Source organism: Pluralibacter gergoviae ATCC 33028 = NBRC 105706 (assembly GCF_001598855.1).
Taxonomy (GTDB): Bacteria; Pseudomonadota; Gammaproteobacteria; order Enterobacterales; family Enterobacteriaceae; genus Pluralibacter; species Pluralibacter gergoviae.
In genome coordinates, this window is record NZ_BCZS01000002.1 from 227,545 (window position 1) to 284,264 (window position 56,720).

Sequence of the window (56,720 nt, forward strand, 5' to 3'; positions counted from 1 at the left end):
GTTTTTAGAGCAACTTTCGGTCATCACCACCATCGGTGTGTACGACTGGGAGCAGACCATTGAACAGCGGCTGGTGTTCGATATCGAAATGGCGTGGGACAATCGTAAAGCGGCTGCCAGCGATGCGGTAGAGGACTGCCTGAGCTATGCCGATATCAGCGAAGCGGTGATTGCCCACGTTGAGGGCGGTAAATTTGCGCTGGTGGAGCGGGTGGCGGAAGAGGTCGCTCAGCTGCTGTTAAGCCGCTTTAACTCGCCGTGGGTCAGAATCAAGGTCAGTAAACCCGGCGCTGTGGTGCGGGCGGCCAACGTCGGCGTCGTGATTGAGCGTGAGCAAATTCTGGAAAACTCATAATAATTTCATCTTTTTTAAACAAAATAGCGCTATTCGTGTCTTAACAGCCGGACAATGTTGAACGGCTTTTTTCTTGTTATTTTTTAAGGGTTAATGTAATGAACGATATGCACTCGCTGCTGATAGCGGCAATTTTGGGTGTGGTCGAAGGAGTGACTGAGTTTTTACCCGTTTCCAGCACCGGCCACATGATCATCGTCGGCCACCTGCTGGGCTTTGAGGGCGACACCGCCAAAACGTTTGAGGTGGTGATCCAGCTGGGATCGATCCTCGCGGTGGTGGTGATGTTCTGGCGCCGCCTGTTCGGCCTTATCGGCATCCACTTTGGCCGCCCGCCGGTGCACGAAGGCCTGGGCGCCGGGCGCCTGTCGCTGATTCACGTTCTGCTGGCTATGGTCCCGGCGGTGGTGCTGGGGCTGGTGTTCCACGATTTTATTAAATCGCTGTTTAACCCGGTAACCGTGATGTACGCCCTGGTGGTCGGCGGCCTGCTGCTGATCGCCGCCGAGCTGTTCAAGCCGAAGGAGCCGAAGACCCAGGGTCTGGACGATATGACCTACCGCCAGGCATTTTTGATCGGCTGCTTCCAGTGCCTGGCGCTGTGGCCGGGCTTCTCCCGCTCGGGCTCTACTATCGCCGGCGGCATGCTGCTCGGCATCAGCCGCTACGTGGCGGCGGAGTTCTCCTTCCTGCTGGCGGTGCCGATGATGATGGGCGCCACCGCGCTGGACATCTACAAGAGCCTCGGCTTCCTGACGGCGGCCGACATTCCGATGTTTGCGGTCGGGTTCGTCACCGCCTTTATCGTGGCGCTGATTGCGATTAAAACCTTCCTGCACATCATCAAGCGCATCACCTTTATTCCGTTCGCCATCTACCGCTTTATCGTGGCGGCGGCGGTCTACGCGGTGTTTATGTAGTCTGCGGACAGCGCTGTTCTTTCCACTGCGCGACGGCGGCCACCCGGCGTCGCGTCAGCTCCTCCCGCACCTCCGGCCCCTTAAAGCCCGCGTCAATCACCGGTTTCGTCGGTACCGCCCGCGCCACCTCCCACGCTTCGCGCAGCAGTCTGCCTTGCGGATAGTCGCGCGCCTCAAAGCCGGTGCGCCCGCGCACGTCGGCTTCGCTGGTGAGCGCCAGCTGCTCCACCCGCTGCGGCCTGCGCCAGGCATCAATGGCGTCAAACAGCTTCACCACCGTGGCGGGCTTGAGAACCGGGAAGGTGTGTATCAAGTCGTGGTACTCCGCCACCAGCTTCGCCAGATCGCGCATCTCGTTGGGTATGCGCAGCCGGGCGCAGAGGTTTTCCACCAGCTTGACGCCCGCCGGGCCGTGGCCGTGGTGGCGGGGCCACAGCGCCTTCGGCGTCAGCCCTTTACCGAGGTCGTGGCACAGCGTGGCGAAGCGCACGTCGACGGCCGGGGTCAGCATTGCCGCCATGGAGAGGGTCATCAGGACGTGGACGCCGGTGTCGATCTCCGGGTGCCATTTAGCCGGGGCGGGCACGCCGAACAGGGCGTCAATTTCGGGAAACAGCACTTTCAGGGCGCCGCAGTCGCGCAGGGTCTGGAAGTAGACCTGCGGGTTGCGGGTGCCGAGCGCGCTCTCCGTCTCTTTCCACACCCGCTCCGGGATCAGATGCTCCAGCTCCCCGGCGGCGGTCATCGCCTGCATCAGGGCCATCGTCTCATCGGCAATGCGAAAGCCGAGGTGGGCGTAGCGGGCGGCAAAGCGGGCCACCCGCAGCACCCGCAGCGGATCTTCGCTGAAGGCCGGCGAAACGTGGCGCAGCAGGCGCGCCTGCAGGTCCCGCTGGCCGCCGTAGGGATCGATAATCGCGCCCGCGTCGTCCTGCGCGAGCGCGTTTACGGTGAGGTCCCGACGCAGCAGGTCCTGCTCGAGGGTGACATCGGGGGCGGCGTAGCAGGTAAAACCGGTATAGCCTGAGCCGGACTTGCGCTCGGTGCGGGCGAGGGCGTACTCCTCGTGGGTGTGCGGGTGCAGAAACACAGGAAAATCGCGGCCTACCTGCTGGTAGCCCGCGTCAAGCATCTGCTGCGGCGTAGCGCCGACAACAACCCAATCTTTGTCTTTTACCGCCAGGCCCAGTAGCGCATCGCGCACCGCCCCGCCAACCAGATACTGCTTCACGCCGCCATCCCCTTACTGAAAAATCACCCGATAATACGCAAGTGTAGAGGAGATGGCGAATCGGGCATCAGTTCATCCAGCGGTCTTTGCGCTTGCGGCTCGGCACCAGGTGCGGCAGCACCAGGCCGAGGATCAGGCCCGCGCCGAGCACGCCGCCGCCGTACATAAACCACTGCATAATAATCGTGCGCTGCTTATCGTCCAGCTGCAGGTTGGCGGCGTTCACCTTCTTCTGCGCGACGATAAGCTCATTCTTCAGCTTCTGATTCTCTTCTTTCAGGCCGTTAATGACGCTATCGCTACCGGCCACTTTCTGCTGCATATCGGCGGTGCGCTGATTCCAGGTATTATCAATATTGTTCAGCTTATCGGTCAGGGTTTTGACCTGATTTTCGAGGTCCGGCACGCGGGTTTTCAGGCTTGGGCTGGTGCTCAGCTCCTTCAGCGGGATCCAGGCGGTGCGGCCGCTGCTGTCTTTCACCTGGGCGTACTGGGTGTCATTATTGGTTTGCAGGAGCTGCACTTCTTCTCCGGCGTTCACGGTGCCGACCAGGCGGTAGTTATCGCCCGGGCCGCTGCGTACCCAGGTGTTCAGTTCATCGGAGACATAACGTTTTTCATCAGCGTGGGCGATGGTGGAAGCGCTAAGTGCAAGTAAAGTCAGTCCAATCAGGCGTAATTTAAGCATCAGGTCGTCATTTTGGTCATTAGGTGGAACGAAAAAAGTCGCACGAGATAGTAGTGGCATCAGTCTGACGACGCCAGGCATTCTGCTGCAATCGGAATCCTCCAGGAGGAGATTGCATGGCAAAGTGCGGAGAAATACACTCTACTGACAAGAATTATGCGTGTAAGTTCGGCGTCATTACCAATCCCGGTCACTCAACGATAAGAAAACTGGACATGGAACAGGAAATCGAATTGAAGTTCATCGTCGATCCGCGCGGTACAGAGACCCTCCGCCAGCGGCTCGGCGCCCTCAGCGCGCAGCACGTGCCCGCCGCGCAGCTGCTCAACATCTATTACGAAACCGACGACGGCTGGCTGCGCGGTCACGATATGGGCCTGCGCATTCGCGGCCAGGGCAAAACCTATGAGATGACCCTCAAGACCGCCGGCCGCTCCGTCGGCGGCCTTAACCAGCGCCCGGAGTACAATATTCCCCTTACGAAGCCCGAGCTGGCGCTGGAGAAGCTGCCCGCCGACGTCTGGCCCGGCGGCAGCCTGCCCGCCGATCTTGCCGGGCGGGTGAAGCCGCTGTTCAGCACCGATTTTCAGCGCGAGAAGTGGCTGGTGGACTGCGGCGAAAGCCGGATTGAAATTGCGCTGGATAACGGCGAAGTCAAAGCGGGCGAGCACCGGGAGCCTATCGGCGAACTGGAGCTGGAGCTGCTGAGCGGCCGGGTTGAGGATGTTCTGGCCCTGGCGGGCGAGCTGCTGGAGAGCGGCGTTCTGCGGCAGGGAAGCCTGAGCAAGGCCGCCCGCGGCTACCATCTGGCGAAGGGCAATCCGCCCCGCGAGCCGCGAGCCCCGGCCTACGGCGCGCAGGACAATGCCGGCCTTGAGGCGGCGCTGGCCCACTGGCAGTATCACGAAGAGCTGTGGCTGCGCGGCAGCGCTGATGCGAAAGCGCAGGTCGCTGACGCCGTGGCCTTTATCGGTAAAACGCTCGCCGCCGAACACGAGATGGCCGCCGAGCAGATGGCGCAGGTTGCGCAGATCATCAGCGATGCGTCTACCGCCGCCGATGCCGCTTTTAACCCGCAGGTGGCGCGCGCCAAACTGATGCTCACCGCTTTTCTTGTCACCGGACGATAACATTAATAGAGGAACGCCATGACCGCGCTCTCTTCACCGCTGCAGCAGCACTGGCAGACGGTAGCCGACCGGCTGCCGGACGACTTCCCCGCCGCCGACCTGCGCCCCGAGGCGCGGGCGGCGATGGCCTTTAGCGATTTCATTGCCGACAGTCTGGCCGCGCACCCGCAGTGGCTCGAAGAGCTGGCGCAGGCGCCGGTGGCGCCCGGCGAGTGGCGGCACTACGGCGACTGGCTGGCGCAGGCGCTGGCCGATGTCAACGACGAGGCGGCCCTGATGCGCGCCCTGCGGCTGTTTCGCCGCCGGGTGATGGTGCGCATCGCCTGGGCCCAGGCGCTGTCGCAGGTCCCGACCGAAGAGAGCCTGCAGCAGCTGAGCCAGCTTGCCGAGACGCTGATCGTCGGCGCCCGCGACTGGCTGTACGCCGCCTGCTGCCGCGAGTGGGGCACCCCGACCAGCACCCGCGGCGAGGCGCAGCCGCTGCTGATCCTCGGCATGGGCAAGCTCGGCGGCGGCGAGCTGAACTTCTCCTCGGATATCGACCTGATTTTTGCCTGGCCCGAGCACGGGGCGACCGCTGGCGGGCGCCGGGAGCTGGACAACGGCCAGTTCTTTACCCGCATGGGCCAGCGGCTGATCAAGGTGCTGGACCAGGCCACCCAGGACGGCTTCGTCTACCGCGTGGATATGCGCCTGCGCCCGTTCGGCGACAGCGGTCCGCTGGTGCTGAGCTTTGCCGCGCTGGAGGACTACTACCAGGAGCAGGGCCGCGACTGGGAGCGCTACGCGATGGTCAAGGCGAAGGTGCTCGGCGACAGCGGCGGCGCCTACGGCGACGAGCTGCGCGCCATGCTGCGCCCGTTCGTCTTCCGCCGCTATATCGACTTCAGCGTCATCCAGTCCCTGCGCAATATGAAGGGCATGATCGCCCGCGAAGTGCGCCGCCGGGGCCTGAAGGACAACATCAAGCTCGGCGCGGGCGGCATTCGCGAAATCGAGTTTATCGTCCAGGTCTTCCAGCTGATCCGCGGCGGACGCGAGCCGTCGCTGCAGAGCCGCTCCCTGCTGCCGACCCTGGACGCCATCGACGCGCTGCACCTGCTGCCGGAGGGCGAGGCCGGGCAGCTGCGCGACGCCTACCTGTTCCTGCGCCGGCTGGAGAACCTGCTACAGAGCATTAACGACGAGCAGACCCAGACCCTGCCGGAAGACGACCTTAACCGCGCCCGGCTGGCGTGGGGCATGGGCTGCCGCGACTGGGACTCGCTCTACACCGCGCTCGCCGGGAAGATGGCCGCCGTGCGCCGTATCTTTAACGCCCTGATCGGCGACGATGAAGAAGCCACCGCCGACGAGCAGCTTTCTGAGCAGTGGCGCGAACTGTGGCAGGACGCGCTGCAGGAGGACGACACCACGCCGGTGCTGGCCCACCTCAGCGATGAGGACCGCCATCGGGTGGTGGCGGAGATCGCCGATTTCCGCAAAGAGCTGGACCGCCGCACTATCGGCCCGCGCGGCCGCCAGGTGCTGGATACCCTGATGCCGCATCTGCTGAGCGAGATTTGCGCGCGCGATGACGCTCCGCTGCCGCTGTCGCGCATTATGCCGCTGCTGACCGGCATCGCCAGCCGCACCACTTATCTGGAGCTGCTGAGCGAATTCCCCGGCGCGCTCAAGCACCTGATCCGCCTCTGCGCCGCCTCGCCGATGGTCGCCAGCCAGCTGGCGCGCTATCCGCTGCTGCTTGACGAACTGCTGGACCCCAACACCCTCTACCAGCCCACCGCCACCGACGCCTACCGCGACGAGCTGCGCCAGTACCTGCTGCGGGTGCCGGAAGAGGATGAGGAGCAGCAGCTGGAGGCGCTGCGCCAGTTTAAGCAGGCGCAGATGCTGCGGGTGGCGGCGGCGGACATTGCCGGCACGCTGCCGGTAATGAAAGTGAGCGATCACTTAACCTGGCTGGCCGAGGCGATGATCGACGCCGTGGTGCAGCAGGCGTGGACCCACACCGTGGCCCGCTTCGGCCAGCCGCGCCACCTGGCCGGGCGCGAAGGGCGCGGCTTTGCGGTCATCGGCTACGGCAAGCTCGGCGGCTGGGAGCTGGGCTACGGCTCTGACCTCGATCTGGTGTTCCTCCACGACTGCCCGGCGGACGTGACGACCGACGGTCCGCGCGAAATCGACGGCCGCCAGTTCTATCTCCGGCTGGTGCAGCGCATCATTCACCTGTTCAGCACCCGCACGTCGTCGGGCATTCTGTACGAAGTGGACGCTCGCTTACGTCCCTCCGGGGCGGCGGGTATGCTGGTCACCACCGCCGATGCTTTTGCCGACTATCAGCGCAGCGAGGCCTGGACCTGGGAGCATCAGGCGCTGGTGCGCGCCCGGGTGGTCTACGGCGACGGCCAGCTGCACGGGCAGTTCGACGCTATCCGCAAAGCTATCCTCGCCATTGAGCGCGATGGCCCGACGCTGCAGACCGAGGTGCGCGAAATGCGCGAGAAGATGCGCGCCCACCTCGGGGGCAAACACCGGGACCGCTTCGACATCAAAGCCGACGAGGGCGGCATTACCGACATTGAATTTATTACCCAGTACCTGGTGCTGCGCTACGCCCACGACAGGCCGAAGCTGACCCGCTGGTCCGATAACGTGCGCATTCTGGAGCTGCTGGCGCAGAACGGCATCATGGACGACGAAGAGGCGCTGGCGCTGAGCCGGGCCTACACCACGCTTCGCGATGCGCTGCACCACCTGGCGCTGCAGGAGGCGCCGGGCCACGTCGCGCCGGACGCGTTTCACGCCGAGCGTGAGCTGGTGCGCGCCTGCTGGCAGAAGTGGCTGGTCGCGGGCTGAGTTATGCTATTATCGCGCGCAACTGAAGAATCTAGCAGGAGTCAGGAATGAAAGTAACGCTGCCGGAGTTTACACGCGCAGGCGTCATGGTGGTTGGCGATGTGATGCTGGACCGCTACTGGTATGGCCCAACCAGCCGCATCTCGCCGGAGGCCCCGGTGCCGGTGGTGAAGGTGGATACCATTGAGGAGCGCCCCGGCGGCGCGGCCAACGTGGCGATGAACATCGCCGCCCTCGGCGCCAGCTCGCGGCTGGTGGGCCTGACCGGCGTCGATGACGCCGCGCAGGCGCTGGCGAAGGCGCTGGCGAATGTGAAGGTGCAGTGCGAGTTCGTCGCCGTGCCGACCCATCCGACCATCACCAAGCTGCGCGTGCTGTCGCGCAACCAGCAGCTGATCCGCCTCGACTTTGAAGAGGGCTTTGCCGGCGTCGATCCGCAGCCGATGCACGACCGCATTCGCCAGTCACTGGGCAGCGTCGGCGCGCTGGTGCTCTCCGACTATGCCAAAGGGGCGCTGGAGAGCGTGCAGGCGATGATCGGGCTTGCCCGCGAGGCGGGCGTGCCGGTGCTGATTGATCCGAAAGGCACCGACTTTGAGCGCTATCGCGGCGCGACCCTGCTGACCCCGAACCTCTCTGAGTTCGAGGCGGTGGCCGGTAAGTGTCAGGATGAAGCCCAGCTGGTCGAGCGCGGCATGAAGATTATTGCCGATTACGATCTCTCCGCCCTGCTGGTTACCCGCTCCGAGCAGGGCATGACGCTGCTGCAGCCGGGCAAAGCGCCGCTGCACATGCCGACCCAGGCGCAGGAAGTGTATGACGTCACCGGCGCCGGCGATACGGTGATCGGCGTGCTGGCGGCGACGCTGGCGGCGGGCAACTCTCTCGAAGAGGCCTGCTTCTTCGCCAACGCCGCGGCGGGCGTGGTGGTTGGCAAGCTCGGTACCTCAACCGTGTCGCCGATTGAGCTGGAGAACGCCGTGCGCGGCCGCGCCGACACCGGCTTCGGCGTGATGAGCGAAAGCGAGCTGAAGCAGGCGGTGGCCGCCGCCCGCCAGCGCGGTGAGAAGGTGGTCATGACCAACGGCGTGTTTGACATTCTGCACGCCGGGCACGTCTCCTACCTGGCCAACGCCCGCCGCCTCGGCGACCGGCTGATCGTGGCGGTCAACAGCGATGCCTCCACGAAGCGCCTGAAGGGCGACACCCGGCCGGTCAATCCGCTCGATCAGCGGATGATCGTCCTCGGCGCGCTGGAGGCCGTAGACTGGGTCGTCTCCTTTGAAGAGGATACGCCCCAGCGCCTGATCGCCGGCATTCTGCCGGACCTGCTGGTGAAGGGCGGCGACTATAAGCCTGAGCAGATTGCCGGCAGCAAAGAGGTGTGGGCCAACGGCGGCGAAGTGATGGTCCTTAACTTCGAAGACGGCTGCTCGACTACCAATATCATCAAGAAGATCCGGCGCGACAGCTGATCTTTTCCCGGCGGCCTGCGTTCCCGCAGGCCGCTAGACATCCTTCCGCCTGCTGTCATTAAGATATTCGCTATCAGCGGACGATTTTTTTGATATTGCGACCTGACTCAATTTCCCGCGCACCCTGAATGGTGATTTAGCAAGTCGGCTATACCTTTAATATTCATATTATCCCGGAATACCTTTTTAAAAGGCGCGTTGTATTTTTTACGGCATCCACGCTGTTATATCGCACCTGGTATAGCAGTGCGGGAAACCGCTTATTTATTAAATTAAATGGCCGGCAGAATATAAAATATATTCCTGCTTCATGCGCCATTTTTTCCATTCTTTGATGATCAGGAGTGCGTATGAAATCAACCTACCGGCTCTCTTTTCTGGCCTCGTGTATCTGCCTTGCCGTCGGATCTTCTCAGGCGTATGCCGCCTGCGACAATACCTCGCCGGGTAATGGTGATAAGGTAACCTGTTCTGCTGACCAGGTAGGCAATACCGCTGTCGTTAGCGCAGACGGGGTCTCGGGCGTCACTGTTCAGCAGGATGGCACGCTGGACGTCAGCAGCGGCCCGGCCATCTCGCTTGGCGATAGCTCGACCATTCGCAATACCGGCATAATTTCCGGCACCAGCGCCGGTATTCTGCTGCGCGAAGGGAGCGCGGAAAATACTATCAATAATAGCGGTTCGATTACCGGTACGGCGGGGCCGGGGATCCGTATTAATGCTAAAGGTAATACTGCTATCACTAATTCCGGTAATATCAGCAGCGGTGAAGGCACGAGCGGCACCGCTACTCTGTTTGGCGACGGCGACGACACGCTGACCGTCACCGGTGGGACCATTACCGGCATTGTCAATCAGGGCAGGGGAGCCGATACGCTGCACATGGTTGACGGTACGATTGACGGCGATGTCATTCAGGGCGTGACGGAGGCCAACGGCGATGACTTTGCCAGCGATAAGGTGCTAATTGAAGGTGGAACCATTACCGGCGGCATTACCCAGGGTGAAGGTATTGATGACTTCGAGATGACCGGCGGCACTATTGGCTCCCTGCAGCAGGGCGGCTCTCAGGATACCTTTCGCATGACCGGCGGCTGGATTAAAGGGGCCTTTGAAGACGGCGACCATGCGGAGATGACCGGCGGGCGCATCGGCAACGTTCAACTGAAGGCGGCAGACAATTTCTTCGATATGAGCGGCGGCAGCGTGGACGGCAACGTCTCCTCCGGCTTGGGAAAAGATACCTATATCATTCGCGGCGATGCAAAAATCGGTAATTCGATCAGCACCGGCGCGGAGAAGGACAGCGTGACGCTGAAAAGCGGGACCATCGTTAATGAGATCCGTATGTCCACCGGCGACGACCTGTTCCGCTGGGAGGGCGGCAGCGTCGGTGGGGCAGTAAAGATGGAGGCGGATAACGACCGCGTGGAGCTGGTGGGCGTGGGGACCAACATCACCGACTCATCGCCGCTGATTGACGGTGGTAATGGCGATGACTCCATCATGCTCGACAACAGCCAGTACGTGCACAGCGATGCCAACCTGCTGGCGGGGTTTGAGCACGTGGATTTGACCAACGGCTCTACGCTGACCCTGCGCAACAATATTCTCAAGCTGGGGGATAGCCAGGACGACAATGCCAGTACCGGCTTCAGCATTGACTCGGGCAGCACGCTGGCTATTGAAAACGGCGCGGCAACCGATTTCACCGGCCACCTCAGCGGTACCGGCACCGTCAGCACCAATACCAGCGGCAAGGCGTTTAACTTCACCAATAACAATAAGGCCGACGGCTTCGGCGGCACCCTGGCGCTGGGCAACAGCACCCTGGCGCTGGCGGGAGTGAACACCCAGGCGCTGAAAAATGCAACGCTGCGCGCGGACGACAAAAGCATTACCACCGTCGGCAGCGGTCAGCAGACGATCGGCGGGCTGACCTTCAACGGCGGTACCGTCGTCTTCGGTGCGGTGGCGCCGGGCAACACCGTTAGCGACAATACCATCCAGACCAGCAAGAATCTCGATATCAGCGGCAAGGGCAGCGTGAAGGTGAGTCTGGGCGACGCGGTCAACTATGCCCCTGACGTCAATGATAAGGTCCAGCTGCTCAAGCAGGATGACGGCGAGAACCTGATTAAGCTGGTGGGCTCAGGCGGTACGGTGACCGGCAACGGCAGCGCGCTCACCCTGAAAGACAGCAGCGGCAGCGTCATCAGCAGCGGCAAAATGACCCATATTGTTAATACCGCCGGCGGCCCGACGGTGGCCGAAGGCACCTGGGACTGGAAGCTGTCTGACGGTACCGGTCACGACGGGCTGTACGTCACTTACGCCCTGAAAGAGGTGAACCTGAAGGGCGCGGGCAGCGATGCGCTGGCGCTTAACAGCGGCACCGATACCGGCAGCGCCGCCGATCTCAGCGCGAAAGTGACCGGCGCGGGCGATCTGGCGATAACCGGCGGCACGGTCTCCCTTTCCAACAGCAGCAACGACTACCGCGGCGTCACCGACGTGCGCGGCGGTACGCTGCAGATGAATAACGACAGCGTGCTGGGCAACACCTCCCTGCTGAAGCTGGCGGACGGTACCGGGCTGAAGATGGCGGGGCATACCCAGACCGTCGGCGCGGTGGCGACGGCGGCCGGATCGCTGGTCGATATCGCGGGCGGTAATCTGACGATTAACAGCGGCGGCACGGTGCAGGGCCATATGCAGGGGGCGGGAACGCTGTCCCTTGAGGGCGGAGAGCTTACCGTCACCGGCGCGAATACCGGGCTAAGCGCCACTACAGCGGTGAACAGTGGGGCCGCCGCCACGCTGGACAACACCCAGGGGCTGGGCTCCGGCGCCATCGACAACGGCGGAACCGTCAACCTTAACGCCGCCAGAGGGACCTTCGCCAACAGCGTCAGCAATAGCGGCAAAATCAATCTTACCGGCAGCCAGGTGCAGCTCTCCGGCGACAACACTCAGTTCAGCGGCGAATTCAGCATCGACAAGGACAGCCGCCTGACGGCAGCCCAGGCGTCCCACCTCGGCAGCGCCGCCGTGCACGATGAGGGCACCCTGGCGCTGGTGACGGATAGCGACTGGACGCTGGCGAACGTCGTGGACGGCAGCGGCAACCTGGTCAAAGACGGCGCGGGTACCCTGACGCTGACCGATCCCAATCTGGCCTATACCGGCAGTACCGATATTCTCAGCGGCGGCCTGCGCTTCGGCTCCCGCGAGGCGCCGTCAACCCTCGCCTCATCCCAGGTTAATATCGCCGCAGGGGCGATGATGGCGGCTAACGGCACCGTCAGCGGCGGCGTTGACAACAAAGGCACCCTGCAGGTGGGTCAGAGCGGCCTCCCCGCTGCGGAGCCGGCGAACGCGGTCCGCGCGGCGACCTGAGCAACAGCGGCACCGTCCAGCTGGCCCAGATCGGCAGCGATGCGCAGGTGGGCAATACGCTGACGGTGAACGGCAACTATGCCGGCAACGGCGGCAAAATCCGCTTTAACACCGTGCTCGGCGACGATAGTTCACTGACCGACCACATGACCGTGGAGGGCGATACCAGCGGCACCACCCTGGTCAGCGTCGCCAACGCCGGCGGCACCGGCGCGCGGACCCTCAACGGCATTGAACTGATTGCGGTTAACGGAAATTCCGCAGGGGAGTTCGTGCAGGACGGACGCATCGCGGCGGGCGCCTACGACTATACGCTGGGGCGCGGCGTCGGGGCGGCGAGCAATAAAAACTGGTACCTGACCAACGAAGCGACGGAGCCGACAAACCCGACCGAGCCAACCGATCCTACGGACCCGGGCGATCCCGGTACGCCGCCGGTCGATCCGGGTAATCCAACCGATCCGGGCGATCCCGGCACGCCGCCGGTCGATCCCGGCAATCCGACCAGTCCGACGGATCCAGGCGAGCCGACCAACCCGGGCACGCCGCCAACTGCGCCAGCGAAGCCCGCCTACCGTCCGGAGGCCGGGAGCTACATCGCCAATATCGCGGCGGCCAACACCATGTTTATCACCCGCCTGCACGACAGGCTGGGCGAAACCCAGTACACCGACGCCCTGACCGGCGAGCAGCGGGTGACCAGCCTGTGGATGCGCCAGGTGGGCACCCACAACCGCTGGAAGGACAGCTCCGGGCAGTTGAAAACCCGCAGCAACCAGTACGTTATTATGCTTGGCGGCGACGTGGCGCAGTGGAGCAGCAGCGGTCTCGACCGCGGCCACCTCGGGCTGATGGCGGGCTACGGCAACAACAGCAGCCATACGCACTCCAGCGCCACGGGCTACGGCTCAGACGGCAAAGTGCACGGCTATAACGTCGGCATTTACGGCACCTGGTACGCCAACGACGCCGATAAGACCGGCCTGTACGTGGATACCTGGGCGAGCTACAGCTGGCTGAAAAACTCGGTCAACGGTGAAGATCTCGCCAGCGAAAGCTATCACTCTAAGGGCTTCACCGGCTCGCTGGAGACCGGCTACACCTGGCAGGTCGGCGAGTTCTACGGCAGCAAGGGGACGCTGAGTAAGGTCTACATCCAGCCGCAGGCGCAGGCTATCTGGATGGGCGTCAGGGCGAAGAACCACACCGAGGATAACGGGACCCGCGTCAGCAGCGACGGCGACGGCAACGTGCTGACCCGCCTCGGCGCCCGGGCTTATCTCAACAGCTACAGCAAGCTCGATGAGGGCAAACAGCGCGAGTTCCAGCCCTTTATCGAGGCTAACTGGATCCACAATACCCGCCGCTTCAGCACCAAAATGGACGGCGTGCGCCTGAGCCAGGAGGGGGCGCGCAACCTGGGCGAGGTCAAGACCGGGGTTGAGGGCAAGCTGAGCAATAACCTCACCGCGTGGGGCAACGTCGGCCAGCAGCTTGGCGATCATAAATACAGCAATACGGAAGCGATGCTGGGCGTGAAGTACAGCTGGTAGGAAAAGCGTGAAAAAAATGGCCACCGCAAGCGGTGGCCATTTTCTATTTCTGGCAGAAACTTATTTCTTCTGCGCGCGCTCGAAGGAGGCGATGATTTCAGCTTTGGCCGCGTCAGCGTTATCCCAGCCGTCAACTTTAACCCACTTGCCGCTTTCCAGATCTTTGTAGTGCTCAAAGAAGTGGGTGATCTGCGCTTTCAGCAGGTCCGGCAGGTCGTTCACGTCTTTGATGTGATCGTACTCTTTGCTCAGCTTGGTGTGCGGAACCGCAACCAGCTTGGCATCTTCACCGGATTCGTCGGTCATTTTCAGCACGCCAACCGGACGGCAGCGGATCACTGAGCCCGGCTCCAGCGGATACGGGGTCGGGACCAGTACGTCAACCGGGTCGCCGTCCAGGGAGAGCGTGTGGTTGATGTAGCCGTAGTTGCACGGGTAGAACATGGCGGTAGACATGAAGCGGTCAACGAACAGCGCGCCGCTCTCTTTATCCACTTCGTATTTGATTGGGTCGGCATTGGCCGGGATTTCGATAACTACGTAGATGTCTTCAGGCAGCTCTTTGCCCGCCGGGACGTTGAGTAAGCTCATGTCTGATTCCTTAAAATGTCGTTCGATCAAGTGCCGGACATTATAGCCAACTGTGCTTAAAAGTCCTGAACTCTTTTCTCCGCCGCCGCCGGTAAAAGGCGAAAAATCCATAAACATAGCGGCCTGCTGAATACCCATATGAAAGCGCTTACAAATAACGGCGGCTCTTTGCGGAACTGTGACCTCGCGCATTTCGTTCATTCGGGCATTGTCTATAGTTTCGGCAGTTGACGCTTTTAACAACAATAACCCCGCGAGGATACCTCTTATGTGGAAGCGCTTACTTCTTGTCTCTGCCGTCACCGCCGCCGCGTCGTCCGCGGCAGTCGCCGCTCCGTTAACTGTCGGTTTTTCACAGGTGGGTTCCGAGTCGGGCTGGCGCGCCGCCGAAACCAGCGTGGCGAAAAGCGAGGCCAGCAAGCGCGGCATTACTCTGAAAATCGCCGACGGCCAGCAGAAGCAGGAGAACCAGATCAAGGCCGTGCGCTCGTTTATTGCCCAGGGCGTTGACGCTATCTTTATCGCGCCGGTCGTGGCGACCGGCTGGGAGCCGGTGCTGAAAGAGGCGAAGCAGGCCAAGATTCCGGTCTTCCTGCTGGACCGCTCCATCGATGTGAAAGACAAGTCGCTGTATATGACAACGGTTACCGCCGACAACGTGCTGGAAGGCAAGCTTATCGGCGACTGGCTGGTGAAGACCGAAAACGGCAAGCCGTGTAACGTCGTCGAGCTGCAGGGCACCGTGGGCGCCAGCGTGGCGATTGACCGTAAGAAGGGCTTCGCCGAGGCGATAGCTAAAGCGCCAAACATCAAGATTATCCGCTCCCAGTCCGGCGACTTTACCCGCAGCAAGGGTAAAGAAGTCATGGAGAGCTTTATCAAGGCCGAGAATAACGGCAAAAACATCTGCATGGTGTACGCCCACAACGACGATATGGCCATCGGCGCCATTCAGGCGATAAAAGAGGCGGGGCTCAAGCCGGGCAAAGATATTCTCACCGGATCTATCGACGGCGTGCCGGATATCTATAAGGCGATGCTCGCGGGTGAGGCGAACGCCAACGTTGAGCTGACGCCAAACATGGCGGGTCCGGCGTTTGACGCGCTGGAGAAATTCAAAAAGGACGGCACCGTGCCGCCGAAGCTGACCCTGACGCACTCGCAGCTCTATCTGCCGGCGGATGCCCAGGCGCAGCTGGATAAGAAAAAGGATATGGGGTACTGAGTTTACTCTTTCCCCTTCACCCTAACCCTCTCCCCGTAGGGAAGAGGGGACCGGTTAGCGGAGTTTTCTCCCTCTCCGCGCGGGGAGAGGGGCAGGTTAGCGAGGTTTTCTCCCGCAGGGAGAAGGCCGGGGTGAGGGTGACACAGTGAGCAGAACCATGAGCGAAATATCCCAACGCCAGGACATACTTCGCACCGAAGGACTGAGCAAATTCTTCCCCGGCGTCAAGGCGCTGGATAACGTCAACTTCAGCCTGCGGCGCGGCGAGATCATGGCCCTGCTCGGCGAAAACGGCGCCGGGAAATCCACGCTTATTAAGGTCCTGACCGGGGTGTATCACGCCGATCGCGGCACCATCTGGCTGGAGGGCGAAACCATCTCGCCGAAAAATACCGCCCACGCCCAGATGCTCGGTATCGGCACGGTGTATCAGGAGGTTAACCTGCTGCCGAATATGTCGGTGGCGGATAACCTGTTTATTGGCCGGGAGCCCCGGCGCTTCGGCCTGCTTCGCCGCCGCGAAATGCAGCAGCGCGCCACCGCGCTGATGGCCGCCTACGGCTTCTCGCTGGACGTCAGCCAGCCGCTTAATCGCTTCTCGGTGGCGATGCAGCAGATCGTCGCCATCTGCCGGGCTATCGATCTCTCCGCCAAAGTGCTGATCCTCGACGAACCCACCGCCAGCCTCGACGCCCAGGAAGTGGAGATGCTGTTCACCCTGATGCGCCAGCTGCGCGATCGTGGCGTCAGCCTGATCTTCGTTACCCACTTTCTCGATCAGGTCTACCAGGTCAGCGACCGCATCACCGTCCTGCGCAACGGCGGCTTCGTCGGCTGTCGCGAAACGGCGGAACTGCCGGAGATTGAGCTGGTGAAAATGATGCTCGGCCGCGAGCTGGAGACCAACGCCCTGCAGCGCGCCGGGCGCACGCTGCTGAGCGACAGGCCGGTGGCGGCATTTCACGGCTACGGCAAGAAGGGCGTCATCGAACCTTTCGACCTGCAGGTCAGGCCGGGCGAGATTGTCGGCCTGGCGGGGCTGCTGGGATCCGGGCGCACCGAGACGGCGGAGGTTATTTTCGGCGTGAAAACCGCCGACAGCGGTACGGCGGAGATTAAGGGCAATCCGATCAGGCTGCGTTCCCCGCACCGGGCCTCCTGCGCCGGGATCGGCTTTTGCCCGGAGGATCGCAAAACCGACGGTATTATCGCCGCCGCCTCGGTGCGGGAGAACATCATTCTCGCTCTGCAGGCGCAGCGCGGCTGGCTGCGGCCGATCCCCCGCCGCGAGCAGAACGCTATCGCCGAACGCTTTATTCGCCAGCTCGGCATCCGCACCCCCAGCGCCGAACAGCCGATCGAGTTCCTCTCCGGCGGCAATCAGCAGAAGGTGCTGCTGTCGCGCTGGCTGCTGACTAAACCCCAGTTTCTGATCCTCGATGAGCCCACCCGCGGCATCGACGTCGGGGCGCACGCGGAGATTATTCGCCTGATCGAAACCCTCTGCGCCGACGGCCTGGCGCTGCTGGTGATCTCCTCCGAGCTGGAGGAGCTGGTGGGCTATGCGGATCGGGTCATTATCCTGCGCGACCGCAGACAGGTGGCGGAGATCCCGCTGGAGGCGCTGTCGGTGACGGCCATCATGAATGCCATTGCGGCTTAAGGAGGCACCCGTGATGCCCCAATCTGTTCCCCAGGCAGAGCGCACAAAGCGCACTTTCCGCTGGCCCACCGGGACACCGCAAATCGTGGCCCTGCTGCTGGTGCTGGCGGTCGATAGCCTCGTCTCGCCGCACTTTTTCCAGATAGCCCTGCAGGATGGCCGGCTGTTCGGCAGCCCGATCGACATCCTCAATCGCGCCGCGCCGGTGGCGCTGCTGGCGATCGGCATGACGCTGGTGATCGCCACCGGCGGTATAGACCTCTCCGTCGGCGCGGTGATGGCCATTGCCGGCGCCACGGCGGCGTCGATGGTGGTGGCCGGGCACGGCCTGCCGCTGGTGCTGCTGGCTGCGCTGGCCACCGGTGTGCTGGCCGGCCTGTGGAACGGCATTCTGGTGGCGGTGCTGAAAATTCAGCCCTTCGTCGCCACCCTGATCCTGATGGTCGCCGGGCGCGGCGTGGCGCAGCTGATCACCGCCGGGCAGATTGTTACCTTCGACGCGCCGTCGCTGGCCTGGCTCGGCAGCGGCAAGCTGCTGCTGTTTCCGGCGCCGGTGATCATTGCCCTGCTGACGCTGATCGTCTTCTGGCTGTTTATCCGCAAAACCGCGCTGGGGATGTTTATCGAAGCGGTCGGCATTAACATTCGCGCGGCAAAAAACGCCGGGGTCAATACCCGGCTGGTGGTGATGCTGAGCTACGTGCTGAGCGGCGTCTGCGCCGCTATCGCCGGGGTGATCGTGGCGGCGGACATTCGCGGTGCGGACGCCAACAACGCCGGACTGTGGCTGGAGCTGGACGCCATTCTGGCGGTAGTTATCGGCGGCGGTTCGCTGATGGGCGGGCGCTTCAATATGCTGCTGTCGGTGGTGGGGGCGCTGATTATTCAGGGGATGAATACCGGTATTCTGCTCTCCGGCTTCCAGCCGGAGCTGAATCAGGTGGTGAAGGCGGTGGTGGTGCTCTGCGTGCTGGTGGTGCAGTCGCCGCGTTTTATCGCGCTGTTAAAAAGAGGGCGGGGCCATGCTAAAACGTAATCTGCCGCTGATGATCACGCTCGGGGTGTTTATCCTCGGCTATCTCTACTGCCTGACCCAGTTTCCGGGCTTTGCCTCGACGCGGGTCATCTGCAATATCCTGACCGACAACGCTTTCCTCGGCATTATCGCCGTGGGCATGACGTTCGTGATCCTCTCCGGCGGCATCGACCTTTCGGTCGGGTCAGCGATCGCCTTTACCGGTGTCTTTCTCGCTAAGGCGATCGGTTTCTGGGGGATGTCGCCGCTGATGGCCTTTCCGCTGGTGCTGGTGATGGGCTGCGCTTTCGGCGCCTTCATGGGCCTGCTTATCGACGGGCTAAAAATCCCGGCCTTTATTATTACCCTCGCCGGAATGTTCTTCCTGCGCGGGGTCAGCTATCTGATCTCCGAAGAGTCGATTCCGATTAATCATCCGGTCTACGAGCAGCTTTCCGATATGGCGTGGATGATCCCCGGCGGCGGGCGGCTGAGCGCAATGGGGCTGCTAATGCTGCTGGTGGTGGTGGCGGGGATTTTCCTCGCCCACCGCACCCGCTTCGGCAATCAGGTCTACGCCATCGGCGGCAGCGCCAGTTCGGCAAACCTGATGGGGATCTCCACCCGCAGCACCACCGTGCGCATCTATATGCTGTCGACAGGCCTTGCGACCCTCGCCGGAATTGTCTTCTCCGTCTACACCCAGGCGGGCTACGCCCTGGCCGGAGTCGGCGTCGAGCTGGACGCCATCGCCTCGGTGGTGATTGGCGGCACGCTGCTCAGCGGCGGCGTCGGCACGGTACTCGGCACGCTGTTCGGCGTCGGCATTCAGGGGCTTATTCAGACCTATATCAACTTCGACGGCACGCTCAGTTCGTGGTGGACCAAAATCGCCATCGGCATCCTGCTGTTTATCTTTATTGCCCTGCAGCGCGGCCTGACGGTGCTGTGGGAGCAGCGGCAGAACGCGCCGGTGAAGCGGGTGGCTATCCGCCCGCCAGCGTGAAGGCCTGCGACATTGCCTCCTGTTCGCGGGCGGGAAGGGCGAGATGATGGGCGATCGTTTGCCACTGGCTGACGATCGCTCTGAAGTCGGCAATAATGCCGTCCGCCTCGGCCAGGCCGAGGCGAAAATAGCCCGCCACCTCGCGAGCCAGTTCGAGATCGAGCGCGTTATCGGCCTGCGTAATATTGAGCTTTAGCCCATCGGCGCGGGCGACCGGGTTGATATCGTAGGCCTCGCTGAGCCGCCAGCCTCTTCCCGGAACCAGAATAAAACCATGATTACGCAGGTGATCGTCGGCATTAGAGACGAGAAGATTAAAGACGATCCGCGACCACAGCTCGCGTAGATCGGCCTGTGTTTGCGCGCCGTGTCTTATCAGAACATCGGCAAGCTCCAGGTAGCTGACGCCTGTGGCGGCATCATCATCGTCCTGGTGTCGGGTCAGGGTCATGGCGGATGCAAAGTGAAAGCGCTGTCCGGACGGCGTTCTGTCGAAGCGGCGGACGAGGAAGGTGTGGTAAGGGCTGGCAAATTTGCGCGCCTGGGCGGGAGCGACATTCAGTCCACAGCCGACCGCGAGGGCGTTCACCACCATTTCCCAGCCGCCAACGTCATAGTCATCCCGGGCGCTGGGAAATTTAGCAATATACAGCTGGCCGCTGTCATCGACGACGCTGGCCTTCGGCCGGGCACCGCCCAGCGAACCGCCGGGCGCAATCAGCATTCTGAGCCACTGCTGGCCCATGAGCGCGCTATTGTCTACGTCGTTTTCCAGCGCCAGGCTGGCCCTTTCCAGGGCAGGGAGTTCGGTAAAAGGAGGCGCTGCAGTATCCGTGCGGTTATCGAGAAACGCGCCGCGATCCTCCAGCCTGTAGCGCAGCGCGCCAACGCGATAGAGATCGTGGACGCCCAGCAGATAATCGGATTCGTAAAGCTGGGTTCCCGGCGGCAGAGCGCCGGCGCGAATATCCCGCTCCAGGCGCCGCTTCATGAGCATTCGTCCCCAGCGGTCGGGGCAGGAATCTGCGAACACGCCAAACTTGTCCCGAGGCTGGGCGGGATATTGCGCGCCCGTAAACATTGCGATTTCCGGATCCAGAGGCAAAAAGTTAAGCGCAGGATCGTTTAGCGCCTGCGGATCGTATTCAAATTCAAAAAGCTCGCGCGCGCGTGTTCGCCGGCCGTGCAGAAAACCGATTCGCCTCGGGCCGCGCAGACCGTCCCAGTCTGCATACACGCCGATCGTTGCCATGCTCAATCTCCTTTTGTGGCTGCCCCCGGGCGTTTTAGTAATGCCGCAAGGGCGGATGAGGTATTTTCAATATCGCTTTCGCTGTTCCGCTGACGCGATGCGGCCCGCGGGCGCATTTTTGATGGCGTCTCCCGCGGAGCATCCTGCCGACGCGCGCGGGATTGCGGTGGCAAGGCGAGGCGAGAGTCCTGAAGCTGACGACCGACCAAATCTTCGGCGGCCAGCTTGTTTAGATCCTCTTCAAGTCCCAGTACCTGCATCACCGATAGCCAGGCACCGATGGTAACGCCGGCCCCGCCGGACTCCAGCGAGCGCAGCGTCATGGGCGACATCCCCGCGCGCTCGGCTACCTGCCTGGCGGTGAGCCTGCGGCGCAGGCGCGCGAGCCTCAGCCGCTCGCCAAAATCGACAAGCAGCGCAGTGGTATCGGGAAGAAGTGGAGCCGTTTTTTTCGCCATAATGCTAATATTTTAGCTTTTTATCGCATGATAAGGCTAAAATATTTACACTTTATTCAGCTGTGATTTGCTACATCATACCCTGCGCGCTCGCCCCCTCAAGACAGCGCAGGCAACTTTTGCTACAGTGCCCGCAGTCTGAACTGAGCGGGGCGGGTATGGCTTCTTTAAAGGATGTAGCGCAGCTGGCGGGGGTGTCGATGATGACCGTCTCGCGGGTGATCAACCAGACGGGCGCCGTCTCGGACGCGACCCGCGAGCGGGTGATGCAGGCCGTTGAAGCCCTGAACTACGTCCCGGATCTCTCCGCGCGCCGGGTGCGCAACCAGGGCTCCCGCCCCTCGACCCTCGCCGTGCTGGCGCAGGACACCGCCACCACGCCCTTCTCGGTAGAGATGCTGCTGGCGATTGAGCAGACCGCCGGCGAGTGCGGCTGGAGCAGCTTCCTGATCAATATCTTCTCCGCCGACGATGCCGATCGCGCTACCCGCCAGCTGCTGGCCCACCGCCCGGACGGCATCATCTATACCACGATGGGACTGCGCGAGGTGACGCTGCCCGCCGCGCTTGAGGGCGAGAACTGCGTGCTGGCGAACTGCATCAGCCGCGGCGCCTCACTGCCGGGCTATATCCCCGACGACTTTGAGGCCCAGTACCGGGCAACGCGCTATCTGATAGAGAAAGGCTACCGGCGGCCGCTCTGCTTCTGGCTGCCTGAGGGGGCCATTGCCACCGGCGAGCGCCGCCGCGGCTTTGAGCTAGCCTGGCAGGAGGCGGGGTACAGCCTTGATGTTGTGGGCCAGCACCATATGCTGCCGGGGGATGAGCACTATACCGATCTGGCGGCGCTGCTGGCGCCGATGCTGGCCTCCGGCAGGCCCGATTTTGATGTGCTGATCTGCGGCAACGACCGGGCGGCGTTCGTTGCCTATCAGGTGCTGTTTGCCAGCGGCCTGCGCGTGCCGCAGGACGTGGCGGTGCTGGGCTTTGACAATATGGTCGGCGTCGGCGATCTGTTTCTGCCGCCGCTCACCACCCTGCAGCTGCCCCACGACGTGATTGGCCGCGAGGCGGCGCTGCACATTATTGAAGGGCGCAGCGGCGGCGGGCTGCGGCGCATTACCTGTCCACTGCTGGCCCGTCAGTCGGCCTGAATCGCCGCCAGCGCCCAGAGTTCACCTTTACAGAGCATCGCCTCGCCGTGTGCGGCGTAGAGCCGCAGCGCGCGATCGCCCTCCTGCGGGTAGATGCGGCTGCTGAGCACCGCCTCGCCGTCGTTGACGAAGACCTCCACCGACGAACTGTCGAAGAAGATGCGCAGGCTCAGCAGTACGCCGCCGGGGAGGGGAATGCTGCGGTAGCCGTCCAGCGCCGCATCCGGCGAATCTCGCCACAGCACCAGCCGGCGTGCCTGATTATCCACGTACAGCCGCAGGCTGTTGCCGAGACGCACGCCGTAGTGTTCGGCATCGCTTGCCTGGGTGTCCCAGGTCAGCAGCAGCTCGTGGCACTTCACGCCGTCGGCAAGCTGCCGCTCGCCGACGAGCGTCCCGGCCTCAATCGCCGTCGCCTGCCGGCGCAGGGAGAGCAGCTCCGCTACCGGCAGCTGGCGCAGTTCGCCGTCCACCTCTTTTAACTCGCGCGCAACGGTCATGCAGCCCGCCCAGCCCTCAAGCTTCGAGGGCATCGGCGACTCCCACATATCCATCCACGCGATGATAACGCGCCTGCCGTCGGCGGCGCTGAAGCTCTGCGGAGCGTAAAAGTCGTGGCCGCGATCCAGCTCGCGGAAGGACGACTGCGGCGTGAAGCCGCCGCCGGGCAGCCAGCGCCCGGCAATCACGCCGCTCTGGAAGCGGTTGCGGTAGTCGTAGCCGGCGGGGCGCATTCCCTGGGGAGAGAACATCAGGTACTGCTGCTGGCCGAGCGGGAAAAAGTCCGGGCACTCCCACATATAGCTCTCGCCGGGCTTCGCCCCGGCCAGCACCCGGTCAAAGGTCCAGTTGCGCAGGCTGCTGCCGCGATAGAGCAGCACCTGGCCGCTGTCGTGCCGGTCGCGGGCGCCGATGACCATCCACCACGCGCCGTCCTGGCGCCAGACTTTCGGATCGCGGAAGTGCATGATCCCCTCCGGAGGCAGCAGCACCTCGCCCTGTTTTTCGAAGTGGATGCCGTCCCGGCTGGTGGCCAGACACTGCACTTCGCGGATGGCGCTGTCGTTGCCCTCGCCGTCGAGCCAGACGTGGCCGGTGTAGATAAGCGACAGCACGCCGTCATCGTCCACGGCGCTGCCGGAGAAGCAGCCGTCGCGGTCCTCTTCATCGCCCGGCGCCAGCGCAATGGGCTGCTGCTGCCAGTGAACCATATCCTCGCTGGTCGCGTGCCCCCAGTGCATCGGGCCCCAGTCGGCGCTGTAGGGGTGGTGCTGATAGAAGGCGTGGTACTGGCCGCCGAACCAGATCAGGCCGTTCGGATCGTTCATCCAGCCCGCCGGCGGCGCCAGATGGTAGCCGGGATAAAATGCGCTGCCGCGGCGGGCGCGCATTGCCTCCACTCCGGCCTGCGCGCGCTGTAGTTCCTGCTTCATCGTCTCACCTTAAATATGTCTGTAGTCTGGCACTGATTGTTAACGTTAACTTTTTGCAAGATAAAGTCATGAACTTCTGTAATTGTGAGGTTAATCACGATTGTTAACGTTAACTTAGTGGTTTTGTGATCAAAATTACACCCTGCAGCAAAAAAACTTCTTTTGCCCACAAAACGGTTTATCAATGGCGCATTAGCTTAGCGAGGAAAAGATCATGTCAGCCAAAGTATGGGTACTGGGGGATGCGGTTGTCGATTTACTGCCGGCGGAGGGCGGGCTGCTGCAGCCGTGCCCCGGCGGCGCGCCGGCCAATGTCGCCGTGGGCATTGCGCGCCTCGGCGGCGAGAGCGCATTTATCGGGCGGGTCGGCGGCGATCCCTTTGGCCAGATGCTGATGCAGACGCTGGCGGCTGAGGGCGTGGATGTGCGCTATATGATCTGCGACGAGCAGCGCCGCACCTCGACGGTGCTGGTGGCGCTGGGTGACGAAGGTGAACGCACCTTCACTTTTATGGTCAGGCCGGGCGCCGATCTCTTTCTCAGCGTGCAGGATCTGCCGCCGTTTGCGGCGGGCAGCTGGCTGCACTTTTGCTCGATTGCCCTGTCGGCAGAGCCGTCGCGCTCGGCGGCCTTTTGCGCCGCAGAAACGCTGCGCGCGGCAGGCGGATTTATCAGCTTCGATCCCAATATTCGCGCAGATCTCTGGCAGGACGAGGAGAGTCTGCGCCACTGTCTGCAGCGGGCGCTGGCCCTGGCCGACGTGGTGAAGCTTTCGGTTGACGAGCTGCAGTTCCTCAGCGGCGGCGGTGACCAGGATACGGATATTTGCCGGCTGGCCGCCGGGTACGACATCGGGCTGCTGCTGGTCACAGAGGGTAAAGCCGGGGTGCGCGTCTGCTGGCAGGGCGAAGTCGACCGCTTCGCCGCCGTTCCCGCAGCGGCGGTTGATACCACCGGCGCGGGCGATGCCTTTGTTGCCGGTCTGCTGGCGGCGCTCGCTGAGAACGGTCTTCCCCGTTCACGCGCGGCGCTTGAGCAGCCCGTTGCCCTGGCGCAGCGCTGCGGAGCGCTGGCGGTGACCGCCAGAGGCGCAATGACCGCGCTGCCGTACCGCCGCGATATTTAATACAACCGGCGGCCCGGGCCGGGCCGCTGACCCTACTCACCACGTCCGGAGATGACGTATGACGCTCAATATTCCGCTGCGCAATCCCTGCTACCGGTTTGCCTCCGGCTACTCGTTTCTGTTTTTTATTTCATGGTCCCTGTGGTGGTCGCTGTACGCCATCTGGCTGAAGGGCTCCCTCGGACTGAGCGGCGCGGCGCTGGGAACGCTCTATTCGGTCAATCAGTTCACCAGCATGCTGTTTATGGTGGTTTACGGCGTGGTGCAGGACCGGCTGGGTCTTAATAAGCGGCTGATCTGGGGCATGGGGGCGATCCTGCTGCTCACCGGGCCGTTTATCATCTATCTCTACGAACCGCTGCTGAAAAGCCACTTTACCGCCGGGCTGCTGCTGGGATCGGTCTTCTTCGGCCTCGGCTATCTGGCGGGCAACGGTCTGCTGGACAGCTTTATCGAGAAAATGTCGCGGCGGTGGGATTTTGAGTACGGCACCGCCCGCGCCTGGGGCTCGTTCGGCTACGCCATTGGCGCCCTGTGCGCCGGGGTGCTGTTCAGCATCAATCCGCACATCAACTTCTGGCTGGTGTCGCTGTTCGGCGCGCTGTTCATGCTGATCAATCTGCGCTTTCGGCCAGACCGGACAACGGCCCGCTGCGCGGAGGCGGCAAAGGTGAGCCGGACAGATTTTGCCGCCGTGTTTAAAGACGCCAACTTCTGGATCCTGGTGCTGTTTATTATCGGCTCCTGGTCCTTCTACACCATTTACGATCAGCAGCTGTTTCCGGTGTTCTACGCCGGTCTGTTTGACTCCCCGGCGCTGGGTGCCAGAGTGTATGGCTATCTGAACGCCTTTCAGGTGGTGCTCGAGGCGCTGTGCATGGCGGTTATTCCCTTTCTTATCAACCGCATCGGTCCCAAGAACGGCCTGCTGCTCAGTGTGGCTATCATGATGCTGCGCATCTTCTCCTGCGCGGTGTTCAGCGACCCGTGGGTTATCTCGCTGGTTAAGCTGCTGCACGCTATCGAGGTGCCGCTGGGCGTCATTTCGGTATTTAAGTACGCGGTCGCCAACTTTGACCGCCGCCTCTCATCGACTATCTATCTGGTCGGCTTTCAGATAGCCAGCTCGGTGGGCATCGTGGCGCTGTCGCTGCCGGTGGGCATGCTGTTCGACGCCGCCGGCTACCGTACCGTGTTCTACGTTATTTCCGGCATTGTCTTTCTGATGCTGCTGTTCGGCGCGGCGTTCCTCAGCGGGCGGCGCGACGGCGCGCAGCCGGAGGCGGCGGAAATGGGGGCGGTGGGCTAAATAAAAAAGCCGCAGCGGCGGACCGGCTGCGGCTCTCTTTCACGTCCGTTCAGCCCTTAGGCGTCGGGATATTCGCGGATAAAGCGCTCAACGTCGTCCACCATGTGGTCAGAGCCGACGAAGAACGGGCGGCGCTGGTGCAGGGCCGTCGGAATAATATCCAGAATACGTTCTTTACCGTCGCTGGCCTTGCCGCCCGCCTGCTCGGCGAGGAACGCCATCGGGTTGCACTCGTACAGCAGGCGCAGCTTGCCTTCCGGATGGCTGGCGGTGCTCGGGTAGAGATAGATGCCGCCCTTGAGCAGGTTGCGGTGGAAATCGGCGACCAGCGAGCCGATGTAGCGCGAGGTGTAAGGACGGTTGGTGGCTTTATCCTCTTCCTGGCAGAACTTGAGGTACTTCTTCACGCCGTTCGGGAACTTGATGTAGTTGCCTTCGTTAATGGAGTAGGTGTTGCCCTTCTCCGGGAACTCCATCCGCTCCTGGCTTAAGCAGAAAACGCCCAGTGACGGATCGTAGGTGAAGGCGTGCACGCCGCAGCCGGTGGTGTACACCAGCATGGTGGAGGAGCCGTACACCACGTAGCCGGCGGCCACCTGCTTGCTGCCGGGCTGCAGGAAATCTTCTTCGGTGACCGGCGTACCGACCGGCGTCACGCGGCTGTAGATAGAGAAGATGGTCCCCACCGAGACGTTAACGTCGATGTTGGAGGAGCCGTCGAGCGGATCCATCAGCACCACGTATTTGGCGTGCTCGCAGCCTTCGAAGACAACGATATCGTCCTCTTCCTCTGAGGCGATACCGGCGACGATATCGCGGGCCTTCAGCGCGGCTTTCAGCTTCTCATTCGCGAAAAGATCCAGCTTCTGCTGCGTTTCACCCTGCACGTTCTCAACGCCGCTGGCGCCGAGGATATCCACCAGACCGGCCTTATTGATATCGCGATGGATAATCTTGGCACCGAGCTTTATTGCCGACAGCAAAGCAGTGAGTTCGCCCGTCGCGTGAGAAAACTCGTGCTGCTTCTCAACAATAAATTCACCTAACGTTTTCATAACACATTCCCTGCAATTGAGATGGAGTAATGCTGTTTGAGCCAACAATCTTAACAAACTATCAAATCCAGGCGTACAGGTGAATCGCGCCAGCAACGGTAACAATTGTCCGAAATGCGTTTCACCGTATGCAGACATATGGGTAAAATGTGCCGCTGATAAAAGAGGAACAGAGAAGTATGCGCATTCATATTTTGGGGATCTGCGGCACCTTTATGGGCGGTCTGGCGATGCTTGCCCGCTCGCTGGGGCATGAAGTGACCGGCTCTGACGCCAATGTCTACCCGCCGATGAGCACCCTGCTAGAAGAGCAGGGCATTGCGCTTATCCAGGGCTATGACGCCAGTCAGCTGGAACCGCAGCCGGATCTGGTGATTATCGGCAACGCCATGACCCGCGGCAATCCGTGCGTCGAGGCGGTGCTGGAGAAAAATATTCCGTTTATGTCGGGCCCGCAGTGGCTGCACGACTTCGTGCTGCGCGACCGCTGGGTCGTGGCGGTGGCCGGCACCCACGGCAAGACCACAACCGCCGGCATGGCGACCTGGATCCTTGAAGTATGCGGTTACAAACCAGGCTTTGTTATCGGCGGCGTACCGGGGAATTTCGACGTATCTGCGCGGCTGGGCGACAGCCCGTTCTTCGTTATCGAAGCGGACGAGTACGACTGCGCCTTCTTCGACAAGCGCTCCAAGTTCGTTCACTACTGCCCGCGCACGCTGATCCTCAATAATCTTGAGTTCGATCACGCGGACATTTTCGACGACCTGAAGGCCATTCAGAAACAGTTCCACCACCTGGTGCGCATCGTGCCGGGGCAGGGGCGTATCATCTGGCCGGAAAGCGACATCAATCTTAAGCACACCCTGGCGATGGGCTGCTGGAGCGAGCAGGAGCTGGTGGGCGAGCAGGGCCACTGGCAGGCGAAGAAAACCACCACCGACGCCTCCGAGTGGGACGTACTGCTCGACGGCGAGAAGGTCGGGCACGTTAAGTGGGCGCTGGTGGGCGAGCACAACATGCATAACGGCCTGATGGCGATTGCCGCCGCCCGCCACGTCGGCGTCGCGCCGGCCGATGCCGCCGACGCGCTGGGCAGCTTTATCAATGCCCGCCGCCGCCTGGAGCTGCGCGGCGAAGCCAACGGCGTTACCGTCTATGACGATTTCGCCCACCATCCGACCGCGATCCTGGCGACCCTGCAGGCGCTGCGCGGCAAGGTTGGCGGCACGGCGCGCATCCTGGCGGTGCTGGAGCCGCGCTCCAACACCATGAAGATGGGCGTCAGCAAAGACGATCTGGCCCCGTCTCTGGGCCGCGCCGACGAGGTGTTCCTGCTGCAGCCGCAGCACATTCCGTGGCAGGTGGTGGACGTCGCTGACGCCTGCGTGCAGCCCGCCCACTGGAGCGCCGATGTCGATACCCTGGCCGATATGGTGGTGAAAACCGCCCAGCCGGGCGACCATATTCTGGTGATGAGCAACGGTGGCTTCGGCGGCATCCACCAGAAGTTGCTCGACAAGCTGGCGGCGAAAGCGCAGGCGTAAGCAGCACTTTTTTTCACGGCCAGCGGCTTCCTCTGGCCTTTTTTATATCTTTTTGGACCCGGAGCAACATTCATGACGACTGACTCCCTGAATCCTGACGTGATTTATCACAGCGGCAAAATCTATACGGCGGACAAGCGCGACAGCTTCTGTGAAGCAATTGCGATTACGCAGGGCTTTATCACGGCGACGGGCAGCAGCGAGGCGCTGCTCGGACTTGCGGGAAGCCACACGGAGGTGATTGATCTGGAGGGGCGGGTAGTGCTGCCCGGCCTTATCGACAGCCACATGCACCCGTTCTGGGGCGGCAAGCAGCTACGCGGCTGCAACCTCAACTACGCGGCGCTGACCGTGGAAGAGACGCTGGCGATTATCCAGAAGCATCTCGATGACGATCCGCTCAAGGAAGAGGACGACTGGCTCCCGGTGCGCGCCTGGCAGCGCCAGGGCATGGTGCCCGCCGGGGCCGACATGAGCCGCGACCTGCTCGATACCCTCAATACCCGCCGCCCGGTGGTGCTCTTTTCCAACGACTGCCACACCCTGGCGGGCAACAGCCGGGCGCTGGAGATGCTGGGTATCGACGAAAATACGCCGCCGCCGGCGGACGGTAAAATTGGCCGCGACGAAAGCGGCCGCCTGAACGGCATTATTGAAGACGCCCCGGCGATGCGCGCCTTCGACAGCATTCCGACCGGTACGCCGGAGCAGTGCGTGCTGATCGCCCGCCACGTGCAGAAAGTGCTCAACCAGCAGGGCGTCACCACGGTGATGGACACCCGCGTCTACGACGAGCAGCTGATTGCCTTTGCCGCCCTGCGCGATCGCGGCGAGCTGACCCTGCGGATGTGCGGCGCGCGCGAAATCACTCCGGACAGCGTGGCCGGCCCGCAGGACGCCGCCCGGGCGATGGACGAGATCGTCGCCTTTAACCAGCGCTGGAACGACCCGCAGTGGACGCCCGCGCCGGGCTTCGGCCTCAGCCACGTCAAGTTCTTCGTGGACGGCGTGCTGCAGCCGCCAACCATGACCGCCGCCCTGCTGCAGCCCTACCGCAAAAATCGCGGCAGCCACGACGCGCCGGACTGGCAGCAGAGCGACAGCTGCGGAGATCTTTACTTCACCACCGAGGTGTTCAACGCCCTGATCGACGAGTGCGGCCGCCGCGGCGTGCATCCGCACATGCACACCGTCGGCGACGGCGCTATCGAGGTGACGCTTGATGCCCTGGCGCAGATGCGCCAGCGCTATCCGGGCAAAGACGTCCGCCCGGGCCTGGCCCACAACGAGCTGGCGGCGGCCCACCAGTACGCCCGCTTTGCCGAACTGGACGCCACGGCGGTGCTCTCCTACCAGTGGGCCGGCCTGCCGGGCGTGCTGATTAGCGAAGAGCGCGAGATGCTTGGCGAAGATCGCTTCCCGCACCTCGAACCGCAGGGGCGCTTCCTCGACGCCGGGGCGCGGCTGGCCTACGGCAGCGACTGGCCGATTGACCGCCTCGATGAATGGTACAACCTGCAGGTGGCGATGACCCGCCGCGCCTGGGACGCCGACGGCCAGCCCGCCGGGCCGCGTCTGGACAACGACCGCAACCTGACGCTGATTGAAGTGCTGCGCTCGGCGACCATCGACGCCGCCTTTATGATCGCCCGCGACCGCGAGGTCGGCTCCCTGGAGCCGGGCAAGCTGGCGGACCTTATCGTGCTGCGCGACGATATCTTCAGCCATCCGCCGGAAACCCTGTTCAGAACCCGGGTGATGCGCACGGTGATTGGCGGCAAAGTCGTCTGGCAGGACGCATAACCCGCAGCGGCCCGCGCGGGCCGCTTTACTTATCAGGAGACGCGCACTACCGGCAGGGATATAAGGCCAGAATGGGAGCGCCGTTTTGCTTTCCAAACCCCCGCCCGTATGCAAAAATCCGCCCTCTTTTTTCGCGTTTAACGGTGCCACAGATTGCGCCAGGAGATGATACGGGAATGCCGCAAACACTGCAGTTAAGAAGAGTGCTTAAAACCCCCGCGCTGGTCGCGTTCGGGCTGGCCTATATGGTGCCGCTTGGCGTCTTTACCACCTACGGCCAGGTGACCGTCCTCAGTGAAGGACATCTGCCGATTGCCTACCTTGTCACCATTGTGACGATCCTGTTTACCGCCCTGAGCTACTGCCGGATGGCCAGCGCCCTGCCGCTGGCGGGATCGGCTTACTCCTACGTGCAGCGCAGCTTCGGCGGTAAAATGGGCTTTCTGGTCGGCTGGGCGCAGATCCTTGACTATCTGTTTCTGCCGATCCTCAACTATCTGGTTTTAGGTATTTTCCTGCATGAGGCATTTCCGGCCATTCCGGCGCCGGTATTCGTGCTGGCCTCGATTCTTTCCGTCAGCTTCCTCAACGTTATCGGCGTGCGGCTGCTGACCTCGGTGAACTTTACCCTGATTGCCGCCCAGCTGGTGTTTATCGTGCTGTTTATCGCGCTCTCCTTCAGCCACGCGGATCTCAGCCCGGAAGCGCTGATGCGCCCGCTGATGGTCAACGGCAGCCACCTCGGCGGCCTGCTGGCCGGCGCGGCGGTACTGTGCCTGGCCTTCCTCGGCTTCGACGCCATCGCCACCATGGCCGAAGAAGCCGATGATGCGAAGCGCACGCTGCCGAAGGCGATCATCATCACCGTCCTGCTGGCGGGGGTTATCTTTATCGCCGTCTCCTACGCCGCGCACCTGATCTACCCGGACTGGCGGGCGCTGATCCCGGTGCAGGACACCGCCAGCCTGGTTGTCTCCGAGAAGGCGGGCGGCAAGTGGATGTACAACTTCTTTATGGCCGCCTACCTGACCGGCGTCTACGCTTCGGCGATGACCGCCCAGACCGGCGTCTCGCGCATTTTTTACGCCATGGGCCGCGAGGGCGTGCTGCCGAAGAAGATTTTCTATCACCTGCACCCGCGCTTTCGCACCCCGAACCGGGCGATTATCTTCGTGGCGCTTATCTCCCTGACCGCCCTTGAGCTGAACCTCGATCTGGTGGTGTCGATGATTAGCTTCGGCGCGCTGGTGGCCTTTACCTTCGTTAACCTCAGCGTGATCAAACACTTCCTGATTAACGAGAAGCAGCGCGGCGGGGCGGCCCTTGTCCGCTACGGCCTGCTGCCGCTGATGGGCGTCGGCATGTCGGTGTGGCTGTGGACCAGCCTGGCAACGGATGCGCTGATTGTCGGCCTGGTGTGGCTGGCGGTCGGCGTTATCTGGCTGCTGGTAATGACCCGCGGCCTGAGCAGGCCGCTGCCGTCGGTGAAGCGCGACGACCTGTCGCACCTGATTGATTGAGGCGCCCATGCTGACCAGCCAAAAAATCACCTCCGTGGATCAGGCGCTGTTTTCGCGCCTGGACAGCCTGTACGCTGCGGCGTTTCCGTGGCACGAGCAGCGCGAGCCGCGGGCCAAGCGCGCGGCGATGGCCGATGCGCACTACGCCCTCGAGGCGTGGTTTGACGGCGAACAGTTTGTCGGCCTCAGCGGCTGCTGGGTCTTCGACGGCTATCTCTACGTCGAGCACCTGGCGGTGGACGGCGCGCTGCGCTCGCAGGGCTACGGCAAGCGCCTGCTGGCGCAGATCCTCAGCCGCGAGCCGGTAACGGTGCTGGAGATTGACCCGCTGACCACCGGGATTGCCCGCCGCCGCCTGCGCTTCTATGAATCGATGGGCTTCGTCGCCAATCCCTGGCCGCACGTGCACCCGGCCTATCACGCGCAGACCGCCGGGCACGCGCTGATTGTCCTGAGCTATCCGACGGCGCTGGACGCGAAGGCGTACCGCCGCTTTAATGACGACCTGTGCGGGACGGTGATGCGGGGAGCGGCGGCGGACTGAGCCGCGCCCCCGGCGGCGGTCTACTGCGGCGGCAGGGCGTGCAGGATGCGCTGCGCCTGCGCCGCCGTTAGCGGGTAGTCAAAGAAGCGCTGATAGAAGTCGCGCGTCATTTTTACCATATCGACATCGGCAAACAGCGCCGGATGCAGCACCTGCGCCGCCCACGGGACCTGCAGGGCGCTCTCCACGCCGTAGCGGTCCCAGGGGAAAACGCCCGCCGGATTAGCGAAGACCCTGTGCTGCTTCACCGCGCTGAGGCCGCTGAATAGCCCGGCGTAGGCCGAATGATCGAGGCTTCCGCAGCCTTCGCCGAGAATAATCACGTCCGGCTGCCAGAGCAGCACCTTCTCCGGCGACACCTCCTTCATATTCCCCGTAATCCCGGCGGCGGCGTTGCGCCCGCCCGCGAGTCGGATCCAGGTATCAATCAGCGTTCCGCTGCCGTCGACCTTCAGCGGATTGAGCGACTGAATGTGCAGCACCCGGGGGCGGCTGTTCTCCGCCAGCCCGGCCGTTTTCTGTTCAACCAGGCGCAGGGTTGCGCTGAGATAGCGGTTATAGTCCGCCGCCCGCTCCCGCGCGCGCGGCGTGCCGAGCACCTGCGCCGTGGTGGTCATGTCGCGCATCAGGCCGGGGAAATCGGTAAACGACAGCGCGACCACCGGCAGCCCCGCCTGGCGGTAGCCCTCCGCCTGCGGATTGCCCCTGGCGACGAACACCACGTCCGCGTGCCGGGCGAGCAGCGCCTCGGCGCTGAACGCGGCGCCCTGGGCGTGCACGGCACTCTTAAGCTCCGGCGTGACCCGCGACATCCAGGGGCGGTCCTTCTCGCGGTTAACGGTGGCAATAATTTGCCCGCCGGCGCCGAGGGCGACCAGCAGCGAGTGGTGGGCGTACCATCCCTCGGCGATGCGCTGAATACTGTCGGGCAGGATAACCGACCGCCCGGCGTCATCCACCGCCCGGCGCGCGGCCAGGGCGGGAAGGGCAAGCCCGGCGCAGAGCAGCCAGGCGTAGCATTTTTTCATTTTCACTCCCCCTCAGAACTCAATGGTCATGGAGACCTGCGCCTGGCGCGGCGCGCCCAGTTGGGCGCTGGCCGCTCCCGTACCGGTGTAGCCGGTGAGCGCCCCGGGGACAATATTGGTCCAGTAGTGGCGGTTGGTCAGATTGGTGACGTCAAAGCGCCAGGTGACCGGCGTCCGCGTGCCCGGCAGGGTGGTGCGGTAGCCGGTGCCGGCATCCACGGTGGTGTAGCCGCCGACGGAGGTATCATTCCCGTTGTCGGTGTAGCGCTTGCCGGCGTAGTGGATATTGGTATCCAGATCCAGCCCCTGCACCTGCGGCAGGCTGTAGACTGCCAGCATATTGGCGGTATAGCGCGGCAGGCCGACCACCCGCTTGCCGCTGGCCGAGGCGTCGGCGGTGTTGTGCAGGCGGGCATCGAGCCAGGTCACGCCGCCGAACAGGCGCAGATTATCGCTCACGCGGCCGTCCACCATCAGCTCCACGCCGCGGTTTTTCTGCTTGCCGTCTTCGGAAAAATTGCCGTCGTCCTGCACGTAGGCAAACGGGCGCTTCGCCCGGAACAGCGCGGCGGTAAGCAGCAGGTCGCGGTTAACGGCGTATTTAGCGCCGACTTCAATCTGCCTGCTGCGGTAGGGGTTAAGCACCTGACCGGCGTTGTGGGCGGTGGCCGGGGCGGTATCGCCCTGCTGCAGGCTGTCGGCGTAGGTGGTGTAGAGCATCAGGCTGTCGACGGGCCGGTACATCAGGCTGGCGGAGCCGCTGGCGCCGCTGTCGCGGGAGGCGCTGGCCCGCAGCCCTTTGTTAGTGGTGTTCGGCTTTTTGTTGGCGTAGTTGTTGACGTTAAAACGGTTTTCGCTACCCGAAAGCAGCAGGCTCCACTGCGGATTAAAGGTGAGCGTATCGCTCAGCAAAAACGAATGCTGGGTGGTGGTCGCCGAGTGGAAGCGGTGCTTGAAGTTGGGGAAGTCCGGCTTGTTGTAGCGCGTGCGGTGGCCGAGCGAGCCTTCGCCGACCGTGTAGCTGCCGCCGTTGACCGGGTTGAAGTTCTGCCACACAAAGCCGCGCACGCCCATCGCCAGATCGTGGTGCAGCCCGCCGGTATCAACGCTGCCGGTCAGGTTCGCCATATAGCTGTTGATGGTAAAGCGGCTGGCGGCGGAGTTGGCGGTAGTGGTTTTATAGTTTCCGTCGTTATCCGTCAGCGTATTGGTCATGGTCGTGGATTCGCGGTCGGCGATCTGGCGCAGAACGCCGATATCCAGCAGCCAGTTGCCGTCAAAATCGTGCTTCAGGTGGGCGATAGCGGTGGTCGTCTTATCGTCATTACCGGCGAACGACTGGGCGTATTTACGCTTCGTCGGGTTCAGCGATCCGGGAAAGTGGACGCCTTTGCCGAGGGCAAAGCTGGCGGGCAGGCCCCGGTCGTAGTAGCGATAGTGGCTAAAGTTGGTCTCCAGCACCGTGCTATCGGTGAGCTGGAAATCAAGCCCGAGATCGACCAGCCGGCGGCGCTTATGGCTCCCGTGGGTGTAGCCGTGTCCCTCGTCGTTAAGCATATTGAGCCGGTACTTTACCCGGTCGCCGTCGTCCAGCGGGCCACCGATATCCATCGCCGCCAGCCCGCCGTTACCGGTGCTGCCGCCGCCGGTAAAGCGGTACAGGGGCGCATCCGTCGGGCGCTTCGAGACGAGGTTAAACATGCCTGCCGGATTCGCCGGGCCGTACATGGCGCTGCCGAGTCCGCTGAGCACCTCCACTTGCTGAAACTGTTCGGCCGCATATTCAGTGGTCGAGACGGCGTTCAGGCCGTCAATCATACTGTTTTGTACCACGCTGCCCTGCATCCCCCGGGTCTGCGGGCGTACGCCGTCACCCTGCACCGAGGGCAAGTAGCGGTAGACGTCCTTCACGTTTCTGAGCTGCTGCTGTTCAATCAGCGAAGAAGAGACGGTCTGCACCGAGTAGGGCACGTCCGCGACGCTGCGCTTGCCGAGGTTACCGAGCGTGGCCTGCTTTTCTGCCGCCGGTGCTTCAGCGCCGCTGCCGGGGGGCGCGGCGGTAACGAGCATCGTGTCTTCAGCCTTCGCGCTGTGCGCGGCGCTCAGGCAAGGAAGTACCAGCAGCCCCAGCAGGGAGGCTTTTTTGTGAGTTGAGAACATAGTTTACGCGGATCTTATGGAGTCACCGGCGGCAGGCCCGGTCGGGGCCTGCCGTCTCCCGCAGGGTAGTCAGAGTGGTAGCTTATTAGTATGACAAATACTCTAACACAATCGATATATAAGTATCTATATAACGAAGGGGGTAGATCGGACTACGGCGTGGGGAAAATAGCGCCGCGCGCCCGGACGACGGGCAGAGCGGCGCGGCGTGCTACTCTTTGGCGATCGGCGTTTCGTTCAGCTCAACCTGCTTATCGCCCTGCAGGCCGCTGATTTTCTTCTCCACGTCCGCCACCTGCTTACTGTCGTGCAGCAGGGTATAGGTCAGATCGAAGCGGGTGCTCTCGCCCGGCTGCAGCTGCTTCACGCGCTTCTGCTCTCGTTCGATGGTGACCGGATAGGCGTAGCTGGTGCCCGGCTCGATGCCGGTCACGTAGCCCTGTTTGAGGGTGTCGGTGTTTTTCCACAGGGTCAGGACCGGCAGCTGGCGGGTATCAAATTCAATGGCCGCGCCCTTATCACCGGCTTTGTTGACGATGGCGGCCAGGGTTTTGTGGTCGCCGCCGGCGATGGGCCGGATGTTAAACACCATCTCATCGAAGCCTTTGGTTGGCCCGGCGTAGGTCTGCCACGTTTTCAGGCCCGCCTTCGCGTAGTCGTTGAACGGGCTGATGGCGGTCATCGGCGCGAGGAAGCGCGCGCCCTCTTCGAGGATCGGCGTGCTGAAGTTGCTGTGATAGATGATCTGGTAGTCGTGCGGATAGTCGGCATGGTTGGTCAGCACATCGTGCAGGCTGAAGCTGTTGCTGCCCGGCACGTAGCGCAGCTCGGTCATCGTCTGCAGGTCGGCCTTCTTGAAGGTGCTCTCTTTAATGAGCCCGCGAATGCGAATTTCGTGCGGTGCGGCGTCGGCTACTTCCACTTCCACCTGCGAGGCCGGGGTGTTGCCCGCTTTGCCGTGCAGGGTGTAGATCTGCCCGTCGGCGGTGACCGGGTGGCCGGTCCACTCGTAGCCGCAGCGCACCATCATTTCGTTGAAACCTTCCAGCCATCCGAGGCCGTTGCGGCTTTCAAGGTTAATAAACGCCGGGTTCACCACCTCTTTTACCGGCGAATCCCAGCCCATTCGCGAACCAAAACCTTCTACGTGCAGCAGGTTCATGCCCCGGGTCGGGCTGAGGGTAATCGTCAGGCCATTTTTACTGCTGATAGTGATAATTTTACTGCCTTCCTGCCTGCCGCCGTGGAGCACTTTCTGCTCGATGCTGAAGCTGTCGCCTTTCGCGTTCAGCTCCTGACTGTCAATTTTCCAGTTTCCTTTATCTACGCCGCTTTCAGCGCTGGTCAGCACCCAGGTTTTTGCCAGCGCAGGGCCGGAAACCAGCAGCGCGATGGCCGATAAAACTAACGCTTTTTTCATTTTTCATTCCTTTTGCTGAAACGATTGTGTCGTTGGTAAAGGAAATCTAAATGTTAACAATTATGTAAAACGTGAGATGGCTCACCTGATGAGTAAACAGGCGTTTTTAAGCTATTAAATGTGACTTTTAAGTAGTTTTTGGTGAAAAAGTGGCTGATGAGATCACCATTTATGTGATCTCACCAGTGAATAGGCTGAACGATTCAGCTAAAGGGGCGCCTTAACTAGCGCCTGATATCGGGCAGCACGCGCGCTTCCGGGAATATTTTCGCCAGCACAAACAGGTTGAATGCGCGCACGGCAAGCAGCAGGCCCCAGACCAGCGTCACGATAAGCGCCCAGCGGCTGTGCGGCGAGAAGAGATAATTGATCATCAGCAGCGCGGCGCACACGATGATAAAAGAGGCCAGTTTGCGAAAAAAACGCGCCTGTGACGCGGATGCGGCGGCGGGCGGAGAGGGCGGCGGCGAGTCGGGCTGTTCGTCAGGATCGTCCTGCAGATCGGCGGCGTGAAGTTCAAACGCCGAAGCCAGCGCCGCCAGCGTTTCCAGACCGGGCTTCTGCCCGCTTTCAATACGCTGGACGGTGCGCGCCGACAGCGACGTGAGATCGGCCAGCTGCTCCTGCTACCAGGCGTTACGCAGGCGGTACATTTTGACTTTTTCAGCGGTATTCATGATGGGGCTCTCAGTGATTATTCGATAAAGAGAGTCTGGCACATTTGGCGGGGACAGGGACACGACAGCCGGGCGACATTCAGCCGACAGGACGGCGACAGCGCGTTCTCGCGGGGAGGCGAGGCCCGAAGCGGCGGCTTCGGGCCGGGAAACTTACTCGTCACTTTCGGCAAGCTCGCGCAGATACTGGAAGATCTGGCGGGAGGATTTCGGCGGCTTGTTGCCTTCCTTCTCTTTTTTGGCGTTGCGGATAAGCGAACGCAGCTGCTGGCGGTCGGCGTCCGGCCACAGGTTCAGCACGTCGGCCACCGCGTCATCGCCTTCATCGATCAGGCGATCGCGAAGCTGCTCCAGCTTATGGAACAGCGCCACCTGCTGATTGTGGCGGTTCTTCAGCTTGTCGAGCGCCTGGCGAATCGGGTCTACGTCGCGGCTGCGCAGCAGTTTCCCGATAAGCTGCAGCTGGCGGCGGCGGCCCTCTTTCTTGATGCGCTGCGCCAGTTCAATGGCCGCGCGCAGGTCGTCATCCAGCGGGATGCGGTCGAGGGCGTTTTTGCCCAGATCTACCAGCTCGGCGCCGAGCTGCTTTAATTCTTCAGCATCGCGCTTAATTTCGCTTTTGCTGACCCAGATGATTTCATCATCTTCATCGTCGATTTCATCATCGCCGGGCACGTCGTCGAGCCAGTCTTTGGGCTGCTTGGTCATCTCAGGCTCCTTAAAAAAGAGGCATATGTTATCAGTTAAGGCGAGCACTGAAAAACGGTTATCTGTTAGACTCAACTGAAACTCCTTTCTACATTATGGCATTGGCGATGAAAGTAATCACACAGGTTGCAGAACAGCGTAAGGCACTGGAAAAAGCCGTCTCCACCGCGCTGGAGCTGGCGTCGGGCAAATCTGATGGCGCAGAAGTCTCGGTGAGCAAAACCACAGGTATTGGCGTCAGTACCCGCTATGGCGAAGTGGAGAATGTGGAATTCAACAGCGACGGGGCGCTGGGCATCACCGTCTATCACCAGAACCGCAAGGGCAGCGCGTCGTCTACGGATCTGAGCCAGGAGGCCATCGCCCGCACCGTGCAGGCGGCGCTGGACATTGCCCGCTACACCTCGCCGGACCCGTGCGCGGGCGTGGCCGAGAAAGATCTGCTGGCCTTCGATGCCCCGGATCTCGACCTTTTTCATCCGGCGGAAGTCAGCCCCGATGAGGCTATCGAGCTGGCGGCCCGCGCCGAGCAGGCATCACTGCAGGCCGATAAGCGCATTACCAATACCGAGGGCGGCAGCTTCAACAGCCACTACGGCATCCGTGTTTTCGGCAACAGCCACGGCATGTTGCAGAGCTACTGCTCCACCCGCCATTCGCTTTCGAGCTGCGTGATTGCCGAAGAGAACGGCGATATGGAGCGCGACTACGCCTACACCATCAGCCGCGAGCTGGACAAGCTGCAGAGCCCGGAAGCGGTCGGCGCCGAATGCGCCCGCCGTACCCTGGCGCGCCTGGCGCCGCGCAAGCTTTCGACCATGAAGGCGCCGGTGATTTTCGCCAGTGAAGTGGCGACCGGCCTGTTCGGCCACCTGGTCGGCGCGATTGCCGGCGGCGCGGTGTACCGCAAGTCTACCTTCCTGCTGGACTCACTCGGCCAGCAGATCCTGCCGGCGTGGCTGACCATTGAAGAGCATCCGCACCTGCTGAAGGGGCTGGCTTCCACGCCATTCGACAGCGAAGGCGTGCGCACGGAGCGCCGCGACATCATTAAAGACGGCGTGCTGACCCAGTGGCTGCTGACCAACTACTCGGCGCGCAAGCTGGGCCTGAAAAGCACCGGCCACGCGGGCGGCATCCACAACTGGCGCATCAAGGGGCAGGGGCTGAGCTTCGAACAGCTGCTGAAAGAGATGGGCACCGGCCTGGTGGTCACCGAACTGATGGGGCAGGGCGTCAGCGGCGTCACCGGCGACTACTCGCGCGGCGCCTCCGGCTTCTGGGTAGAGAACGGCGAAATCCAGTATCCGGTAAGCGAAATCACCATCGCCGGCAACCTGAAAGAGATGTGGCGCAATATCGCCACCGTCGCCGACGATATCGAGACCCGCAGCAACATTCAGTGCGGCTCGGTGCTGCTGCCGGAGATGAAAATCGCCGGACAATAACTAAGATATACCCTACAGGGCGCCAACTGCGGCGCCTTTTTTATAAAAAGAAGGAAGTGAGCAATGAACAAAAAACTGCTGGCAATGCTGACCGCATCTGCCCTGGTACTGGCCGCCGCGCCGGCGCTGGCCGATCTCGAAGATGATATGGATACTCTGTCTGCCAACCTGAAGGTGGTGCAGAAGACCGACGATGCGGCCAAAATGACCGCGGCGCTGAAAGAGATGCGCACCGCCGCGCTCGATGCGCAGAAGCAGACCCCGCCGAAGCTGGAAAACAAGGCCGCCGACAGCGCGGAGATGAAGGATTTCCGCCACGGCTTTGACATTCTGGTCGGCCAGATTGACGGCGCGCTGAAGTTCGCCAATGAGGGTAAGGTGAAGGAAGCGAAGGCGGCGGCAGATGAGCTGGTAAAAACCAGGAATGCGTATCATAAGAAGTATCGTTGATTGATCGTCAGGGCCGCACCTTCCGCGCGGGCCCTGGCTTTTTGGTCGAGCAGCAGCCGATGCCGAAGATAATCAGCCCCAGCGTTATCAGGTGGTACACCTCCAGCCGGTTTCCCAAAAATACAATTCCCATCAGCCCGCCCGATACCGGAATAAGGTGAGTGAAAATTTCGCTGCGGGTAGTGCCTATCATCGACACGCCCTTGCTCCAGAAAACGTAGGCCAGCCACGAAGGGAAAATCACCAGGTAGAGAATGCCGGCGATAACGGCAGGCGACGTCGCGTAAACCACGCCGCGATAGCTTTCGGCCAGCGCCGCGTGGGCGAGAAACAGCGGCAGCAGTATCACCGTACCGAGCAGCGAGCAGAAGGCGACAAACGAGGTGTTGCTGACTTCGCGATCCTTAAAGCGCAGCAGCGCGCAGTACAGCGCCCAGCTCAGGGCCGAGATAATGGTCAGCACATCGCCCCAGCCGAAGCGCTGTACGCTGCCGTGGCCGCTGGAAAAGGCCAGATACAGAACGCCGGCGGTGCTGGCGGCGACGCCGAGCACGTTACGGGGGGAGATAGTCTCGCGGAACAAGCAGGCGTTAATCAGCAGCACCAGGCAGGGCGTGCTGCTGATATAGATAGCGGCATTGAGCGAGGAGGTGTACTGCAGGCCGATATAGAGGGTTAGCGGAAAGCTCACCTGGCCGAGCAGGGCGAACAGGGTGTTAATGCCGAGCTGCTGGCGCAGGCGGGGAAGATCGCTGATAAAGGTTTTGCGGTACAGGGCAACCATCAGCAGGGTGGTTAACCCCCAGCGGATCAGGCTCAGACCAAAGGGATCGATCGACTGGACCAGCAGATGGCCGACAACATAGTTGCCGCCCCAGAAAATGGCCGCCAGGGCCAGTAACAAATACGCCACGTGAGTCCTCACTCTTTTTTGCCAGGCTTTAATCCTTTTTTATAATGTGGTTATAGGGTAGCGATAAAGAGTGATCTTCATCCACTTTTTCCGGTTAACCCGCAGGCAGCGCGCCGGGGTCATAACAAAACCTTATCCATCTCACACTTTTGCAACAGATCTGCCGCCGCGATCCTGCGTTTTGCGTCGCCGATTTCCGCTATTCCCGTGATGAGAATCACATAAACCCAGCGAATTATGCTTAACCATCAAAAATCTGTGGAATAGATCACCTTCACCGCCCCCGTTTCCACTTCGAAGTGGAAAACAACTCGCTACAAACCCTCCAAGCCGCCCGGTACTGTTAATCCAGACGCAAATCAACGGGGCCAGAACAGTGAATAACGGAGCAGTGATTACCGACGCAGGGAGCCAGACCGAAGAGCTTGCTACCCGCATGCTGGGTCAGGTGTACAGCCTGCTGAAAAGCCGCGGCATCATCCCAAACGCCGTGCAGGAACAGATGCTGACCTCCCACGTCCGCGCCATGGCGCACCGGTCGGTGACCGGGGAGCCGCTGCCGGAAGTAGAAGCCAGCCTGTTTGAAGAAATTTCACCCGAATCAATGGCACTTGCCCGGGAAGTGGTCGCGCAGTTCGGCAACCTTCCGGATGAAGAAGCCTGGCTGCTGTCAGTGCACTTCGAAGTGGCGAAAGAGAACCTTTAAGGAGCAATACATGACACAGATTACCGTAGTGATTGGCGACCGTCTGGGCAAAGGTCAGAAAGTGGCGGCAGGCGTTGAGAAAGCGGGCGGCCGCGCGGTTGTCGTACCGGGCGTCGCAGCGGATATGAAACTTGGCGACGTGATGAAAGCAGAAAACGCCACCTTCGGCATCTCTTTCTGCGGCTCCGGCGGCGCGGGCGCTATCACTGCCCAGACCAAGCACGGCTATAAAGCCAAATACGGCATGCGCTCCGTTGACGAAGGCGTGACCGCCATCAACGAAGGCGCCAACGTGCTGGGCTTTGGCTTTATGGACAAAGAAGAGCTGGGCGAGCGCCTGGTGCAGGCGTGGCAGAAGAAGTACGGCGCCTGAGCATGAAAGAACAGTTCACCACCACGGTGAGGGTCAAGGGCAAAGGCGAGGATAAAGCACGCGCCTTTGCCGATGCCCTGAACCATGTCCAGGCTGCGGTGATGAAGGCGTCACCGCGCATCTTACTCCGCATTGAACCCCAGGATGTGGCGGTGGTTCAGGCGCAGGTAGCAGTGCGCAAAGAGGCATTTCTGTTTATCTTCCTGCGCCGCGAGCGGCGGACGTTCAGCGTTGAGCTGGACGTGACCGTCAACGTGACGGCACTGAATCTCGATAAAGTGGACTTCGTCGCGAACCCATAACCATTAGAAAAGGGCAGAGTCATGTTCCTGATTATACTCATTAAATCGCTTATCATCGGCGGCCTGGTCGGCGTCGGCGTGGGCGCCGGCGCTGCACGCATGTTTCACGCACCCACCACGCAAGGGATGGGTGCTTTTCGTACGTTGGGCGAACTGAACTCCTGCGAGGGTGACCCGGCGTCGCATTTCTCCTTTGGTCTCGGATTCTTCTTTAACGCCTGGGCATCGTCCGTCGCGGCCGGTGCATTCACCCAGGACGTTGACCACCGCATCATCCCCAACTGGGGCGCGGCGGCGCTGATGGTGAAAAACCGCAATCTGGCAGAGACCCTGCACGATCCGAAAAAGATGGCGATTGCCTGCGGCATCATCGGCATGATCGTCGTTGCCTTCCTTAACTCCACCGCCTCTGCGGTTCCGGCGGCGCTGCAGGTCACTGCGGTCAAAGTGCTGGTGCCGGCGGCGAATCTGCTGGTCAACATCATCATGCCGGTGATTTTCTGGCTGGCGGCGATTGATGCCGGTAAGAAGTCGGGCTTCTGGGCGACCATCTTCGGCGGCGCCGCGCAGCTGATTATGGGCAACGCCGTACCGGGCCTGGTGCTGGGCATCCTGATCGGTAAAGGCGTGGAAGAGGCGGGCTGGAACCGCGTCACCAAAGTAATGATGGCGGCGATTATCGTGCTGTTTGTACTGAGCGGCTTCTTCCGCGGCTTCGACATGAAGATGATCGAATCCTTCCACATGACGGTGCCGAACTGGCTGGATCTGCTGCACAACGCGCTGAGCGGCAAATAAGGGGATAGCAAATGGAACAGAATAAAGGTTTTTGGTACGCAGACTGGTCCTTCCCGATCTTCGTCGGTCTGCTCTCCTCCGGCGTGTTCGCCGGGACGCACATGTACTACCTGTACGGCATTGGCGCCTTCAACGAAGTGGCCTTCGTGGCGATGCTCAAGTCCGGAATTGATACCGGGGTTTACGGCGCGGTGGCCGCGTTCGGCGCCAGCTTCCTGTTCGCCCGTATTATCGAAGGCTCGCTGGTGGGTATTCTCGATATCGGCGGAGCCATTCAGACCGGGATCGGCCTCGGGGTTCCGGCCCTGCTGCTGGGCGCGGGCTTTGTCTTCCCGGTGGCCAACTTTGCCGCCTCGCTGGCGACCGGCCTGATTTTGGGCCTGGCGATCGGCTATATCATTATCCTGGCGCGCAAGTTCACCATTAACCAGAGTAACTCCACCTACGGCGCCGACGTGATGATGGGCGCGGGCAACACCTCCGGCCGTTTCCTCGGGCCGTTGATTATCCTCAGCGCCATGACCGCCTCCATTCCAATCGGCATCGGCTCGCTGGTTGGCGCCCTGATTTTTTACATCTGGCAGAAGCCGATTACCGGCGGGGCTATTCTCGGGGCGATGATCCTCGGCTCCATCTTCCCGGTGGCAATTGCCTGAGCCAAAGGAGAACGCGATGTTTGATTTACTGCTGAAGGGCGCGCGCCTGGCTGACGATACGGTAACGGATATCGCCATTCAGGATGGCAAAATCGCCGCCCTGGGCAACCTTGAAAACGCGGAGGCGGCGAAAGTCGTCTCCCTGAACGGCGAGCACTACGTCAGCGCCGGCTGGATTGACCTGCACGTCCACTGCTATCCGCAGTCGCCGATCTACCACGACGAGCCGGATAGCGTGGGCATCAAAACCGGCGTCACCACGGTGATTGACGCGGGCAGCACCGGGGCAGACGACGTGGATACGTTCTATGAACTGACCCGCAAATGCGCCACCGACGTGTACGCTCTGCTCAACATCTCGCGGGTTGGCCTGATCGCCCAGAACGAGCTGGCGAACATGGCCAACATCGACGCCGACGCCTTCGCGGCGGCGGTGAAGCGCCATCCGGACTTTATCGTCGGCCTTAAGGCGCGGATGAGCAGCAGCGTGGTGGGCGACAACGGCATTACGCCGCTGGAGAAGGCCAAACAGTTCCAGAAAGCCAACGGCGATCTGCCGCTGATGGTGCACATTGGCAACAACCCGCCGAACCTCGACGAGATCGCCGATCTGCTGACCGCCGGCGATATCATTACCCACTGCTATAACGGCAAGCCGAACCGTATCCTGACGCCCGCGGGCGAGCTGCGGGCCTCGGTTTCCGCTGCGCTCAAGCGCGGCGTGAAGCTCGACGTCGGCCACGGCTCCGCCAGCCTCAGCTTTGCGGTGGCGAAGCAGGCCATCGGCATGGGCATTCTGCCGAATACCATCAGCTCGGATATTTACTGCCGCAACCGCATCGACGGCCCGGTTTACTCCCTGGCGCGGGTAATGGCCAAGTTCCTCGCGCTGGGCATGACCCTGCCGCAGGTGATCGACTGCGTGACCTCGCACGCGGCTGCCGCCGTGCGCCTGAACAACAAGGGCAAGCTGGCGGTGGGCTACGACGCCGATCTGACTCTCTTCACCCTTAAACATCAGCCGCTTGAGCTGGTGGATGCTGAAAAAGACGTCCTGCACGCCGACCGGGAGCTGGTGCCGCTGGCCGCTATCCGCGCGGGCAAGGGCTACATGACCGAACAGGGGAGCGCATTACATGCCTTCGATTTATGAGAAGTACAATTTAAAACAGGTCATTAACGCCTCCGGGCGCATGACTATCCTCGGCGTCTCCACGCCGCGCCCGGAAGTGGTTGAGGCGGCGATGGCCGGGATGAACCACTATTTCGAGATGAAGGACCTGGTCAACAAAACCGGCGAGTACATCGCGAAGCTGCTCGACGTCGAGGGCGCGACGGTGGTCTCCTGCGCCTCGGCGGGCATTGCCCAATCGGTGGCGGCGGTGCTGGTGAAAGACAGCGACTGGCTGCTGGAGAACCTGCACGTTACGCCGGTGGAGAATAACGAAATCGTCCTGCCGCGCGGGCACAACGTCAACTTCGGCGCGCCGGTCAGCACTATGGTCGCGCTGGGCGGCGGCAAGCTGGTGGAGGCGGGCTACGCCAACGAGTGTTCCGCCGACCAACTGGCGGCGGCGATTACCCCGCGCACGGCGGCCATTCTGTACATCAAGTCCCACCACTGCGTGCAGAAGAGTATGCTCAGCGTCGAGCAGGCGGCGGTGGTTGCCCGCCACCACAATCTGCCGCTGATCGTCGACGCGGCGGCGGAAGAGGATCTGCAGTGCTACTACCGCTTCGGCGCCGATCTGGTGATCTACAGCGGCGCCAAGGCCATTGAAGGGCCGACCAGCGGCCTGGTGATCGGCAAAACCCAGTACGTGGAGTGGGTCAAGCGCCAGTCAAACGGCATTGGCCGCGCCATGAAGGTGGGTAAAGAGGGCATTCTGGGCCTGACCTGCGCCATCGAACACTACCTCACCGCCGAGAAAGAGAGCGGGGCGCAGATGGTGGAGAAGATGACGCCGTTTATCGACGCCCTGAACGCGCTCAACGGCGTGACCGCCCGCGTGGTGTGGGACGCCGCCGGGCGCGATATCGCCCGTACGGAAATCAAATTTGACGAAGCCGTCACTAAAATCGCCACCGGCGAACTGGTCAACGAACTGAAAAAGGGCGAATACGCCATCTACTTCCGCGGCTACAAGGCCAACGAAGGTATCATTGAAGCCGACGTGCGCAGCGTTAACGCGCAGCAGCTTGAGATCGTGGCGAAGCGCATCGAAGCCGTGCTTAACAAGGAGAAAAACGCATGAAACTGACCCCGAACTTTTACCGTGACCGCGTCTGCCTGAACGTGCTGGCGGGCTCTAAGGCCAACGCCAGCGCGGTATACGAAGCGGCAGAAGGCCACGTGCTGGTCGGCGTGCTCTCCAAAAATTATCCGGACGTGCCGACGGCGGTGGCCGACATGCGCGAGTACGCAAAGCTGATTGATAACGCGCTCTCCGTCGGCCTCGGCGCCGGCGATCCGAACCAGTCGGCGATGGTCAGCGCCATCTCCGCCGAGGTGCAGCCGCAGCACGTCAACCAGGTGTTTACCGGCGTTGGCCCGAGCCGCGCCCTGCTGGGCCAGAATGAAACCGTGGTCAACGGTCTGGTGTCGCCGACCGGCACGCCGGGGATGGTGAAGATCTCCACCGGCCCGCTGAGCAGCAAGGCGCCGGACGGCATTGTGCCTGTCGATACCGCCATCGCGCTGCTGAAGGATATGGGCTGCAGCTCTATCAAGTATTTCCCGATGGGCGGTCTGAAGCACGTCGAGGAGTATAAAGTGGTCGCCGAAGCCTGCGCGCGCAACGACTTCTGGCTGGAGCCGACCGGCGGAATCGATCTGCAGAACTTCAGCGAGATCCTCAAGATTGCGCTGGATGCGGGTGTGAAGAAGGTGATCCCGCATATTTACAGCTCGATCATTGATAAGGCCAGCGGCGATACCCGTCCCGACGACGTTCGCGCCCTGCTGGAGATGACGAAAAAGCTGGTGGGTTAAGCCCCCGTCCCCGATGCTCTCCATCGCGGAGAGCATCTCACCCATCGTCAAGGAGTCCACCATGCCGTCCGCACGCCACCTGCTTGTCGCTTCACTCTCCCTGCTCGCTACCGCCGCACATGCGCAATATGCCTGGGTTGGCACCTACAATCCCAACGGTGAAGGCGTTTACCGCTTCACTGTCGATGCGAAAACCGGCGATCTGCACGATAAAACTCTCGTCAGCCGGCTTCCCAACGCCGCCCAGCTCACCGTTTCCGCCGACGGCAAAGTCCTTTACGTCGCCAGCGAAGCAGAGAAGGGCGTGGTGCAGGCTATGAAGATCGGCGCAGACGGTGCGCTGACCGAGCTGAACCAGGTCTCTTCCGGCGGCGCCGGGCCGGTCTATCTCTCGCTGACGCCGAACGGCCGCCACCTGCTGGTGGCTAACTACGTCAGCGGCAGCATCGCCGTGCTGCCGGTCAAGGAGGACGGCAGCCTGGGCGAGGCGACAGATAAACATCAGGATGAAGGTCCGGCGGGCGCGGGCAAACCGGCGGCGGCGGCCGAGGGCAGCTTTGCCATCAGCGACCACAACGGGCCGCACGCGCACATGATCGCCGCCGATCCGCAGGGAAAATACGTTTTCTCCACCGATCTCGGGCTGGACAGGATCTATCAGTACCGGCTTGATGACGCCGCCGGCAAGCTGACGCCGAACGATCCGCCGTTTATCGCCGCTTCGTCACAAGGCGCCGGGCCGCGCCATTTTGTGTTTACGCCCAAGGGCGACGGCATCTGGCTGATTAATGAAGAGGCGTCAACCCTGACCCACTATCGTCTGGATACGGCAAAAGGAACGCTCAGCGAAGGCAAAACCGTCTCCGCGCTGCCGGAAGGGTATAAAGGCACCAGTTTTGCCGCCGGAATGGCGCTCAGCCGTGACGGGAAACAGCTTTATGTCGCCAACCGTTTGCATAACAGCGTCGCGCACTTTACCGTATCCGCCGACGGCGAGCTGATTCATCAGGACGATATCTGGACCCGGGGAGACTACCCGCGCACCGTGACGCTCGATCCAACCGGTCAATGGCTGTACGTGATGAACCAGCGCAGCGACAACATCACCCGCTTTAAGGTGGCGCCGCACGGCGGCAAGCTGACCTTTGAGCCGGGCTATGTTGCCGTCGGCAGTCCGTCGCAGATGGTGATCTCACCGGCACAATAATTAAGAGGACAGCGGAAGTGCGATTCCCGAACCAGCGCCTGGCGCAGCTGTTTGACATGCTGCAAAACGAAACCCTGCCGCAGGACGAGCTTGCGCAGCGGCTGGGCGTCTCTACGCGTACGGTTCGGGCGGACATTACCGCCCTCAACGCGCTGCTGGCCCAGAGCGGAGCGCAGTTTGTCCTCGCGCGCGGCAGCGGCTACCGGCTGCGGGTGGACGATCCCGCGCGCTACCAGGCGCTGCTGGAGGCGCACCCGCGCGCGCTGCGCATTCCCCGCACCGGCAGTGAACGGGTTCACTACCTGCTGGTGCGCTTTCTCACCTCGGCCTTCTCACTGAAGCTTGAGGACCTGGCCGATGAGTGGTTCGTCAGCCGGGCCACCATTCAGAGCGACATGGCAGAGGTGCGCGAATACCTTGCCCGCTATCAGCTGACCCTGGAGACCCGCCCGCGCCACGGCGTGAAGCTGTTCGGCAGCGAAACGGCGATCCGCGCCTGCCTGACCGATCTGCTGTGGCAGCTGGCGCAGCAGGATAGCGCCAATCCGCTGCTGACGCAGGAGGCGCTCAACGCCGGCGTGCCCGAGCAGCTATCGCTTGCGCTGCAGGAGACGCTGGGGCGCTGGCATATTCGCCTGACGGATGAAGGGGAGCTGTTCCTGCGCCTCTACTGTGCGGTGGCCGTGCGGCGCGTCAGCGAAGGCTATCCGCTGTCGGAGTTTACCGCCGACGACGTCTCTGACGACGTGCGCCACGCCGCGCATGATATTGCGGTCGTCATTCAGCGTCTGGCGGGCAAAACCCTCGCGGCGTCGGAAGAGAACTGGCTGCGGGTGCACATTGCCGCCCGCCGGGTGCAGGAAGTGGCGCCCAGCCAGATCAACGCCGACGACGACGAAGCGCTGGTCAACTATATCCTGCAGTACATCAACACCCACTATAACTACAACCTGCTCGACGACGCGCAGCTGCACGCCGATCTGCTTACCCACATCAAGACCATGATCACCCGCGTGCGCTACCAGATAATGATCCCCAATCCGCTGCTGGATAACATCAAGCAGCACTATCCGATGGCCTGGGACATGACCCTGGCGGCGGTCTCCGGCTGGAGCAAATACACGCCGTGGACCATCAGCGAAAATGAGATTGGCTTCCTGGTGCTGCACATCGGCGTCGGGCTGGAGCGCCATTACAACATCGGCTACCAGCGCCAGCCGCGGGTGCTGCTGGTGTGCGACGCCGGCAACGCGATGGTGCGGATGATCGAGGCGGTGCTGCAGCGCAAGTACCCGCAGCTGGAGGTGACCGCCACCATCACCCTGCGCGAGTACGAGCAGCGCGAAACTATCTGCGAGGACTTCGTGGTCTCCACCGCCCGCATCGCCGAAAAGGACAAGCCGGTGGTGGTGATGTCGCCGTTCCCCACCGAGTATCAGCTGGAGCAGATCGGCAAGCTGGTGCTGGTGGACCGCACCCGGCCGTGGATGCTGGATAAATACTTCGACGCCCGCCACTTCCGCATTATCGACAGCCGGATGGACCAGCAGACGCTGTTCAGCCAGCTGTGCCAGCAGCTCACCGATGAGGGATTTGTTGACGCGGAGTTTGTCGGGTCGGTTATCGAGCGTGAGGCCATCGTCAGCACCATGCTCGGCGACGGTATCGCTCTGCCGCACGCCCTGGGGCTGCTGGCGAAAAAGACCGTGGTCTACACGGTGCTGGCCCCGCAGGGCATCGCCTGGGGCGACGAAACCGCGCACGTGATCTTCCTGCTGGCGATCAGCAAAAGCGAATATGAAGAGGCGATGGCGATTTACGATATCTTCGTGACGTTTCTGCGCGAGCGGGCGATGGCGCGCCTGTGCGTGTGCAAAGATTTTGCCGAGTTTAAGGACGTGGCGATGGAGAGCGTGAGCCGGTTTTGAGAGCGTGATTCCAGAATAGGATGTAATGCAGGTGTAATGCTATTATGCATTACACCTTTTGTTTTTCTGGAGCTCATAATGGCGACGCTGAATGTCCGTCTGGACGATAAACTCAAAGAAGAGGCCTGTACCGTGCTAGCAAAACTCAATATCTCACCCACAGAGGCCGTACGCCTGCTGTTTCAGTATCTCGCCGAAAATGGCCGCATGCCGGTCAAAACGGTGACCATCAGCGACAGTGAAGAGGCGCTCCTGCGCACCGTCAGAGAGCGGCTGGCCGACCCGCTGCCGGGCGTGAAGGTTCGGCTGGATGATCTATGAACTGGTTTTTGACCCGCGGGCGCTGAAGGAGTGGCATAAGCTGGGCGATACCGTGCGCGCGCAGTTTAAAAAGAAGCTGGCAGAGGTGCTTTGCCAGCCAAGGCAGACCTCAGCCAGGCTGCGCGGGCTGCCCGACTGCTACAAAATTAAGCTGAAAAGCTCGGGGTATCGGCTGGTTTATCAGGTCCAGGATGAGAAGATAACCGTGCTGGTTATCGCCATCGGCAAACGGGAGAGGGCCGCGGTCTATAAGGATGCTGGCAGAAGGGTGAACAGCTTACCGCTAGCGCAGCTTATGCACAACCTGATTACTGCTCCCCCGCCAAATCAGCGCCGGGTCCTTTAAATCCTGCACAAACTTGCCGTCCACCAGCACGTTAATCAGATCAACGACCTCCTGCTGCGCCGCATCAAGCTCGCCAATCTTATAGCCGGTCCACACCCAGATATCTTTGCCCGGACACTCGGCGCGCACCCTTTTGACCAGCCGCAGAATATCCGCGACGTTGGCCGGATGCAGCGGGTCGCCGCCGGAGAGCGATACGCCCTGGCGCTTCACGCGGGTGTCGTTGAGGTCGGCGATGATGCGGTCTTCCATCTCCTGGGTGAACGGCTGTCCGGAGTTCAGCCGCCAGGTGCTTTTGTTGTAGCACCCGGGGCATTCGTGGACGCACCCTGATACAAACAGGGTGCATCGCGTACCGGGCCCGTTGACGATGTCGACGGGATAGTACTGGTGATAGCGCATCAGCCGATCTGCCCGTTCCCCAGGTGCTTAACCCGGCGCTTCACCTCTTCCTGCTTGCCGGCGTTAAACGGACGGGCGTCCGGGCTGCCGAGATAGCCGCACACCCGGCGGGTGACCGACACGCGGGCGGCGTCGTGGTTGCCGCATTTCGGGCAGGTGAAGCCTTTGCTGGTGCACTCGAACTCGCCGGTGAAGCCGCACTCGTAGCACTCGTCGATCGGCGTGTTGGTGCCGTAGTACGGCACATGCTGATAGCTGTAGTCCCACACGTCTTCCAGCGCCTTCAGGTTGTGCTGAATGTTCGGGTACTCGCCGTAGCAGATAAAGCCGCCGTTGGCGATCGGCGGGTAGCCCGCTTCGAAATCGATTTTATCGTACGGATTGACCTTCTTCTCGACGTCGAGGTGGAAGCTGTTGGTGTAGTACCCCTTGTCGGTGACGCCGTCCACCAGCCCGAACTGGGCGGTATCGAGGCGGCAGAAGCGGTCGCACAGGTTCTCGCTCGGCGTGCTGTAGAGGCTGAAGCCGTAGCCGGTCTCCTCTTTCCACCGATCGACCGCATCGCGCAGGCGCTGGACGATGGCGATGCCTTTCGCCCGCAGCGCGTCGCTGTCGTACATATGCTGATTGCCGAACAGGGCGTTGATGGTCTCGTGGATGCCGATATAGCCCAGCGAAATAGAGGCGCGGCCGTTTTTGAAGATCTCCGACACCTCGTCATCGGCCTTCAGGCGCACGCCGCAGGCCCCTTCCATATAGAGGATAGGCGCCACGCGGGCCTTCACGCCCTCAAGGCGGGCGATGCGGGTCATCAGCGCTTTGCGCGCCAGCGTCAGGCGTTCGTCCAAAAGCGTCCAGAAGGCGGTTTCGTCGCCTTTCGCTTCCAGGGCGATGCGCGGCAGGTTGAGGCTGATGACGCCGAGGTTGTTGCGCCCATCGTGCACCTGCTCGCCGTTTTCATTCTCCCACACCCCGAGGAAGCTGCGGCAGCCCATCGGCGTTTTGAAGGAGCCGGTGACTTCAACCACTTTGTCGTAGTTGAGAATATCCGGGTACATACGCTTGCTCGCGCACTCCAGCGCCAGCTGCTTAATGTCGTAGTTGGCGTCGCCCGGCTTGTGGTTGAGGCCGTCGCGAATGGCGAACACCAGCTTCGGGAATACCGCCGTTTTGCGGTTTTTGCCCAGCCCCGCAATGCGGTTGCGCAGAATCGACTGCTGGATAAGGCGCGACTGCCAGCTGGTGCCGAGACCAAAGCCAAAGGTGACGAACGGCGTCTGGCCGTTGGCGGTGTGCAGGGTATTAACCTCATACTCCAGCGACTGGAACGCGTCGTAGCACTCTTTTTCGGTGCGCGCGTGGGCGTAGCCTTCGGCATCGGGGATCTGCCACTCTTCGGCGGTTTTGCGGTGCTTTTCAAAGCTTGCCGTCACAAACGGGGCCAGCACTTCATCAATGCGGTTGATAGTGGTGCCGCCGTAGATGTGGCTCGCCACCTGGGCGATGATCTGCGCGGTGACCGCCGTGGCGGTAGAGATGGACTTCGGCGGCTCAATCTCCGCGTTGCCCATCTTAAAGCCCTGGGTCAGCATGCCCTTAAGGTCGATAAGCATGCAGTTGAACATCGGGAAGAACGGCGAGTAGTCGAGATCGTGATAGTGGATCTCGCCGCGCTCGTGGGCCTGCACCACATCGTAGGGCAGCAGGTGCTGGCGGGCGTAGTGCTTGGCAACGATGCCGGCCAGCAGATCGCGCTGGGTCGGGATCACCTTACTGTCTTTGTTGGCGTTCTCGTTGAGCAGCGCCGAGTTGGTCTGCTCCACCAGGCCGCGAATCTCCTGGTTCAGGCGGCCGCGCTTTTCGCGCTGCACGTCGCGGTCGTGGCGGTACTCAATATAGGCGCGGGCAAGCTGCTTGTAGGGACCGGCCATCAGCTGGTTTTCAACGGCAATCTGGATCTCGCTGATATCCACCTGGTCGCGGCCCTGCATCTGCTGGCTGACGACTTCTGCGACGGTGGCGCAATAGTCTGCGTCATCGACTCCCGCTGCTTTGGCGGCACGCAGGATGGCTTCCTGGATGCGCGCTGATTTGAAAGGCGCTTTACAGCCGTCTCGTTTCATAACATGCGGTGTCATGATAGCTCCATATAGTAAGAACAGGTTATCCACAAAGGTCGAAGGCGAACCGCAGAAGGCATTTGGCTTATCGGCCAACCACTTCCCGCAATCCCGGCCCCTTTTATCCACACAACAAACCGCCCGCGTCCGCAGGCGTTGTGTTGAGAATAGATGATTAATACAAGATGTAGGGCTGGCGTGCATTCTAAAGTCTATATGTAGTGATTTGCATCAAAGATGTTTACGATTTTTTTGATTCAGAACAAAGTAAAACCGCGACGGCCCGTAAGCCGGGCCGCAAAAATTAGCGCAATTTTTTTCTGCGGCGCAAGCGGGGAAAAAAGCAGCGCCGGCGGTGGGAAAAATCGCTGCTTTTTAGCGCGTCGATTTTTCGTGTTCGTCGAGAAAGGCCTTCACGGTGCGCGACCGCTCAAAGCGTCGCCAGGCGATGGCGATGTCGGTCGTCACCGTGCTGTCGGCAATCGGATGCCAGGTCACGTCCGGATGGCTGATGCACATCATTGATTTCGGCACCAGCGAAAAGCCGAACCCGGCGGCCACCATGCTCAGGGAGGCGGAGAGCTGCGACGCCTGCTGGGTGCGGTTCATATCGATGCCCGCCCGCAGGCAGCTGTTGTACACCAGCTCATAGATACCCGGCGCAATGGACTCCGGAAACAGCACCAGCGGCACGTCCCGCAGCCTGTCCAGCCGCAGGGCTTTTTCACCCGAGAGCGGATGCGCGCGGTGCAGGGCAATGACCATCGGCTCTTCGTCGATGATCCGCAGGTTGAACACCTTGCTGTGCTCGCAGGGCAGGCGGATAAAGGCGATATCCAGCTCGCCTTCGCGCAGGGCGCCCATCAGCGTCGCCATATTGCCCTCCCGCTGCTGGACGCTGACCCCGGGATGGCTCTGCTGAAACTGGTGGAGCAGGGCGAAGATCTTCGGATGGAAGGCATCCGAGCTGGCGATACCCATCGACAGGCTGCCGTTAATCCCCCGCGCGATGCCCTTCACTTTCTCCATCGCCGCATCGGTGAGGGCGAGGATCTGGCAGGCGTCAACGTAAAAGGCCTCGCCCGCCTCCGTCAGCTCGACGCCGCGGGGCAGGCGGCGCAGCAGCGGCGTGCCGACCTCCCGCTCCAGGCGCTGGATCTGCTGGCTGAGCGGCGGCTGCGAGATCCCCAGCTCCTCGGCGGCGCGGGTGAAGTTGCGGGTGCGGGCGATAGCCACGAAATAGCGTAGATAACGATGTTCCATATATAAAAGGTCTCGAACCTGACGTATTTGTATATTGGAATTGTGAACTGAATCGCGTCAACATTTATTGAATCTTTCTTAAATTTGTTGAACGAGGAAGTCCACAATGAACCATTCAACAGAATGCACCTGCGAAGAGAGCCTTATCGAAACGCTGCGCGGCTTCAAAGCCCAGCATCCCGACAGCGTTCTTTACCAGACCTCGCTGATGAGCGCGCTGCTCAGCGGCGTGTATGAGGGCAGTACCACTATCGCGGAGCTGATGACCCACGGCGACTTTGGCGTTGGCACCTTCAACGGCCTCGATGGCGAAATGATCGCCTTCAACAGTGAAGTATATCAGCTGCGCTCGGACGGCAGCGCCAGGGTCGCGCGCCCGGATCAGAAAACGCCGTTTGCGGTGGTGACCTGGTTTAAGCCGCAGTACCGGCTGGAGATTACCCAGCCGACCGGACGCCAGAAGCTGCACGACATTATCGACAGCAAGATCCCCTCCGATAACCTCTTCTGCGCCCTGCGCATCGACGGCGACTTCCGCCACGCCCACACCCGCACCGTCCCGCGCCAGACGCCGCCCTACCGCGCCATGACCGACGTCCTCGACGATCAGCCGGTCTTTCGCTTCAACAGCCGCCAGGGCGTGCTGGTGGGCTTCCGCTCGCCGCAGCATATGCAGGGCATCAACGTTGCGGGCTATCACGAACACTTCATTACCGATGACCGCAAGGGCGGCGGCCACCTGCTTGACTACCAGCTCGATAGCGGCGTGCTGACCTTCGGCGAGATCCACAAGTTGATGATCGATCTTCCGGCCGACAGCGCCTTCCTTAATGCCAACCTGCATCCTGACGATCTTGATGCGGCTATTCGCTCAGTTGAGAGCTAACAGGAGAGAATCATGAGTCACGAACGTCGCGTAAAAGAGTGGCAGCACGGTGCCGATCTGGTGGTTGCCCAGCTTGAGGCCCAGGGCGTGAAGCACGTCTTCGGCATTCCCGGCGCGAAAATCGACAAGGTGTTTGACTCCCTTGTGGATTCGCCGATTCAGCTTATTCCCGTCCGCCACGAGGCCAATGCCGCCTTTATGGCCGGGGCGGTGGGGCGCATCACCGGCAAGGCCGGGGTGGCGCTGGTCACCTCCGGTCCCGGCTGCTCGAACCTGGTCACCGGCATGGCGACCGCCAACAGCGAAGGCGACCCGGTGGTGGCCCTCGGCGGCGCGGTGAAACGCGCGGATAAAGCCAAGCTGGTGCACCAGAGCATGGATACTGTCACCATGTTCAGCCCGGTAACCAAATATTCGGTGGAGGTCACCGCTCCGGATGCGCTTTCTGAAGTGGTCTCCAACGCCTTTCGCGTGGCCGAGCAGGGCCGTCCGGGCAGCGCCTTCGTCAGCCTGCCGCAGGATATCGTCGACGGTCCGGTGACCGGCACAATCCTGCCGCCTTCTGCCAACCTGCAGATGGGCGCCGCGCCGGATGAGGCTATCGCCCAGGTAGCGGCGATGATTGATAAAGCGAAAAATCCGGTGATCCTGCTGGGCCTGATGGCCAGCCGCCAGGAGAACAGCGCCGTGCTGCACCAGCTGCTGGAAAAAAGCCGCATTCCGGTGACCAGCACCTATCAGGCCGCCGGCGCGGTGCATCAGGAGCACTTTACCCGCTTCGCCGGACGCGTGGGGCTGTTTAACAACCAGGCCGGGGACCGCCTGCTGCACCTGGCTGACCTGATTATCTGTATCGGCTACAGCCCGGTAGAGTACGAGCCTGAGAAGTGGAACACCGGCGAGGCGACCCTCGTTCACATCGACGTGCTGCCCGCCTACGAGGAGCGCAGCTACGCGCCGGATATCGAGCTGGTGGGCGACATTGCCGGCACGCTGAAAAAGCTGACCGCCAACATTCATTCGCCGCTGGATCTGAGCCCGCGCGCTTCCGAGATCCTGGTGGACCGTCAGCATCAGCGCGAGCTGCTGACCCGCCGCGGCGCGCACCTCAATCAATTTGCCCTGCATCCGCTGCGCATCGTTCACGCCATGCAGGACATCGTGAACAACGACGTCACCCTGACGGTTGATATGGGCAGTTTCCACATCTGGATAGCCCGCTATCTCTACAGCTTCCGCGCCCGTCAGGTGATGATCTCCAACGGCCAGCAGACCATGGGCGTCGCCCTGCCGTGGGCGATTG

48 protein-coding genes and 2 pseudogenes (2 of these 50 only partly in view) are annotated in these 56,720 nt (G+C 61.8%); 34 read left to right on the top strand and 16 right to left on the bottom strand.

What is annotated here, in order from left to right; genetic code table 11:
* Both folB and bacA read left to right on the top strand, forming a co-directional pair.
* Positions 1 to 355: the 3' portion of a bifunctional dihydroneopterin aldolase/7,8-dihydroneopterin epimerase gene (gene folB / locus ENGE1_RS03525; RefSeq protein ID WP_048254404.1), read on the top strand. 11 nt of this gene lie to the left of the window's left edge; only the last 355 of its 366 coding nucleotides appear in the window; its start codon lies off the left edge, out of view; it ends in the stop codon at positions 353 to 355.
* A 98-nt stretch (positions 356 to 453) separates the two neighbouring features.
* Complete coding sequence (gene bacA / locus ENGE1_RS03530) at positions 454 to 1,275, top strand: undecaprenyl-diphosphate phosphatase (protein ID WP_045287288.1); 822 nt, start codon at positions 454 to 456, stop codon at positions 1,273 to 1,275.
* Here bacA and ENGE1_RS03535 read toward each other — a convergent pair.
* Both ENGE1_RS03535 and ENGE1_RS03540 read right to left on the bottom strand, forming a co-directional pair.
* Positions 1,268 to 2,506, bottom strand: a complete 1,239-nt coding sequence (locus ENGE1_RS03535) for a multifunctional CCA addition/repair protein (protein WP_048254403.1) — start codon at positions 2,504 to 2,506, stop codon at positions 1,268 to 1,270. The genes bacA and ENGE1_RS03535 overlap by 8 nt on opposite strands.
* Before the next feature lie 67 nt (positions 2,507 to 2,573).
* Entirely contained in the window at positions 2,574 to 3,194 is a 621-nt protein-coding gene (locus ENGE1_RS03540) for a TIGR04211 family SH3 domain-containing protein (protein WP_045287286.1), read from the bottom strand.
* Between the two features lie 215 nt (positions 3,195 to 3,409).
* On the opposite strand from ENGE1_RS03540, the pseudogene ENGE1_RS03545 reads away from it, so the two are divergent.
* The 5 genes and pseudogenes from ENGE1_RS03545 to ENGE1_RS03565 all read left to right on the top strand — a co-directional run.
* Positions 3,410 to 4,177: pseudogene (locus ENGE1_RS03545) on the top strand (CYTH domain-containing protein); the annotation flags it as partial.
* Between the two features lie 165 nt (positions 4,178 to 4,342).
* Positions 4,343 to 7,183 (top strand): bifunctional [glutamate--ammonia ligase]-adenylyl-L-tyrosine phosphorylase/[glutamate--ammonia-ligase] adenylyltransferase, encoded by a 2,841-nt coding sequence (gene glnE, locus ENGE1_RS03550; RefSeq protein WP_048254402.1) that lies wholly within the window; start codon positions 4,343 to 4,345, stop codon positions 7,181 to 7,183.
* Positions 7,184 to 7,230: 47 nt separating this feature from the next.
* Positions 7,231 to 8,658 (top strand): bifunctional D-glycero-beta-D-manno-heptose-7-phosphate kinase/D-glycero-beta-D-manno-heptose 1-phosphate adenylyltransferase HldE, encoded by a 1,428-nt coding sequence (gene hldE / locus ENGE1_RS03555; RefSeq protein ID WP_043080734.1) that lies wholly within the window; start codon positions 7,231 to 7,233, stop codon positions 8,656 to 8,658.
* Between the two features lie 350 nt (positions 8,659 to 9,008).
* On the top strand, positions 9,009 to 12,059 hold the full coding sequence (locus tag ENGE1_RS03560; RefSeq protein ID WP_064360546.1) for an autotransporter-associated beta strand repeat-containing protein: 3,051 nt from the start codon (positions 9,009 to 9,011) through the stop codon (positions 12,057 to 12,059).
* 47 nt (positions 12,060 to 12,106) lie between these two features.
* Positions 12,107 to 13,612, top strand: coding sequence for an autotransporter outer membrane beta-barrel domain-containing protein (locus ENGE1_RS03565; RefSeq protein ID WP_064360547.1), 1,506 nt, complete (start codon positions 12,107 to 12,109; stop codon positions 13,610 to 13,612).
* A gap of 60 nt (positions 13,613 to 13,672) precedes the next feature.
* Here ENGE1_RS03565 and ppa read toward each other — a convergent pair whose 3' ends face one another.
* A complete protein-coding gene (gene ppa, locus ENGE1_RS03570; protein ID WP_043080733.1) occupies positions 13,673 to 14,203 on the bottom strand; it encodes an inorganic diphosphatase in 531 nt (176 codons plus the stop codon).
* 268 nt (positions 14,204 to 14,471) lie between these two features.
* Here ppa and ytfQ point away from each other — a divergent pair, with 268 nt between their 5' ends.
* The 4 genes from ytfQ to yjfF all read left to right on the top strand — a co-directional run bounded on the left by ytfQ (position 14,472) and on the right by yjfF (position 19,112).
* Entirely contained in the window at positions 14,472 to 15,428 is a 957-nt protein-coding gene (gene ytfQ, locus ENGE1_RS03575) for a galactofuranose ABC transporter, galactofuranose-binding protein YtfQ (protein WP_048254401.1), read from the top strand.
* A 157-nt stretch (positions 15,429 to 15,585) separates the two neighbouring features.
* Complete coding sequence (gene ytfR / locus ENGE1_RS03580) at positions 15,586 to 17,091, top strand: galactofuranose ABC transporter, ATP-binding protein YtfR (RefSeq protein ID WP_048254399.1); 1,506 nt, start codon at positions 15,586 to 15,588, stop codon at positions 17,089 to 17,091.
* 13 nt (positions 17,092 to 17,104) lie between these two features.
* Positions 17,105 to 18,127 carry a galactofuranose ABC transporter, ATP-binding protein YtfT gene (gene ytfT, locus ENGE1_RS03585; RefSeq protein ID WP_043080730.1) on the top strand — a complete coding sequence of 341 codons (1,023 nt, stop codon included), beginning with the start codon at positions 17,105 to 17,107 and terminating at the stop codon, positions 18,125 to 18,127.
* On the top strand, positions 18,114 to 19,112 hold the full coding sequence (yjfF, locus tag ENGE1_RS03590; protein WP_043080729.1) for a galactofuranose ABC transporter, permease protein YjfF: 999 nt from the start codon (positions 18,114 to 18,116) through the stop codon (positions 19,110 to 19,112). The genes ytfT and yjfF overlap by 14 nt, the downstream gene beginning before the upstream one ends.
* Here yjfF and ENGE1_RS03595 read toward each other — a convergent pair.
* Positions 19,093 to 20,364 carry a type II toxin-antitoxin system HipA family toxin gene (locus ENGE1_RS03595; protein WP_048254395.1) on the bottom strand — a complete coding sequence of 424 codons (1,272 nt, stop codon included), beginning with the start codon at positions 20,362 to 20,364 and terminating at the stop codon, positions 19,093 to 19,095. The two genes, yjfF and ENGE1_RS03595, sit on opposite strands and share 20 nt — an antisense overlap.
* A gap of 2 nt (positions 20,365 to 20,366) precedes the next feature.
* Positions 20,367 to 20,822, bottom strand: coding sequence for a helix-turn-helix domain-containing protein (locus tag ENGE1_RS03600; protein WP_048254393.1), 456 nt, complete (start codon positions 20,820 to 20,822; stop codon positions 20,367 to 20,369).
* A 158-nt stretch (positions 20,823 to 20,980) separates the two neighbouring features.
* Here ENGE1_RS03600 and ENGE1_RS03605 point away from each other — a divergent pair, with 158 nt between their 5' ends.
* Positions 20,981 to 21,976 carry a LacI family DNA-binding transcriptional regulator gene (locus ENGE1_RS03605; RefSeq protein WP_048254391.1) on the top strand — a complete coding sequence of 332 codons (996 nt, stop codon included), beginning with the start codon at positions 20,981 to 20,983 and terminating at the stop codon, positions 21,974 to 21,976.
* Here ENGE1_RS03605 and ENGE1_RS03610 read toward each other — a convergent pair.
* The gene (locus ENGE1_RS03610) at positions 21,964 to 23,409 is read right to left on the bottom strand and encodes a glycoside hydrolase family 32 protein (protein WP_048254389.1); all 1,446 of its coding nucleotides are present in this window, start codon (positions 23,407 to 23,409) and stop codon (positions 21,964 to 21,966) included. The genes ENGE1_RS03605 and ENGE1_RS03610 overlap by 13 nt on opposite strands.
* A 214-nt stretch (positions 23,410 to 23,623) precedes the next feature.
* Here ENGE1_RS03610 and ENGE1_RS03615 point away from each other — a divergent pair, with 214 nt between their 5' ends.
* Positions 23,624 to 24,535 carry an aminoimidazole riboside kinase gene (locus ENGE1_RS03615; protein ID WP_043080724.1) on the top strand — a complete coding sequence of 304 codons (912 nt, stop codon included), beginning with the start codon at positions 23,624 to 23,626 and terminating at the stop codon, positions 24,533 to 24,535.
* 58 nt (positions 24,536 to 24,593) lie between these two features.
* Positions 24,594 to 25,844, top strand: a complete 1,251-nt coding sequence (locus tag ENGE1_RS03620; protein ID WP_048254387.1) for an oligosaccharide MFS transporter — start codon at positions 24,594 to 24,596, stop codon at positions 25,842 to 25,844.
* A gap of 56 nt (positions 25,845 to 25,900) precedes the next feature.
* Here the strand turns inward: ENGE1_RS03620 and fbp are convergent, their stop codons facing one another.
* Positions 25,901 to 26,899, bottom strand: a complete 999-nt coding sequence (gene fbp, locus ENGE1_RS03625) for a class 1 fructose-bisphosphatase (protein ID WP_043080722.1) — start codon at positions 26,897 to 26,899, stop codon at positions 25,901 to 25,903.
* A gap of 179 nt (positions 26,900 to 27,078) precedes the next feature.
* On the opposite strand from fbp, the gene mpl reads away from it, so the two are divergent.
* The 4 genes from mpl (at position 27,079) to ENGE1_RS03645 (ending at position 32,313) form a co-directional block, all read left to right on the top strand.
* A complete protein-coding gene (gene mpl, locus ENGE1_RS03630) occupies positions 27,079 to 28,446 on the top strand; it encodes a UDP-N-acetylmuramate:L-alanyl-gamma-D-glutamyl-meso-diaminopimelate ligase (RefSeq protein ID WP_045287275.1) in 1,368 nt (455 codons plus the stop codon).
* 72 nt (positions 28,447 to 28,518) lie between these two features.
* On the top strand, positions 28,519 to 30,249 hold the full coding sequence (locus tag ENGE1_RS03635; RefSeq protein WP_048254386.1) for an amidohydrolase: 1,731 nt from the start codon (positions 28,519 to 28,521) through the stop codon (positions 30,247 to 30,249).
* Between the two features lie 176 nt (positions 30,250 to 30,425).
* Entirely contained in the window at positions 30,426 to 31,769 is a 1,344-nt protein-coding gene (locus tag ENGE1_RS03640; RefSeq protein ID WP_048254385.1) for an APC family permease, read from the top strand.
* A 7-nt stretch (positions 31,770 to 31,776) separates the two neighbouring features.
* Complete coding sequence (locus tag ENGE1_RS03645; protein ID WP_048254383.1) at positions 31,777 to 32,313, top strand: GNAT family N-acetyltransferase; 537 nt, start codon at positions 31,777 to 31,779, stop codon at positions 32,311 to 32,313.
* A gap of 20 nt (positions 32,314 to 32,333) precedes the next feature.
* Here the strand turns inward: ENGE1_RS03645 and ENGE1_RS03650 are convergent, their stop codons facing one another.
* From ENGE1_RS03650 to yjgA, 5 genes are all read right to left on the bottom strand, one after another.
* Entirely contained in the window at positions 32,334 to 33,341 is a 1,008-nt protein-coding gene (locus tag ENGE1_RS03650; RefSeq protein ID WP_048254382.1) for an ABC transporter substrate-binding protein, read from the bottom strand.
* Between the two features lie 12 nt (positions 33,342 to 33,353).
* On the bottom strand, positions 33,354 to 35,501 hold the full coding sequence (locus ENGE1_RS03655) for a TonB-dependent receptor (RefSeq protein ID WP_048254380.1): 2,148 nt from the start codon (positions 35,499 to 35,501) through the stop codon (positions 33,354 to 33,356).
* 211 nt (positions 35,502 to 35,712) lie between these two features.
* Entirely contained in the window at positions 35,713 to 36,921 is a 1,209-nt protein-coding gene (locus tag ENGE1_RS03660) for an aldose 1-epimerase family protein (protein ID WP_043080715.1), read from the bottom strand.
* Positions 36,922 to 37,145: 224 nt separating this feature from the next.
* The gene (locus ENGE1_RS29145) at positions 37,146 to 37,538 is read right to left on the bottom strand and encodes a 2TM domain-containing protein (protein ID WP_155731551.1); all 393 of its coding nucleotides are present in this window, start codon (positions 37,536 to 37,538) and stop codon (positions 37,146 to 37,148) included.
* Between the two features lie 213 nt (positions 37,539 to 37,751).
* Positions 37,752 to 38,306, bottom strand: coding sequence for a ribosome biogenesis factor YjgA (gene yjgA, locus ENGE1_RS03670; protein WP_043080713.1), 555 nt, complete (start codon positions 38,304 to 38,306; stop codon positions 37,752 to 37,754).
* Positions 38,307 to 38,401: 95 nt separating this feature from the next.
* Between yjgA and pmbA the strand changes: the two genes are divergently transcribed.
* Positions 38,402 to 39,754, top strand: a complete 1,353-nt coding sequence (gene pmbA, locus ENGE1_RS03675) for a metalloprotease PmbA (protein ID WP_048254376.1) — start codon at positions 38,402 to 38,404, stop codon at positions 39,752 to 39,754.
* A gap of 63 nt (positions 39,755 to 39,817) precedes the next feature.
* A complete protein-coding gene (cybC, locus tag ENGE1_RS03680; protein WP_043080711.1) occupies positions 39,818 to 40,204 on the top strand; it encodes a cytochrome b562 in 387 nt (128 codons plus the stop codon).
* Positions 40,205 to 40,211: 7 nt separating this feature from the next.
* Here the strand turns inward: cybC and ENGE1_RS03685 are convergent, their stop codons facing one another.
* Complete coding sequence (locus ENGE1_RS03685) at positions 40,212 to 41,117, bottom strand: DMT family transporter (RefSeq protein ID WP_048273257.1); 906 nt, start codon at positions 41,115 to 41,117, stop codon at positions 40,212 to 40,214.
* Positions 41,118 to 41,493: 376 nt separating this feature from the next.
* On the opposite strand from ENGE1_RS03685, the gene ENGE1_RS03690 reads away from it, so the two are divergent.
* The 12 genes and pseudogenes from ENGE1_RS03690 to ENGE1_RS03745 form a co-directional block, all read left to right on the top strand.
* Positions 41,494 to 41,823, top strand: coding sequence for a glycine dehydrogenase (locus ENGE1_RS03690; protein WP_071883268.1), 330 nt, complete (start codon positions 41,494 to 41,496; stop codon positions 41,821 to 41,823).
* A gap of 10 nt (positions 41,824 to 41,833) precedes the next feature.
* Positions 41,834 to 42,196 carry an SFCGS family glycine-rich protein gene (locus tag ENGE1_RS03695; protein WP_043080709.1) on the top strand — a complete coding sequence of 121 codons (363 nt, stop codon included), beginning with the start codon at positions 41,834 to 41,836 and terminating at the stop codon, positions 42,194 to 42,196.
* A gap of 2 nt (positions 42,197 to 42,198) precedes the next feature.
* Positions 42,199 to 42,498 carry a DUF4312 family protein gene (locus ENGE1_RS03700; RefSeq protein ID WP_043080708.1) on the top strand — a complete coding sequence of 100 codons (300 nt, stop codon included), beginning with the start codon at positions 42,199 to 42,201 and terminating at the stop codon, positions 42,496 to 42,498.
* A gap of 21 nt (positions 42,499 to 42,519) precedes the next feature.
* Positions 42,520 to 43,296, top strand: a complete 777-nt coding sequence (locus ENGE1_RS03705; protein WP_043080707.1) for a DUF4311 domain-containing protein — start codon at positions 42,520 to 42,522, stop codon at positions 43,294 to 43,296.
* A gap of 11 nt (positions 43,297 to 43,307) precedes the next feature.
* Complete coding sequence (locus ENGE1_RS03710; protein ID WP_043080706.1) at positions 43,308 to 43,952, top strand: DUF4310 family protein; 645 nt, start codon at positions 43,308 to 43,310, stop codon at positions 43,950 to 43,952.
* A gap of 16 nt (positions 43,953 to 43,968) precedes the next feature.
* Positions 43,969 to 45,105 (top strand): amidohydrolase/deacetylase family metallohydrolase, encoded by a 1,137-nt coding sequence (locus ENGE1_RS03715; RefSeq protein ID WP_048254374.1) that lies wholly within the window; start codon positions 43,969 to 43,971, stop codon positions 45,103 to 45,105.
* Entirely contained in the window at positions 45,089 to 46,207 is a 1,119-nt protein-coding gene (locus ENGE1_RS03720) for a DgaE family pyridoxal phosphate-dependent ammonia lyase (RefSeq protein WP_043080704.1), read from the top strand. The genes ENGE1_RS03715 and ENGE1_RS03720 overlap by 17 nt, the downstream gene beginning before the upstream one ends.
* The gene (dagF, locus tag ENGE1_RS03725; RefSeq protein ID WP_043080703.1) at positions 46,204 to 46,944 is read left to right on the top strand and encodes a 2-dehydro-3-deoxy-phosphogluconate aldolase; all 741 of its coding nucleotides are present in this window, start codon (positions 46,204 to 46,206) and stop codon (positions 46,942 to 46,944) included. Before ENGE1_RS03720 ends, dagF begins: the two co-directional genes overlap by 4 nt.
* 61 nt (positions 46,945 to 47,005) lie before the next feature.
* Complete coding sequence (locus ENGE1_RS03730) at positions 47,006 to 48,151, top strand: lactonase family protein (RefSeq protein ID WP_048254373.1); 1,146 nt, start codon at positions 47,006 to 47,008, stop codon at positions 48,149 to 48,151.
* A gap of 17 nt (positions 48,152 to 48,168) precedes the next feature.
* Positions 48,169 to 50,079, top strand: coding sequence for a BglG family transcription antiterminator (locus ENGE1_RS03735; RefSeq protein ID WP_048254371.1), 1,911 nt, complete (start codon positions 48,169 to 48,171; stop codon positions 50,077 to 50,079).
* 78 nt (positions 50,080 to 50,157) lie between these two features.
* Positions 50,158 to 50,400: a type II toxin-antitoxin system RelB/DinJ family antitoxin gene (locus ENGE1_RS03740; protein WP_043080699.1), complete on the top strand. Its 243-nt coding sequence runs from the start codon at positions 50,158 to 50,160 to the stop codon at positions 50,398 to 50,400.
* Positions 50,390 to 50,671, top strand: a pseudogene (locus tag ENGE1_RS03745) (type II toxin-antitoxin system RelE family toxin); the annotation flags it as partial. The gene ENGE1_RS03740 and the pseudogene ENGE1_RS03745, both read left to right, overlap by 11 nt.
* Before the next feature lie 12 nt (positions 50,672 to 50,683).
* Here ENGE1_RS03745 and nrdG read toward each other — a convergent pair.
* The 3 genes from nrdG to ENGE1_RS03760 all read right to left on the bottom strand — a co-directional run bounded on the left by nrdG (position 50,684) and on the right by ENGE1_RS03760 (position 54,531).
* Entirely contained in the window at positions 50,684 to 51,148 is a 465-nt protein-coding gene (gene nrdG / locus ENGE1_RS03750; RefSeq protein WP_043080698.1) for an anaerobic ribonucleoside-triphosphate reductase-activating protein, read from the bottom strand.
* Positions 51,148 to 53,286 carry an anaerobic ribonucleoside-triphosphate reductase gene (gene nrdD, locus ENGE1_RS03755; protein WP_048254369.1) on the bottom strand — a complete coding sequence of 713 codons (2,139 nt, stop codon included), beginning with the start codon at positions 53,284 to 53,286 and terminating at the stop codon, positions 51,148 to 51,150. The genes nrdG and nrdD overlap by 1 nt, the downstream gene beginning before the upstream one ends.
* A gap of 357 nt (positions 53,287 to 53,643) precedes the next feature.
* Positions 53,644 to 54,531 (bottom strand): LysR family transcriptional regulator, encoded by an 888-nt coding sequence (locus ENGE1_RS03760; protein ID WP_048254367.1) that lies wholly within the window; start codon positions 54,529 to 54,531, stop codon positions 53,644 to 53,646.
* Between the two features lie 106 nt (positions 54,532 to 54,637).
* Between ENGE1_RS03760 and budA the strand changes: the two genes are divergently transcribed.
* A complete protein-coding gene (budA, locus tag ENGE1_RS03765) occupies positions 54,638 to 55,417 on the top strand; it encodes an acetolactate decarboxylase (RefSeq protein WP_043080695.1) in 780 nt (259 codons plus the stop codon).
* A gap of 12 nt (positions 55,418 to 55,429) precedes the next feature.
* On the top strand, positions 55,430 to 56,720 hold the 5' portion of the coding sequence (alsS, locus tag ENGE1_RS03770; RefSeq protein ID WP_048254365.1) for an acetolactate synthase AlsS. The gene runs 389 nt beyond the window's last position; 1,291 of the gene's 1,680 nt are visible here — the first part of the coding sequence; the start codon lies at positions 55,430 to 55,432; its stop codon lies beyond the right edge, outside the window.

What these genes read in the sequence shown, in the direction of transcription:
- bacA (WP_045287288.1), top strand. Translation starts at nt 454, where the DNA reads ATGAACGATATGCACTCGCTGCTGATAGCGGCAATTTTGGGTGTGGTC.
- ENGE1_RS03540 (WP_045287286.1), bottom strand. Translation starts at nt 3,194, where the DNA reads ATGCTTAAATTACGCCTGATTGGACTGACTTTACTTGCACTTAGCGCT.
- glnE (WP_048254402.1), top strand. Translation starts at nt 4,343, where the DNA reads ATGACCGCGCTCTCTTCACCGCTGCAGCAGCACTGGCAGACGGTAGCC.
- hldE (WP_043080734.1), top strand. Translation starts at nt 7,231, where the DNA reads ATGAAAGTAACGCTGCCGGAGTTTACACGCGCAGGCGTCATGGTGGTT.
- ENGE1_RS03560 (WP_064360546.1), top strand. Translation starts at nt 9,009, where the DNA reads ATGAAATCAACCTACCGGCTCTCTTTTCTGGCCTCGTGTATCTGCCTT.
- ppa (WP_043080733.1), bottom strand. Translation starts at nt 14,203, where the DNA reads ATGAGCTTACTCAACGTCCCGGCGGGCAAAGAGCTGCCTGAAGACATC.
- ytfQ (WP_048254401.1), top strand. Translation starts at nt 14,472, where the DNA reads ATGTGGAAGCGCTTACTTCTTGTCTCTGCCGTCACCGCCGCCGCGTCG.
- ytfR (WP_048254399.1), top strand. Translation starts at nt 15,586, where the DNA reads ATGAGCGAAATATCCCAACGCCAGGACATACTTCGCACCGAAGGACTG.
- ytfT (WP_043080730.1), top strand. Translation starts at nt 17,105, where the DNA reads ATGCCCCAATCTGTTCCCCAGGCAGAGCGCACAAAGCGCACTTTCCGC.
- yjfF (WP_043080729.1), top strand. Translation starts at nt 18,114, where the DNA reads ATGCTAAAACGTAATCTGCCGCTGATGATCACGCTCGGGGTGTTTATC.
- ENGE1_RS03595 (WP_048254395.1), bottom strand. Translation starts at nt 20,364, where the DNA reads ATGGCAACGATCGGCGTGTATGCAGACTGGGACGGTCTGCGCGGCCCG.
- ENGE1_RS03600 (WP_048254393.1), bottom strand. Translation starts at nt 20,822, where the DNA reads ATGGCGAAAAAAACGGCTCCACTTCTTCCCGATACCACTGCGCTGCTT.
- ENGE1_RS03605 (WP_048254391.1), top strand. Translation starts at nt 20,981, where the DNA reads ATGGCTTCTTTAAAGGATGTAGCGCAGCTGGCGGGGGTGTCGATGATG.
- ENGE1_RS03610 (WP_048254389.1), bottom strand. Translation starts at nt 23,409, where the DNA reads ATGAAGCAGGAACTACAGCGCGCGCAGGCCGGAGTGGAGGCAATGCGC.
- ENGE1_RS03615 (WP_043080724.1), top strand. Translation starts at nt 23,624, where the DNA reads ATGTCAGCCAAAGTATGGGTACTGGGGGATGCGGTTGTCGATTTACTG.
- ENGE1_RS03620 (WP_048254387.1), top strand. Translation starts at nt 24,594, where the DNA reads ATGACGCTCAATATTCCGCTGCGCAATCCCTGCTACCGGTTTGCCTCC.
- fbp (WP_043080722.1), bottom strand. Translation starts at nt 26,899, where the DNA reads ATGAAAACGTTAGGTGAATTTATTGTTGAGAAGCAGCACGAGTTTTCT.
- mpl (WP_045287275.1), top strand. Translation starts at nt 27,079, where the DNA reads ATGCGCATTCATATTTTGGGGATCTGCGGCACCTTTATGGGCGGTCTG.
- ENGE1_RS03635 (WP_048254386.1), top strand. Translation starts at nt 28,519, where the DNA reads ATGACGACTGACTCCCTGAATCCTGACGTGATTTATCACAGCGGCAAA.
- ENGE1_RS03640 (WP_048254385.1), top strand. Translation starts at nt 30,426, where the DNA reads ATGCCGCAAACACTGCAGTTAAGAAGAGTGCTTAAAACCCCCGCGCTG.
- ENGE1_RS03645 (WP_048254383.1), top strand. Translation starts at nt 31,777, where the DNA reads ATGCTGACCAGCCAAAAAATCACCTCCGTGGATCAGGCGCTGTTTTCG.
- ENGE1_RS03650 (WP_048254382.1), bottom strand. Translation starts at nt 33,341, where the DNA reads ATGAAAAAATGCTACGCCTGGCTGCTCTGCGCCGGGCTTGCCCTTCCC.
- ENGE1_RS03655 (WP_048254380.1), bottom strand. Translation starts at nt 35,501, where the DNA reads ATGTTCTCAACTCACAAAAAAGCCTCCCTGCTGGGGCTGCTGGTACTT.
- ENGE1_RS03660 (WP_043080715.1), bottom strand. Translation starts at nt 36,921, where the DNA reads ATGAAAAAAGCGTTAGTTTTATCGGCCATCGCGCTGCTGGTTTCCGGC.
- yjgA (WP_043080713.1), bottom strand. Translation starts at nt 38,306, where the DNA reads ATGACCAAGCAGCCCAAAGACTGGCTCGACGACGTGCCCGGCGATGAT.
- pmbA (WP_048254376.1), top strand. Translation starts at nt 38,402, where the DNA reads ATGGCATTGGCGATGAAAGTAATCACACAGGTTGCAGAACAGCGTAAG.
- cybC (WP_043080711.1), top strand. Translation starts at nt 39,818, where the DNA reads ATGAACAAAAAACTGCTGGCAATGCTGACCGCATCTGCCCTGGTACTG.
- ENGE1_RS03695 (WP_043080709.1), top strand. Translation starts at nt 41,834, where the DNA reads ATGACACAGATTACCGTAGTGATTGGCGACCGTCTGGGCAAAGGTCAG.
- ENGE1_RS03700 (WP_043080708.1), top strand. Translation starts at nt 42,199, where the DNA reads ATGAAAGAACAGTTCACCACCACGGTGAGGGTCAAGGGCAAAGGCGAG.
- ENGE1_RS03705 (WP_043080707.1), top strand. Translation starts at nt 42,520, where the DNA reads ATGTTCCTGATTATACTCATTAAATCGCTTATCATCGGCGGCCTGGTC.
- ENGE1_RS03710 (WP_043080706.1), top strand. Translation starts at nt 43,308, where the DNA reads ATGGAACAGAATAAAGGTTTTTGGTACGCAGACTGGTCCTTCCCGATC.
- ENGE1_RS03715 (WP_048254374.1), top strand. Translation starts at nt 43,969, where the DNA reads ATGTTTGATTTACTGCTGAAGGGCGCGCGCCTGGCTGACGATACGGTA.
- ENGE1_RS03720 (WP_043080704.1), top strand. Translation starts at nt 45,089, where the DNA reads ATGCCTTCGATTTATGAGAAGTACAATTTAAAACAGGTCATTAACGCC.
- dagF (WP_043080703.1), top strand. Translation starts at nt 46,204, where the DNA reads ATGAAACTGACCCCGAACTTTTACCGTGACCGCGTCTGCCTGAACGTG.
- ENGE1_RS03730 (WP_048254373.1), top strand. Translation starts at nt 47,006, where the DNA reads ATGCCGTCCGCACGCCACCTGCTTGTCGCTTCACTCTCCCTGCTCGCT.
- ENGE1_RS03740 (WP_043080699.1), top strand. Translation starts at nt 50,158, where the DNA reads ATGGCGACGCTGAATGTCCGTCTGGACGATAAACTCAAAGAAGAGGCC.
- nrdG (WP_043080698.1), bottom strand. Translation starts at nt 51,148, where the DNA reads ATGCGCTATCACCAGTACTATCCCGTCGACATCGTCAACGGGCCCGGT.
- nrdD (WP_048254369.1), bottom strand. Translation starts at nt 53,286, where the DNA reads ATGACACCGCATGTTATGAAACGAGACGGCTGTAAAGCGCCTTTCAAA.
- ENGE1_RS03760 (WP_048254367.1), bottom strand. Translation starts at nt 54,531, where the DNA reads ATGGAACATCGTTATCTACGCTATTTCGTGGCTATCGCCCGCACCCGC.
- budA (WP_043080695.1), top strand. Translation starts at nt 54,638, where the DNA reads ATGAACCATTCAACAGAATGCACCTGCGAAGAGAGCCTTATCGAAACG.